The following is a 57,671-nucleotide window of genomic DNA, read 5'->3' as shown; positions in this document are numbered from 1 at the left end:
AGGCCAATTACGTCTCGCTCACGCCGATCGATTTCATTGCGCGCGCCGCCGAAGTCTACGGCGACCGCCCGGCCATCGTCTACGGCGAGACGCGCCGCAACTGGCGCGAGACCTACGAACGCACGCGGCGCCTTGCCAGCGCGCTTGCCCGCGTGGGCGTGGGCCACGGCGATACGGTCGCCGTGCTCCTGCCGAATATTCCCGAGATGGTGGAGGTGCACTTCGGCGTGCCGATGGCGGGCGCCGTGCTCAATGCGCTGAACACGCGGCTCGACATCGCCTCCATGCTCTTCATGCTGCGTCATGGCGAAGCGAAGGTGCTGATCGTCGATACCGAATTCGGCGACTTCGCGCATCGCGTAGCGCTCGAACTGCCGCACGTGCGCATTGTGAGCGTAGCCGACGTGCAGCCCGCCGAGCCCGGCAAGTTCCCGAACGCGACGGACTACGAGGCCTTCCTCGCCCAGGGCGATCCCGACTTCGTCTGGACGCCGCCCGCCGACGAGTGGGAGGCCATCGCGCTCAACTACACGTCGGGCACCACCGGCGACCCGAAGGGCGTGGTGTACCACCATCGCGGCGCGTACATGAACGCGCTGTCCAACATCCTCGAATGGGATCTGCCCAAGCACTGCGTCTACCTCTGGACGCTGCCCATGTTCCATTGCAACGGCTGGTGCTTCCCGTGGACCGTGGCGGCGCGTGCGGGCGTCAACGTATGTCTGCGGCGCTTCGAAGCACGCTACGTGCTGGACCTGATTCGCCGCGAGGGCATCACGCATTACTGCGGCGCGCCCATCGTGCAGAGCGCCATCGCGAATGCGCCGGCCGAATGGCGCGAGGGCATCACGCAGAAAGTGCACGCCATGGTGGCGGGAGCCGCGCCCGCGCCGGCCGTGATCGCGAAGATGAAGGAAATCGGCTTCGACCTCACGCACGTCTACGGCCTGACCGAGGTGTACGGCCCGGCCGCCGTGTGCGCGAAGCAGGCGCATTGGGATGCGCTCGATGACGACGAACGCGCTCGCCTCAACGCGCGCCAGGGGGTGCGCTATCACCTGCAGGCCGGCGTGACCGTGCTCGATCCCGATACGCTCGAAGCCGTGCCCGCCGACGGCGAAACGCTCGGCGAGATCATGTTCCGCGGCAACATCTGCATGAAGGGCTACCTCAAGAACGAGCAGGCCACCGAGGAAGCCTTCCGTGGCGGCTGGTTCCACACGGGCGACCTCGGCGTGCTGATGCCGGACGGCTACGTGCGCATCAAAGACCGGCGCAAGGACATCATCATCTCGGGCGGCGAGAACATTTCGAGCATCGAGGTGGAAGACGCGCTGTACCGTCATCCCGCCGTGGCCGTGGCGGCCGTGGTCGCGATGCCCGACCCGAAGTGGGGCGAGGTGCCATGCGCCTTCGTCGAGTTGAGGGAGGGCGCGAGCGTGACCGTGGAGGAGATCATCGCGCACTGCCGTCTGTTCCTCGCGGGCTACAAGTTGCCCAAGGTGGTGCGCTTCGGCGAGTTGCCGAAGACCTCGACCGGCAAGATCCAGAAGTTCCAGCTGCGCACGGCCGTGGGCTCGGACCGTGCCATCGACCTCGCGGGCGATCCGCCGCCTAAAGGTTGATCGGCTGATCGCTCAGCGGCGCCCGCCTGCGGGAAGGGCGGGAAACGAGGAGGCTGCAGCACTCGAAAGAAGGACTCGAAACACTTCGTAAGCTCCTCGCAAAGACTGTCGCTGTTCGGGGGGCCTCGCCCGGCCCGCTGAACGGATCATTGATCGCAAGTCAACCGCACCGCCTCCGACTTGCGATGAAGATTCTCCGGTATGCCTGCCTTGGCGCGCTGCTGCTGTTCCACGTGAGCGCCCACGCAACGAGCTTCGACTGCAGCAAGGGCCGCTCGGTTACCGAGCGCATGATCTGCAGCAACGACGACCTCTCCCAACTCGACGACGAACTCGGCAAGCTCTATTGGGCGATACGCCGTCACACCGCGGACCGCCGCGCCTTTCTCGCGGACAGCGACAGCAAGTGGCTTTGGCGCGAGCACAACTGCACGGACCGCGACTGTCTCGTCAACTGGTACCACGGCCGCATCGAGGAACTGCAGCGCAAGGCGGAAAGCCTGAGGGCGGCTCAGGTGCCTCAGATGCCTCAGATGCCGCCGGTGCCTCAAACGGAGTCCGCGAGTGCGACTACGCGCGCTGCGCCTGGGTCCGTGCCCATGCCGGCGTCCGCGACGCGTCTTTCGGCGAGCAGGGCCGTGGAACCCGTCGAACCGCTTCAATGCACCGCGACCGACCCTGGCCTCATCGTTCATGCCGGCTGCAGCACGATTCTCGACCGCACCACCGGCTGGCGACGCGAGCGGCACGATGGCGGCACAGACTGGTTCTGCGGACTCGCGATGGCGGTGTCGTCGACGGTTTCGGATTGAGTGCGGGATTGCTGTGGCTGTTTTATTTCGGGCGAAACTCTCACATTACTGTTTCGCGAATGCCGTGCGCGCCGCTCTATTTAATGCGATTGGCATGGGACTTGGCATTTTGGTAATTCAATTGGCATAAATTGAAAGGGCTCGGCGTATTGGTAGCCGGTACGCTCAAATAAAAGTTTCTATAGATGGCCAGGAAAACGTTTTTGCCATTCCGGCAGGCTCACTATGTTATGCGCGGCCCGTATGAGGGCCGTGGCCAACATATAAAGGAGCTCAAGAATGGAAAACGTGATCACCCGGCGAGCGCTTCATCCGGCTTTCGGCGCGATCTTGCCGGCGTTCGTCGCCACGCGTGTCGAACGGTACTACAGGGAACGGGTCCAGCAAACCTGGGCGGGCGGACACATCATGCGCGGAAAGGTGCCGGGCCCGGACGCGCTGCATCTTTCGAGTAACGACTATCTTTCGGTTGCGCGACATCCGGAGATTCTTTCGGCCATGTACGAAAGCATCCGGGAGGAGGGCAACGGCCTCTTGATGTCGGCGGTTTTCGTGCACGGCGAGTCTCCGCTGCTGGAGTTCGAAAACCGGCTTGCGGCGTTCATGGGGGCGGAGTCCGGGGTGCTTTGCCAGTCGGGTTACGCTGCCAATACGGGATTGCTCCAATCCATTGCATCGCCGGAAACGACTGTGTATGCCGACATGATGGCGCACATGTCGCTGTGGGAAGGTATCCGCAGTGCCGGAGCGAATCCCGTCAGCTTCATGCATAACGATGCGGGCCATCTGGAACGGCAGATCCTGCGCTACGGGCCGGGCATCGTGGTGGTGGACTCGGTGTACAGCACGAACGGCAGCGTCAGTCCGTTGCGCGATATCGCCGACGTTTGCACCGCCCATGGATGCGTGCTCGTCGTGGACGAGTCGCATTCTCTCGGCACGCATGGACCGGGTGGTGCCGGGATGGTGGTGGAACTGGGGCTCACCGATCGCGTGCACTTCCGCACGGCGAGCCTCGCCAAGGCGTTTGCGGGTCGGGCCGGTTTCGTCACGTGCTCGCGCGAGTTTCAGGAGTATTTCAAGTGCGAGTCGAATCCGGCGATTTTCAGCTCGACGCTGCTGCCCCACGAAATCAGGGGGCTTCTGGCCACACTCGACGTGATCTCGCGCGAAGACTGGCGACGCAGGAAGCTCATGTCGAACGCCCGATATCTGCGCGAAGCGCTGACTGCGCTCGGCTATAACCTGAACGGCAGCGAGAGCCAGATCATTGCGCTCGAAGCCGGTCCGGAGCCGCGCACGATGGTATTGCGCGACGCGCTGGAGGCGCACGGCGTTTTTGGGTCGGTCTTCTGCGCGCCCGCTACGGCAAAGAACCGCTCGCTGGTGAGGTTATCCGTCAACGCCACGCTGACTCAGGAGCAGCTCGAGAAGATCGTGAGCGTGTGTGGAGCGATTCGCGAGCAGGTGCAACTGCACCTGTGGCCGTCAACGCGGCGTCGCGGCGACACAGGGCTTGCGGTACGTCGCCAGCGCGGTGAGCACGACGAGCACGATGAGCGCGCCGAAATGGCTGTCGCGGCATGAGCCGGGGTATTTCCCTGCAAGTGGCGCGGCGTGGTAGTTAGAGGCTCGAGCCCCATGCCGCCCGGATTTCCTCATCGAGCGATTCCAGGTAGTTGTCGTACGGAACGATCGAACTGAGGTTGAAGCCGGGTGGCTGCTTCACCACCGCATAGACGTAGGAGCGCTCGCCCTCGAATGCCGAGGCCGGATGCATGTAGCGCTGCCAGTTGCTGCATCGCGCCGGATAGTAGCCTTCCGTTTCCCAGAAGTAGGGAAGCGACCGCCGGCCATCGAGTTCCGCGAGGAAATCCGCTGGCGCCTGCTGCTCGATGGCGATCTCGCGCACGCCTCGCAGCGTCTCGTCGGTATGCACGATCAGGAGATACGCCGCGCCTGCGCTGTCGAGCATCAGCAGGCCGTTGGGCTGATAGGAAAGGTAGTGCTCGACGATGTTCAGCCGGTGGAAGATTTCATCCACCTTCGCTGCGAACAGCGTGTCTTTCAGAAACGCGTATTCCGTGACAGCCAGCGTGTCGAGCACCGTGCCGCATGCCTTTTCGAAGTACGCGTTCTGCATGTCCTCGACCGCCTGGTTCAGCGTCGCAATGGCTTCGCTGTCCTGCTTGCGGATGAAGCGGTCGATCAACCCTTCGTTGAAGCTCTTTACCGCAAGGTGCTCGTTAGCCTTGCCCGTCAGAATGATTTTCCTGACGGCCGGATTCGCGATGCGCCGGCAAAATTCGAGGCCGTTCATCTCGGGCATGTCGTAGTCCACCACGACAACGGACGTACGGGCGAACCGTCGGCCGTTATGCACTTGCTGTCGAATGGCTTCGAGGCTCATGGCGATGACATGATGCGTGTCGTCTTCGTCGGTTCTGTCCCTGTAGGGCTCAAAAAACGGTTCGACGAAGCGCCCGCCTGCCTCGCTTGGGCTGGGCTTGTCGTTGAGCGATCGCAGCGCCTGAACCGGCGAATTGAACAGCCGGAAGGCGAGCTGCGAACCGAGCTGAAGGCTGAGATTCGAGAGAAACGCCGCGCTGTCGTCGACGAACCCCACGGTGGTGGGGAAGAAGAATGGCTTGATCGTATCGGCGGTCATGGCAGCGGGAATATCAGCACGAATTCGGTGTACTGGCCCTTCACGGAAGAGCATTCGATCGCCCCGCCGAAGGAGCGCATGACATCCCGGCAGAAAGCGAGGCCGATGCCGGTGCTGGGTGAAACGTCGGCTGGCACGGTGTCCGGCGACGTAGCCTGTTCGCTTGGTCCCGACGAGGTGTAGAAGCGGGTGAACACGTGCGGCAATGCATCGGCGTCGATGCCGCGCCCGGTATCGCGGAAGATGAGCCGGTTGTCGCGGCTGGAGGGCAGCAGGCGAATGGTGATGTCGGCGTGGCTTACGCCGCTCATGTGGCGGAAGGCGTTCTTGAGCAGGTTGAAGAGCACGTGGACCATCAGCATTTCCGAGCCTTCGAACTCGAAGCCCGCCGTCAGATCGCAGTGCACGCGTTGCTGTTCGTCGTCACGGAACGGGTAGCGCGCGAGCGCGACGCGTACGCACTCTTCTATCGAGCAGCGCGAGAAAGGTTGCGTATAGCCGCCGGTAAATCGCGCGTTGGCGAGCAGCATGTCGATGATGCCGTTCGAATGCAGGGCTTCCTGCTCCACGCGTGCCAGCACGCCTTGCATCGAGAGAAGGTGGGCGATGCGGATCTTCGGCACGGGGAGCTGGCCACGCTGCGCGATGGCGTAACTGTCGAGCAGCGCGGGCAGGAAGCGTGTGAGGCCCGCTGCTCCGGCACGAATGGCGAGCAGTGGCGTGCGCAGTTCATGCGCGACGCTGCTCGCGGTCGCGAGCATGGCGCGCTCCTGCTCGATGCGCACACGTTCCAGATCGTAGTTGGCCAGCGCACCGATGCCGATGGCGAAAGAAAAGATGGCCAGATGCGCGAGATACCCGAGTTCCACCGGCTGGGTGGTCAGGCAATAGGCGACGACGGCAAGACTGATTCCGACCACGAAATGCAGGACCAGCATCAGCCAGTCCAGCAACAGCACCATGACGAAGACGGCAATCAGTGCGCTTTCGACCCACACTTCCGTGCCGCCGTTCTTCAGCAGCATGAACCCGAAGAAGAAAGGCAGCGCGTATAGGGCCGACGCATACCAGTACCACGGCAGGTACTTTTGCAGGGTCGCGGGCCAGCGGTCGTGGAAGATGATCGGCACGAAAAGCACTGAGCCGACCACACGCAACCACAGGTTCTCGTAGGGCTGCGGGAACAGATCGCGCCAGACGTAGTAGTAGAGCGGGAAGCCGATCACCGCGACAACGGCAAGCGGACGCATGCGGCGCTTCGCATACTGCATGTTGTTCAATGCAGGTGCGAATGCACGGTTCGTCCACTGCGATAGTTTCGATAAGTTCATGGGAACCGATGAATCTTGTCTCTGGCGTCGGAATGAACGATCCCTTCGGCGCGAACAGGCGAGCGGTTAGAAGGCGGGTATTCCTGGCCCCATTGTTTGTTTGCGTCGGCATAACGGGGGCGAAGCATCGTCTCCTGCATGGCTTCCTGTTCCCCGAGACCCGCCTACTTTGCTACGACGGGCTAATTTACCATTGCAAAACCGTTCCGTGGCTCATTTCGTGACGCGTGATGCGACTGCTGGCATTGAAATTCTGTTGTCATAGAGTTCGGCGAACTGAAATTGATTCGCCGAACATTTTTTAATGCGTTATGCATGTTGGCAAATATCGCGGATATTCGATGCAAACCGAATATATCTGTAATGACGCGATAGATACGAACCACCGGTATGCCGAAGTGATTGCTCATTCCGGTTCGCCCAGAACGAATAACCCTCTCCGACTCACCCAAAAATTAAAGACCCTCCGGCGCGACTTCGAACCTCTCCGAATGGATAGCTACCCCGCGCGTTTTGACCTGGCCTAATATGCGCGTCCCGTCTCCATGGCCCGGTTATGGACGCAACATCGTCTTCTTCCCGATCGCGCCGCAAGGATGTCCGGCGAAGCCCGCCTCGGCTTACCCGGGAGATGTTGCTGCCGCTGCCGGCAGCCACTGTGCGGGCGCTCTCGCTCGAATCCCATACGGCGCTTGCTGCCGTCATCGCCGGACACGCCACAGCGCCGGTGGTGAACCGCCTCTTCAAGACGCTCTATCTCACCTGGTTCCTTCAGCAAGGCATGGGGCAGTTGCCGGAGACGGAGGCGTTTCGCAGCGCGGAAGCCGCGCTCATGCTTTGTTCACGGTGCGTGCGCGAAGGCCGCGAATGGCGGCTCGCGGAGGCCGGTCGCGCTGCGCTGTGCAGCATTCTCGCCCTCAACGACCATTTGCTCGCCTGCGCTCCCGCGCATTGCCATGCCGAGGCCACGCGACGGCTGCGCAAGCTGGCCACATCGCGGGCGTTGGGGGCGTCGTCGGACTTGCCCTGATGTTGGCGTGGTACCCGCCCGCCACTGCTTGCTCCTGATCCCCAGCGCCATGAACCAGCCGTCCCCGGCGCTATCCCTTCAGCGCCCCACCTTTATGCAGACGTGACGCCTGGCGCCTGTCGCAGAGCGTCTCGCTCTCCCGGTTACCGGCGCATATTGGGGTACGGTATGCTTGCGTAACGTCGGATGGCACGGCGGTGCCGATCGCACGCCTCCTGTGCACGCGGTATCCGGCCTCGCCGGGGCACGCCATTCGACCGCATTGAAGACCGATTCGGTGGTGGAGTGTCATGGGAATGGCGGTTGGGATAGGGGAGCGGGCAAGCGCAGCGAGTCCGCAGAATGAGGCCGCGATTCTGGGCTCTGCATCGGGCCGTGCGTCGGGCCGTGCATCGGGCCTTTTATTGGGCCGGGGCTGGGACGTCCTCTTGAGCCGCACATCGGGCCGCGCCCGTATCCAGAGGGGCTTTCGAGCCGAAGCACCTGCGCCTCGGGCCCGGTGCACAGGGCATCCGATCATGTCGTGTGTAACGAGCGGCGTGCAGTCCTTCACGCCTCTGTGGTGAACCCATGCCCACGACCCTGGACCTGCGCGCACGATACGGCCGCTCGGCCGGACGCCGCTTCCTGTTCGAGTGGCTGGCCACGGGCATTTTCGGCGTGGCGGTGCTTGTCCTCGCGGCGCTGCTGCCCGTCACTGCGAGCCTCGATCACGTCGTCTACGACAGCTATCTCCGGCTGAACGCGCGAACGCCGTCGGCGGATATCGTGATGGTCGAGATCGACAACGCGAGCATCGCGCAACTCGGCCGCTGGCCGTGGCCGCGCAGCGTCCATACACGTCTTGCCGAGACACTCGCGAAGGCGCATCCCGCCGCGGTGATCTACGACGTCCTGTTCACCGAGCCTTCGCCGGACGACCAGGCGCTTGCACGCGCCTTCGCCGATGCGCCCACGTTCCTTCCCGTTCTGCTCTCGCCTGCCGACGAAACCGGCATGCGCGAGGCGCTGCGTCCTGTTGCTCCGCTGGCGGCCGCAGCCGCAGGGCTCGGGCATATCAACCTCGAGGTGGACAGCGACGGCATCGTGCGCAGCGTCGCGCTGTTCGAAGGCGATGCGCATTCGCGCTGGCCGCAGTTGATGGTGCCGGTCTGGCGCGCCATTCGCAGCGGGCGCCTGCCGCTGGCCGACGGCAGCGAGGCCGCGCAGCGTGCGCCCGACATCACGCGCGTGGGCGGCACCGGCAGCGAAGCGCGCTTTCTCGTGCCGTTCAGCCGCGCCGCGCAGCACTATCGCAAGGTGTCGTTCGCGCAGGTGCTGGCGGGCACCGTGCCGCCCGAGTGGTTTCGCGGGCGCATCGTGATCGTGGGCGCCACGGCGTCGGGCCTCTACGATCGTTTTGCCATACCGCTGTCGGGCGCGCTGGGTCCGCTGCCGGGTGCCTATATCCACGCCAACGTGCTCGATACGCTGCTGCGCGGCGACGCGATAGAACCCGTGTCGCGCCCCATCACCATCGCGGCCTCGCTTGTGCCGCTGGCGCTGTTGCTGGCCGGCTTTCTCGTGTTTTCGCCCGTACGTTCGCTGATCCTGACGGCCGTGCTCGCCGTGTGCGCGCTCGTATTCGGCGGGGCGTTGCTTTTCGGCGCGCATCGCTGGATGACGCCCGTGCCGGCCATCCTCGCGCTCGTCTCGCTGTATCCGGCCTGGAGCTGGCGGCGTCTCGAAATGACCATGGCGTACCTGCGCAAGGAACTGCAGCAGCTTGCCGACGAACCGAACCTGCTGCCCGAAGCGCCCCGGCGGCGGCGCGAGTTCAGCGGCGACGTGCTGGAGCGGTACATGGCGCTGATGGCGCAGGCGGCCCAGCGCGTGCAGGACATGAAGCGCTTCGTGTGGGACAGCCTCGACAGCGTGCCCGAACCGATCCTCGTGGCCGACCGCCTGGGCGCGGTGCTGATCGCGAATCAGGCGGCGCGCGCGCACTTCGCGCGGCTGGGCGAGGGGCCGCCGGAAGGCCGGCTCATGCGCGACGCGCTGGCGGATCTCGCGTTCGTGAAGACCATCGACGCGAGCCCGGAAGCCGATACCTTCGCGCGTGCCCATTGGCCTGCGCCGCTCGACCCCACGCGGGCCGAGTACGCGACGCTGATGGAAGAGGGCGTGGAGGTGCGCGACCACGAAGAGCGCGACCACCTGCTGCGCTACGCGAAGTGCACCAACGCCGAAGGCGAGCAGACCGGCTGGATTGCGGGCCTCGTCGACGTAACGGCCCTGCACGAGGCCGAACGTCAGCGCGAAGACGCCTTGCGTCTGCTCTCGCACGACATGCGCTCGCCGCAGGCATCCATTCTTGCGCTCGTGGAGATCGAACGCGCGCGCAACGAGTCGCCGCACGTGCAGGGCTTGATGCAGCGCATCGAGCGCTACGCGCGCCGCGCGCTCGAACTTGCCGACGACTTCGTGCAGCTCGCGCGCGCCGAATCGCAACCTTATGACCTGCGTGCCGCGAGCCTCGGCGAACTCGTGATCGATGCGAGCGACGAAGTGTGGCCGCAGGCACATGCGAAGCACATCCAGATCGACCACGCATTCGAGGACGACGGCGAGGCCTGGGTCTGCGCAGACCGTTCGCTCATCACGCGCGCGCTCGTGAATATCCTCAACAACGCGGTGAAGTACAGTCCCGGGAACACGCATATCACCTGCACCGTGGCGCTCGAACCGGCGACGAGTGCCGACCGTCGCGTGGTCTGCACGATCCGCGACCAGGGTTACGGCATTCCGCTTGCGGAGCAGGCGTATCTGTTCGAACGTTTCCGGCGCTTTCATGCCGATGACCGGCCCGAGGTGAACGGCACCGGTCTCGGCATGGCGTTCGTAAAGACCGTGGTGATGCGCCACGGGGGCGATGTCACGGTGCAAAGCGAGCCGGGCAAGGGCACCGCGTTTACCATTTCGCTTCCGCTCTTTCTCGAAGAAGCCGACGATGTCCTGCCGGACGACGCCGGGAACGAGCACGCACACGGCGAAAAGCCGGATGCTCATGCGGGTTAGCCGATCGGGTTAGCCGATACCCATCGAACAGGACGTGGAATGCCATTGCCCATGAAGACCTTCTTGCTGACCTGCGTCGTGCTGGCGGCCGCGAGCCTTGCCGGATGTGCGGGCGTGCGAACCGAAGTGCAGGCCACCGGTATGCATGAGGCGCCGCAGGGCGACCTGCGCTATCGGTTCATGCGCACGCCGGCGCAGCAAGCCGATGTCGGTCAATCGACGTGGGAAAGCCAGTTGCGCGACGCACTCGCGCAGCACGGTTTCAGCGATGCGAACGAAGCAAACGAAGCAAATGATGCAAATGATGCAAATGAAGCAAATGAAGCAAATGAAGCAAACGATGCAAACGAAGCAAATGAGACAAGCGGCGCGGCCGACGCAACGCGAGGGTCGCGTTACCTGATCTCCGTGGCGTATGAAACGCGGCCGGTGGGCATCGCGGTGCGCGGGCCCGAGTGCGTGGGCAACGCCGACAACTGCGGCGCAAATGACGCGCCCCGGGAAGCTTCGCCGTTTGCTGGACGCTACCTGCATCGTCTGACGCTGCGCTTCATCGACGCGCGTTCCGGCGAGGAAATCTACAAGGTGACGGGTACGCGCCGCGACCGTGATGCGCATGCGTCGCCGGCGTTCGGGTATCTCGTGAAAAGCGCGCTCGCCCGGTTCCCGTTCGACGGCGGCCGCTGGCAGATCGAGCTGCGCGAAGCGGACGACGGCAGGCTGGCCGACGTCGTCTCCGTGAAGCCGCTCTCGCCTTGATGCGGCGACGCGCGTACCACTGCAGCCGCTTCAGTCGCTTTACATCTCGCTCCCCTCAAGCTTCAGACATCGCAGGTCATGACCGTACCCGACACTCCGTTTTCCCGCATCGCGCAGCGTCTTGAGCAGGGCGAATTGATCGAGGCCTCCTACGAAATCGACGCGTGGCTGGCCAATGCGCCCGACGATCCGTACGCGCTTACCGCACGCGCCTGGCTGCTCCGCCTGCTCGGTCGACATGGCGAAGCCGTACCGCTCGTCGAACGCGCGCATGTGCAAGCGCCGGACTTCGCGCCGACGCTGCTGGAGCGGGCCCGTCTCGCGCGGCTGAGCGGCGACTCGCAGCAGGCTCATGCCTCGTATGAGGCCTGGTATAAGGCTTGGCACGAGGCCTGGTGCGAGGCCCGGCATCAGGCCCGGCATGAGGACGCGGCACATCGCACGGCAGAGGACGCCTCCGCAGCGTTCGACGAATGGGTCGCGCTGTTGCACGCCACGGGCCAATACGGTCTCGCTGCCCAGGTTGCCGCGCGATGGTGCGACGCGTGCCCGGAACTCGCGCGGCCCTGGTTCCAGCAAGGGTTCTCGCATCAGATGAACAACGCGCTCCAGCCCGCGCTCGCGGCCTATCAGCGGGCGCAGGCGCTGGACTCCGACTACCCGACGCTGCTCAACAACATCGGCGCACTTCATGAATCGCTCGGCGAACACGATGTGGCGCTCAGATTCTGCAACGAAGCGATTCGCGTGGATGCCGCCGATTTCCGTGCCTGGACCAACGCATCGAACGCGTGGCTCGCGCTGCGGGAGCCGTATCGAGCATCGATTGCGGCTGCACGCGCCCGCACGCTCGCGCCCGACTATGCACCCGCGCTGCTCGCGCACAGCAACGCGCTGAAGGAGTTTCAGCAATGGGACGCGGCGCTGGAGCCGCTCGTCCATCTTGCGAAAATCGGCGTGGCGGACGCGAAGATCCAGTGGTCCATCGCCATGCTGCAACTGCTGCGCGGCGACTACGAGAACGGTCTCATCAATCACGAGGCGAGATGGCGAGGTTCGAGCGAAATGCAGGCGCTGCAGCCGCTTCCGCTTGAACAGCACTGGAATGGCGAGGACCTTGCGGGCAAGACACTGCTGGTGTGGGGCGAGCAGGGTTTCGGCGACGTGTTTCAGTTCGTGCGCTTCGTGCCGCTCATTGCTGAACGCGTGCGCGCAGCGGGCGGCACGCTCATCTACTGCTGCGTGGCCCAACTTCTGCCGCTGCTGTCGCGCAGTCTCGCGCACCTGGGTTTGCAGATCGTGCCGCACGATGCCCCGCAACTTCCGTATTTCGATCGGCACCTGCCGCTCGCAAGCGCGCCGCTCGTGCTCGGCATCACGCTGGACAATCTGCCCGCGCCGCGTGCGTATCTGCAAGCCGATGCGGCTGGCGTTGCACGTTGGCGTGAGCGGCTGGCGCGCACCGGCGGCCTGAAGGTGGGGCTCGTGTGGAGCGGCAGCCGCGGGCACAAGCGCAATCCGTTGCGCGCCGTGCCGCCCGCCGACTATGCCCACGCCTTCCGGGGGCTGTCGGGCGTCGAATTCGTGAGTCTCCAGGTGGACGGCCGGGACGAGCTGGCCACGATGGCCGCCGAAGGCCTGCCCGTGACGGACTACACCGCCGACCTGCGCTCGTTCGACGACACGGCCGCGCTCATCTCGAGCCTCGATCTCGTCATTACCGTCTGCACGTCCGTGGCGCACCTCTCGGGCGCCCTCGGTGCGCCTACGTGGCTGCTGCTGGACGTGTGCCCGCATTGGGTCTGGATGCTGGAGCGCAGCGACAGCCTGTGGTATCCGTCTGTCACGATTTACCGGCAGCAGACGTATCGGGCGTGGGGACCGGTGGTGGAGCGCGTTGCGGCGGATCTGCGAAGGCGGATCGAGGGGTGAGCCGCCGCCTCTTTGCGGCGGCAAGCGTTTGAATGCACGTGTTTGAATGCACATGTTTGAATGCCCTACGCGCGCAGATCGCCGCGACGCTTTTCAGTTGTCCGGCGTACCGGATTTTCGATGCGTCCCTCAATCGCCATACGGGTAGAGCAGACGAATTGGCGTTTTCGGAAATCCGTAATTCTGTTGCAAAAAAATATCGGTGGAAGCCAGTCCGTTTCATACATCGAATTGGCGTGACGAGCGGCTTCATCGTGCCGGAAAATCAGTCAAGAAATTCCAATAGCTGAACGGACTCTCGCGATAGCGAGGCGCACGGCCCCGCCGGTGCCAAGCGATGAACCCTTCCTCGCAACCCCCGTCACGCGGTCATTTCCCTGTCATCTGGCCATCGCTGCCTGTTTCGCTCAGGCCGCAATCCCCGCCCTAATTGTTAAATAAGCAATACGCTTTCTTATTCTGGGGATTTGTGTGGACAAATAAATTCCCTTATGCGAAAGTTCGCCCGAGCACTTGACTTACTAACTGTTACAGCTCGAGCGACGCACATCGCCGCATTGGACAAAGCGTGGTGCTCGTGAAGTTTCCAAAAGAGAAACCGGTGATTGCCGCGGCGAGGGTTCTGCCGCGCGGACGCACCGATAGCGCAATCGACATCAGCGTGGTGAGGCACAGCAATCATGAGCGCCATGAGCGGAAGGGGCCGGCAAAGCGGCCCGAAAGAAGTAAAACGAGCACTTCAATCGCCGGTTTTACGCGCTCAATGCGTGGACGCCGCGCGACAAGACTGCGCCGGGCACCCGGGCCCAGGTCGCAAAGGCCCGCCGTAAGCGGCATCTGAGCGCAACACGTGCTGGCTGGGCCATCCGCTTCCAGCCGGCACGTTCCGATTCCTGCCCTTGAAACTTCCTCGCGTGCGAGGACGGGACTTCCTGCGCCTGCGATTTCCCCGCAGGTGCCGCGTCCCTCCTTGTGTTGTATTGGGCCTCGCCGCCCCGTGCTGATGAACGGATGACAGTCTATGCGTGTGCTGATAGTCGAAGATGATCCCGTGCATGCCAAGGCTGCAGCTCGGGTGGTGGCGCCTCTGGGGCACGAGATCGTCGAGGCGGGCGATGGCGAGGAAGCCGTTCGCCTGCTGAGATCGGCGCCCTTCGACCTCGTGATTCTGGATTGGCTGATGCCCAGAATGAGCGGTTTCGAGCTGCTTTACTGGATTCGTCGCACGCTCGGCGCATCGCCCGCGGTGCTCTTTCTGACGAGCAAGGTGCTCGACGACGACGTGGTGTTCGCCATGGAAGCCGGCGCCGACGACTATCTCGTGAAGCCGTTTCGCGTGGCCGAGCTGGCCTCGCGCGTGAACGCGCTTCTCAGACGCACGAGGCGCGACAGCGACCCCGGCGGCCTTGTTTGCGCGGGCGACTACACGCTCAATCCACTCGAGCGCACCGTTTCGCTGCGCGGCGAGCGCATCGAGCTGACACCCAAGGAGTTCGACCTCACGGCGCTCTTCTTCAACAACCTCGGCAAGCTGCTGTCGCGCAAGGTGGTCAGCATCAGCACCTGGGGGCGCGAACTCGATCCCGCTTCGCGCACGTTGGACACGCACATCTACCGCGTGCGGCAGAAGCTCGCGCTCGCACCCGGGAATGGCCTGCGGCTGAGTTCGGTGTACACGCACGGCTATCGTCTCGACGTGGTGCCGTCAGGCCGGAGTCACGCGGCGCCCGGCTCGCATCGTCCGGTTGCGCAGCCGGTGTCGCCGGCTCCGCTCGTGCCTGCCGGATTCGCGTATGAGTGAAAGTGAAGGCGCGGCGCCTGGCGCGCCGCGCAGCGGCCAGCCGGCCCACCGTTTCGCGAGCGCACGCTGATGTACGCCGATGACGCTCCCCTGCCGGCCGGCATGGCGCGCGAATGGCTGGCGCTCGTCGTCTTCCTCGTGCTGCTCTCGTTGACGTTGACTGCCTCGGGCGTATTGCGCCGCGCCGATCTGCTGTTCTTCGACTTCGCGCAACCGCTGCTCCAGGAGCCGTCGCCCACCCGAATCGTGCTTGCGGCCATCGACGACGCGAGCGTGAAAGCGTTAGGCGGATGGCCGGTGAAACGCAAGGACTACGCAGCGCTCATCGACCGTCTGACGGCGGCGGGCGTTGCCGCCGTGGGACTCGACGTGGCGATGCCGAATCGCGGCAGGCTCCAGCCGTCCGGCGACGAACCGCTCGCGCAAGCCATGACGCGCAATGGCCGCGTGGTGTTGCCTCTGGTGGTTGCCGACGGGAGCGACGCCGCCGGGTTCGGCGGGTCCACTGCCGCGTCCGTTGCAACGCCTGTCGCCACGCCCGCCATCAGGCCCGTGATCAAACCCGCTGCGCCCATGGCCGGCGCGGCGTTCGCCATCGCACAAGCCAACGCCGCGCCGGACGCCGACGGCGTGGCCCGCAGCTTCTATCTGCAGGAGGGCGCGCCGCCCGAGGTGTACGAGCACATGAGCGTGTCGCTGCTGCGCGCGAGCGGCGTGCCGCTCACGCCATGCGGCAAGCGGCTGGGCCGCGAGGCGCAACGCTGGTCGGGCGCCTGCCGTCGCTACGTTCCGCTCGGGCCGGAGCCTTCTTACGCATCGTTTTCCTTCGTCGATCTGCTGGCTGGCCGCGTTGCGCCTGCTGTGCTGAAGGGCGCGGTTGTGCTCATCGGCCCCACCACGAGTACCGCCGATACCCATCTCGTCACGCCGGGCCGCACGCGGCGTCCGCTCTCGGGCGTCGAATTTCTCGCGGAGGCGACGCACGCGCTCGCGAGCGGCTCGCTCGTGCGCGATGCGCCCTGGGCCGGCCAGCTCCTTTTCAGTCTGTGCGTGTTGCCGTTGCTGTGCGCCGCGCAGTTCGCGCTGGGGCCGCGCGCCGGTCTGCTCGCGGCGTTAGCGCTCGCGCTTGCCGCCTGTCTCGCATCGCTCGTGCTGCTCAAGACCACGCACGTGTTCTTTTTCTCCAGCGCAGCGGTGGCCGCGTGTCTGGTCGCCTGGCCAGCCAGCGCATGGCGCCGCCAGGAGGCGTTGTTGCGCTATCTGGGCGAGGCCGCTGCGAGTGCGATGGCCGAGCCTGGCCTGCCTGGCGAGCCCATCACCCGCACGCGCGCAATCGACCCGCTGCATCGGCGCGTACTCGCGATGAGCGCCGTGATCGCGCGGCTGCGGCGCTCCGCGCGCTTCATCTCGGAGTGGATGAACAGCCTGCCCGAGGCGACGCTGGTGGTGGCGTCTTCGGGCGTGGTCATGCTCGCGAATCGCAAGGCCCTGGGGCTGTACTCGTCCGATGCCGATCTGGCCCATTCGCCGCCACGTCCCGCGGGCCGCCTGGCTACCGACGTACTGCGCGACATGACGGCGTCCGAGCACGCGGTGGAGTACGTCCGCGAGGCGCTGCGGCGGCTGGCCGAGAGCGGCGGCGTGGGCGTAGCGGGGGAAGGGCAGGCAAAAGCGGACGCAAAAACGAACGCAAGAACGAACGCAAAAGCGGACGCAAAAACGCAGAACGCCCCACCCGCACCGATGAACAGCGTGGAGATCGTCGACGGAAAACGGCGGTCGCTGCTCATCAAGTGCGCCGTCGTGCCCGCGCCGCACGCGAGCAACGCGGCGCTGATCTTCCACGTCGCCGACGTCACGTCCATGCGCACTGCCGAGCGCCAGCGCGATTCGGCCCTGCGCTTCCTCTCGCACGACATCCGTTCGCCGCAGACAGCGGTGCTCGCGTTGATCGAGCACCGCCGCCGCGCGCCGGCCGATCTGCCCGAGGCGCGGTTCATGGAGCTCGTGGCGCACTATGCGCAGTCGGCGCTGACGCTCGCCGACCAGTTCCTCTTTCTCGCCCGCGCCGAAGGCCGGCCGCCGGCGGCGAGCACCGTCGATCTGGCCTTGCTGCTGGGCGACGCCGTGGACGACCTCTGGCCTCAGGCGAGCGCGAAACACACGGCCGTGCGCCTCACCGCCGAGCCCGGCATGCTGGTAGTGGCCGATGCGCCGCTGCTGCGCCGCGCGTTCGCCAACCTGATCGACAACGCCATCAAATTCGGCCCGCCGGGCGCGACAGTCAGGGTGGCGGCCGGCGAGCGCGAAGGGCGCTGGGTCGTGACCATCGCGGACACCGGCCGAGGCATTCCCGCCGACCAGATACCGAACCTCTTCACGGAATTCTTCCGGCTTCCTTCCGATCACCCCGCGCCTGGACACGGGCTCGGGCTCGCCTTCGTCAAGCACGTCATCGACACGCTGGGCGGGCAGATTCACGTCGAGAGCGACGTGGGGCACGGCTCCGTGTTCACGCTTCTGCTGCCCAAAAAATCCGGCTTGCCTGAATAAAAGGCATCCGTCCGCAGCGGCAAATGCCCGCGCCGATATTTCCTGAAGAATCCCGAGTGGATTAAAGAAGCTTTGCGACAGGGCGGGATCGTGTCGCGATACAACTATTCGGCCGTGCATTTAACGAAATTTGTATTTCTAGTTGGCAAACGAATTGCTGAAAAAGCAATCGGGCGGCATTAATTCCGTCGCGCAAAACTATGCCAAATGCGTCATTGGCAAGTCTGCTCAATGTCCGGAATAAACCGGCCAGAAGCACCTGTGGTCGTGCTAGTTCAACTTCGTCACATTCTGGTGACAATTGTTCAACATTGTCCGCTCTCTTTTCCGTCGGCCTATCCCTTACTCTATGTTTCACCGGGTTCTTGCCTGATTCCGGCAATCCAATTTCCACAAGGCGTGCTTAAACAAACGGCAATTCATTTGATTGCCGGTAATTCCGTTCGTCCCTGCCTGGCGTTATTGGTTGGCTGGAAATTATTCGAAGCAAGGCCTCGTTCATCGATAAAGAAAGTTATTCATTCGGCTCGACAGACGTTCATCGCACATACGCATTTTCCGGCTGGCCCGCTCGTGCCGATCGGTACCGACCGGTGCCGATCGTGCCGGCGAGAAACTCGCTCGCATTCAGCCCGGCGTGATGCGTGTGTGAACGGAACATGAAGGGAACGCGCCGCTTACAGGCAGAAAATCTATGAATCGAACTTACCGCACTGTGTGGAACGCGGCGCTCGGCGCCTTCGTAGCCGCGTCCGAACTCGATCGAGCCCATGGCAAGGGCAAGTCGGGCGGCGCCGTGAATGTCTGCAACGAAAGCGCAAGCGGCAGCGCCGACGCGGCGCGTCACCACGGGCGAGTCGTGCCGCCGTTTGCCGCCGCGGCATTGGTGCTGCTGGGCAGCGGGCTCACTGCGCAGAGTGCGCACGCGCAATTCGCGCTCGACGGCGGCACCGCGAGCGGGTCCACCAGTGCCATCGCTATCGGTGTGGGGTCTTCGGCCACGCAGCAGAACGCCACGGCGTTGGGCAATCTGGCAGTGGCGACCGGCATTTCGGGCAGCGCGCTGGGACCTGGCGCGACGGCGTCCGGAAACAATTCGACGGCCGTCGGCATCAACTCCACGGCAAGCTCTACTGGGACCGTTGCGATAGGTTTGAGCGCCGTTTCGTCGCAGGCCAGCGCCGTGGCGATCGGCAGCAACAGTGTTGCCGGCGGACTGAACAGTACCGCAGTAGGCTACCTGTCCAACGCGGCGGCTCAAGGTTCCGCGGCTTACGGTACGTCCGCTTCCGCTACGGGCGTTAGCTCCGCGGCGCTGGGGCCCGGCGCCAAGGCGTCGAATACCAGCAGCGCTGCGCTAGGCTCGTTCGCCAACGCTTCCGGCGCGGGCGCAGTCGCGGCCGGCGCGGCCGTCGCTTCCGGCGGCTCAACCTTTGCGGGCGGCGCCGGGGCAACAGCGTCGGGCGATCACGCCGCGGCCCTCGGCCCGTTAGCCACCGCGGCCGGCGGCACGTCGGTCGCCATCGGCAACCAGTCCATTACGACCGCAGCCGGTGCGGCCGGCGTGGCCGTAGGTTCGGGCACGATGGTGAGCGGCGCGTCGGGCGTCGCGGTCGGCGTGAACAGCGGCGCGTCGGGCACGGGGGCCATTGCCATCGGCGTGGGCGGTACGGCAGGCGTACCCGGCTCCGGCACGCAGGCCACCGGCAACTTCGCGATCTCGATGGGCCACAACACGATTGCGGGCGGCGCTTCCGCGCAGGCCTACGGCGACGGCGCGACGGCAAGCGGCGACAGTTCCGTGGCCGTGGGCGTCGGCGCGGTGACGTCCGGACTCTCGAGCAGCGCCTTCGGCAATCTCGCCAAGGCGACCGGCACGTCCGCCGTCGCGCTGGGCGCGGGCGCCAATGCGACGGTGGACAACACCTCGGCGCTCGGCCTCAACGCCAGCGCCACGGCAACGTCGGCGACGGCGCTGGGCGCAGGCGCGCATGCCACGGCATTGAACGCAACGGGCCTCGGCATCAACGCGCTCGCCACGGCCACGCAGGCCACGGCGCTGGGCGGCTCCACCACGGCCAGCGCCAACAATGCCACCGCCGTGGGCTATACCGCGGTGGCTTCCGCGGCGGGCGCCACGGCCATGGGCATCGGCTCCCAGGCGCTCGCCACGATGACGGTCGCGTTCGGCGCCAACAACACGGTAGCCGCGGCGGCCGGCACCGGCGCGATTGCGGGCGGCCACAGCTCGCAGGTGACGAGCGGCACGGGCGCCGTCGCACTCGGCGAAGGGCAGACGGCGAGCGGCAACGGCGCGGTCGCCATCGGCGATCCGAATTCGGCCATTGGCAACGGCGCCATCGCGATGGGCGCGAACAACACGGCCAACGGCCAGGGCGCCATTGCGCTCGGCAACAGCAACGTGGCGACGGGGCAAGGTTCGGTCGCGCTCGGCAACGCATCGCAGGCCAACACGGCCGGTTCGGTCGCATTGGGCGATACAGCCGTGGTGCAGGCCGCTGCAACGCGCGGACTCGCGCTCGGTTCGGGCGCCACGACGAGCGTGGCCAACAGCGTCGCGCTGGGCGCCAGTTCCTCCACCACTACGGCCACGCCTACCTCGGGCGCGACCATCGGCGGCGTGAGCTACACGTTCGCCGGTGCATCGCCCGCGGGCGTGGTGAGCGTGGGTTCCCTGGGCGCCGAGCGGCAGATCCAGAACGTGGCCGCAGGCCAGTTGAGTCAGTCCAGCACAGACGCCGTGAACGGCTCGCAGCTCTACGCGACAAACCAGCAGGTCACGGCCAACACCACCGCCATCGACAACATCAACAACGGCGGCGGCATCAAGTACTTCCACGCCAATTCGACGCTGGCCGATTCCTCCGCCACGGGCACAGATGCGATTGCCGTGGGCGGCAACACGCAATCCACAGCGGCCAACGCCGTGGCCGTCGGCTCGAACGCCATTGCCAGCGTGGCGAACAGCGTGGCGCTGGGGGCGGGCTCCACCACCACGGCGGCTACGCCCACGCCCAACACGACCATCGGCGGCGTGAGCTATTCGTTCGCCGGCGGTGCGCCCGCGGGCGTGGTGAGCGTGGGCACGGCAGGCTCCACGCGGCAGATCCAGAACGTGTCGGCCGGCCAGTTGAGTCAAACCAGCACAGACGCCGTGAACGGCTCGCAGCTCTACGCCACGAACCAGCAGGTCACGGCCAACACCACCGCCATCGACAACATCAACAACGGCGCGGGCATCAAGTACTTCCACGCGACCTCGACGCTCGCGGACAGCCAGGCCACCGGCACCGACAGTGTCGCCATCGGCCCGGCCGCGGTCTCGGCCGGCACGTCGAGCCTCGCCGCGGGCAACGGGGCGTCGGCGCAGGGCGCGAACTCGCTCGCGCTCGGCACGCAGTCGAGCGTCACGATCGGCGACGGCGTGGCGATCGGTTCGGGCTCCGTATCGGATCGCGCGGTGGTCTCGGGCATCGGCTCCATTGCCAACGGCACGCATTCCATTCCCTACAACACCTCGGACCGCACGCTGCTCGGCGCCGTGTCGTTCGGCAATGCGTCGACGAACACGTACCGGCAGCTCACCAACGTCGCGGACGGCACGCAGTCGCAGGACGCCGTCACGGTGCGCCAGCTCGCGGGCGCGCTCTCGTCGTTTGCCGTGACGGGGCAGATGTACTTCCACGCGAACTCGACAGCCGCGGACTCGCTCGCCGTGGGCGCGGAATCCATCGCCGTAGGCCCGACCACCGTGGTGAACGGCGACAACGGCGTGGGCATGGGCAACGGCGCCATCGTGGATGCGACGGCGCCTGGCGGCGTGGCGATCGGCCAGGCGTCGAGCGCGGCGCAGGCCGATGCCATCGCGCTCGGCAGCGGCAGCCTCGCGGGTGGCGCGCAGTCCATCGCGCAGGGCGCCAATGCGAGTGCGGCGAATGTGGGCAGCATCGCGATCGGCTCGGGTGCGCGCAGCAGCGCCGTGGACGCCATCGCGTTCGGCTCCGGCGCGAGCGCCACCATGGCGAGCAGCATCGCGCTGGGTGCCGGTTCGCTCACCACGGTCGGCGCGCTCAGCAACTACGTGGCGTATGGCTTGAGCAGCCCGCAGTCGTCGGCGGGTGAAATCAACGTGGGCAACCGGCAGATCACAGGTCTGGCGCCTGGGCGTCTGGGCACCGACGCCGTCAACGTCTCGCAACTCGATGCCGTGGCCTCGCAACTCACGACGCTCATCAACCAGAGCACCTCGAACAGCGGCGGCAGCTACACGTCCACGCCGGGCACCGGCAACACCACGGGGCCTGCGTCGACGGGCTCGAACTCGTCCGCGGGCGGCTCCGGCGCGGTGGCGTCGGGCTCGAACAGCACCGCGGTGGGCAACGGGTCGCAGGCCACGGGCAACGGTTCGACGGTGGTGGGCACGGGCGCGACTTCGTCGGGCAGCGGGTCGGCGGCTATCGGTGCGGGCAGCGACGACGGCGGCCGCTCGAACGTGGTGGCCGTCGGCTCGACGAACTCGACGCGCCAGGTCATCAACGTCGCCGCGGGCACGGCCTCGACGGACGCCGTGAACGTCGGCCAGTTGAACGCGAGCGTGAGCAACGCGCTCTCGCAGGCGAACAGCTACACGGACAGCCAGGTGGCCGGTCTGCGCAACAGCCTCGACTCGTATCGCCGCGACGCCGACGGCGGCACGGCGACCGCGATGGCCGTGGCGGGCCTGCCGCAGCCGTCCGGCCCCGGCAAGAGCATGGTCTCGATTGCGGGCAGCGTGTACCGCGGCCAGTCGGGCCAGGCGCTTGGCGTCTCGACCATCTCGGAGAACAACCACTGGATCTACAAGGCGGCCGTCTCCACCAATACGCGCGGCACCTATGGCGCCGTAGTGGGCGCGGGCTACCAGTGGTAGGCGGGGAGGCGAGCCGATGCGAAACCTGGAACGGAATGACAGACGAACCAACAAGCGGACCAACAAGCGAACCATGAAATCTCAACAGGCTGTGCTGCTTTCGGTGTGCCTTTCGGCCGCCGTCGCCATAGAGGGCTGCGCGGTGCCTCACACGCCGCCGCAGTTTCCGGATGCCGCGTCCGCGTCGCCTGCGGGCGGCACGTTCGTGAACGTGGCGAACCTGCGCAACGTGAGTACGGGGCTCAACAAGGACCAGCTCTACGAACTGATCGGGCCGCCGCAGTTTCACGAGTGGTTCGTGGGCAACCACGTGTGGAACTACCTGTTCGACTTTCGGCGCGGCGATCAGGTGGTGTCCTGCCAGTACCAGGTGCAATTCGACAAGAACATGCGCGTGAGCGGCACGTACTGGCGCGACCCGCAGTGCGCCGACTTCGTGCGCGAGGCGGCGGCGCCGACCCCGCCCGCGGCCGACGCAACGAAGCCCGCACCGCTCGATCAGTTCACGATCCAGGGCGAGGCGCTGTTTCCGTTCGGCAAGTCGAGTCTCGATTCGATGCTGCCGGGCGGGCGCGCCGAACTGGACGCGGCGCTGGCGAAGATCCACGCCGAGGACGGCGTGACGCACATCGACGTGGTGGGTCACACCGACCGCATCGGTTCCGAGGAGAGCAACCGTGCGCTCTCGCAGGCGAGAGCCGAAACCGTGAAGCGCTATTTCGTGGCGCACGGGCTCGATGCGCAACGCGTTCGGGCGGAGGGCGTCGGCTCGTCGCAGCCGGTTTCGCATTGCCCGCCTGGAGCGTCGCCTGCCGTGATTGCCTGCCTGCAGGCGGACCGGCGCGTGACGATTTCGGTGTACGGCCAGCGCTAGGCGGCGTTTGCACCGCGTTGCACCGCGGTACCCGGCCCGGGGTTGCTCGCGTGATTGCGCGCGTGATTGTGTGACCCCGGGCCATTTGTCGTCTGCCATCTGCCATCGCACGGCATGCCTTGGCTTCATCACCGCACACTGAGCCCGGACGAAGCGAGCGCACGGGCGGCTCTCGTGCGCTGCGCCAGCGGCTCGCATGCGCGCTCTGGGCGGAGCGCACGAATTCGAACGTCCGTGACTCATGGCAGGAACGAGCACTGCTGAAAAAAACGCATGCGGCGAGGGCGCTGTGCGGGCACGAGGAGCCGGAAGAATTTCCCGCTTCGGCGCCGGGTTGGGTGGCGTGCCCGCACGCGGCACGCCGCTTGCGTCGCTTCCCTTCATGTATCCGCCGATCGATCCATGAAGGAGGGACGAGGCCCATGACAGCACGCTCACCCGCAGACGAAGCCGACCCGGCCCGCCGTTCCCCCCGCGAAGGCGACGACGTATCCGTGCACCGCGACGGCCAGGTGAAAGAGAAACCCCACGGCAACATGGACGAAACCATGATTCCGCAGAAGCCCGAGCCCGGCAAAGGTCCCTACGCGCCGGCACGCGGACACCTCGACGATCCGAAGGCCGTCGAGCCGCCCGGCAAGGGCGACCTGTCGGCATGAGTCACGTCTGCACGTTTCAACGCACGGAGCACAGCGCATGAGTGAGCAGAAAAAGCCGCCCGTGAAGGCACGCCGACGCCTGGGCGGCTGGCTGCCTTCGAGCGAAGACGCCGCGAAGGCGTTCAGGCTGGACCTTGGCAGGAAGGCACAGCAGCGCGCGAGTCGCCTGCAAGGCATGCCGCGCGCGAGCGTGGTGAAAGACCTCTCGGAGCTCGTCTCCGGCGACGCCGTGCTGCGCATGAACCTCACGCGCGCCATCGGCGAGGAGCGCGAGGCGGGTTACGAACTCGGCTATACGTCCATCGAGGAACTCATGAGCATCGTCGATTTCCTCATGACGTACGCGCCGCCGTTCGACCCCTCGCTGCCGGTGGCCACGCCACTGAACGCGGTGCTCGAATGGCCGATGTGCATGCCCTCGGGCTACGCGGTGTTTCGCGACCCCGCATTCAACGAGCAGATGCGCCGGGTGCTCGACTACTGGTGCGGTTTCCTGAGCGGCCCGCATTCGCGCGCGCACCTGAACACGCATGCGCCGCACGGATGGTTCTGCGAAGCGGCGCGGCGCAAGATCGGCATGGACCAGTTCCTCTGCGACCCGGCGCGTCCGTATTGGGGCTTTGCCTCGTGGAACGCGTTCTTCACGCGCGAGTTTCGCGAGGGCGTGCGTCCCGTGGCGGGACACGGCGACCATCGGATCATCGTGAGCGCCTGCGAGGCATCGCCCTTCGACGTGCGCGAAAACGTGCAACTGCACGATTGCTTCTGGCTCAAGAACCAACCGTATTCGCTGCGCGAAATTCTGACGGAAAGCCAGCAGGATCTCGCGCACCGGTTCGTGGGCGGTGCGGTGTATCAGGGCTATCTCAGTGCGTTCAACTATCACCGCTGGCACGCGCCGGTGGCGGGGCGCATCGTGGCCGCGTACAACGTGGACGGCACCTACTACTCGAACCTGGAAGCCGAAGGCGTGGACCCGGGCGGACTCAACCACTCGCAGGGCTACACCACGGCGGTAGCGGCGCGCGCGGTGATCGTGATCGACTGCGACGAGCCGGCCATTGGCGAAGTGGCGTGCGTGTTCGTGGGGATGGCCGAAGTATCGTCGTGCCGGATCGTCGCGCTGCCGGGCCAGCATGTGGAGAAGGGCGAACAGATCGGCTACTTCCAGTACGGCGGCAGCACGTACTGCCTGATCTTCCGGCCCGGCGTGATCGAGCGCTTCGAACCGAAGCCGCCGTATCACGACGACGTGCCACCCATCAAGGTCAACGCGCATCTGGCTACGGCACGGCGGTGAGCAAGGCCAGCGAGATCCCGGCCGGGTGCTTCGGCACCGCGTTCGCAGCGGGCGTCGTTTCGCGTGTTTCAGCGTTCTCCGGTTTCGTTTTGCCGCAGTGATCGCTCCGATGACCACTACGGCGCGAGCGGGCAAGCGGGCGGAGAGGGCGGATAGGGCGGATAGGGCGGAGAAGGACGCGCGCAGCGTTTGCGTCGTTATCGTTCAGGACGCGTAGAGTTCGCGGGCTGCCCGGCTTGAACGATTCGAGCCGGCCGCGTTGCCAGGCCGGCTTGCATCATCCGGGCTGCTGCTGAGCCTTGAACCGCCCGACCTCGGCGTACGCTTGCGCGCCGTCGAGCGCGTGGCTTCTCTCGCGGCCGCGCGCATCGCGCGGGCATGACGCCGCAGCAATTGAGCGAACAGTGCCTCGTCGGCCTTGAGGCCGCGCCGCGTGCGAACCGCGGCGAGTCTATGAAGCTCGCCTTGCTCGAAGGCGTCCACCACGGCCGGGTGGATGTAGCAGCGCCGGCACACGGCAGGCGTGTTGCGCAGCGTGTGCGCGACGTCCTTGATGGTCTGCACGAGATGCCGGTGCATGGCGCCTTTGCGCTGCCTGCTGCCGCTGTGTGCCGAATGTTCCGCAGTGCTTTTTGTCCTGCTTTTTGCCCTGCTGTTTGCCGCATTTTTCGCGGCTTTTTTCGGCGCGACCTGTTTCAGCGTAACGTCTTCCGCCTCTCGCTCGAGTTGTGCCTCGATGCGACGCAACGCGCCGAGCGCGAGCACGCTGCCGGCCCAGGTGCGGTAGTCCTTGGCCGTGAAATCGGCGCCGCTTGCCTCCCGCAGGTAGGTATTGATATCGGTGGAACTTACGGGCCGCAGCGTGCCGTTTTCATCGACGAACTGGAACAGCTCGTGGCCCGGCAGTCCGAGGCATCGGCGCACGACGCTCGCCACGCGCGGGTCGTCCACCTCGACGTCGTGTGCGACGCCGCTCTTGCCGCGAAAGCGAAAACGCAGCTTGCCCGCCGCGACGGCCGCGTGCTTCTTGCGCAGCGTGGTGAGGCCGTAGGAGCGGTTCTCCTTCGCGTATTCGGGGTTGCCCACGCGCACGAGCGTGATGTCGAGCAGCCGCACGACCGTGGCCACTACCTTGTCCCATGGCATGCCGCGCAGCCTCAGGTCGCGTGCCACACGACGGCGCACGCGCGGCAACGCCTCGCCGAACGCGGCCATGCGCTCGTACTTCGTGGCGTCGCGCACTTCGCGCCAGGCGGGGTGATAGCGGTATTGCTTGCGCCCGCGCGCGTCGCGGCCCGTGGCCTGCAGATAGCCGCGCGGGTCGGCGCAGATCCAGACGTCGGTGTAGGCCGGTGGAATGGCGAGTGCGTCGATGCGCGCGATCTCGCTTGCATCGCGGATGCGGCTGCCGGCGGCGTCGAAGTACGCGAAGCGCTCGCCCACGCGCTTGCGCGTGACGCCGGGGCAGCGGTCGCTCACGTATTGCAGGTCGTGTGCATCGTGGTTGGACGCGACGGCGGCCATGTCTCTCGCCACGCCGTTGCCGCGTTCGATGGCGCCGCCGGCGCGTTTGCGCAGCGCACGTGTGTTCCCAGCGTCTCGTTGTGAGGGTGATGGCATGTTGCCGTCCGCCTGTCGTTTTCACCTGCCGTGTCCACATCGTGCGGACTGTAGCCATCACAGCAACGGACATGCCAGTGGGTTGCTGGGGGGCTTCGGGGTTGCTCCGGGTTGCTCGTGATTGGCTTCGGGTTCGCCTGGTGTGCTCGCGCCGTGCGTTCAGGAGTCCGTTGCGGCGCATTCGCAGCAAGGGGTGTGGCTCTGCGCGTCGCGCGCTGCATCGACGCCATGGGTCTCGGCACAGGTAAGCGTTACAACGCAGTCATGCCGCGCGGTCTGCCTCGCGCATGCCGACCTCTCGCCTTGCCCGCACACCCTTCGACACGCTGCGTGGCACACCCGTTGCGGAGCGTCGCAGGCAGGGGACGCGTGTGCAGGTGCAGTCCGTCGGCCCTGCGCGCGCCGTCCACGTCGCAAACGAAGTCGCGATCGAAGTTGCAATCGAAGTGCAGTCGAAGTTGAAATCGACCATTCACTCACAGGAGCTACAGATGACCCGCAAGACACTTCAGGATCTTTTCGTCCATTCGCTTTCCGACATCTACAGCGCGGAGAAACAGCTCACGCGCGCGCTCGGCAAGCTATCGCGGACCGCGAGCAACGAGGAACTCTCGAAGGCGTTTCAGACCCATCTGGAAGAAACGCAAGGGCAGATCGAGCGCATCGACAAGGTAGTGGAGTCGTGCGGCATTCGTCTCAAGCGCATCAAGTGCGTGGCGATGGAAGGGCTCGTGGAAGAAGGCGAGGAACTGATCGATGAAATCGGGAAGGGACCGGTGCTGGATGCGGGCCTCGTGGGCGCCGCGCAGAAAGTGGAGCACTACGAGATTGCGGCCTACGGCACGCTGTGCGCGCTTGGCAAGCAGCTTGGCTTCAACGACGCTGTGAAGCTGCTCCAGGAAACGCTGGAAGAAGAAAAGGCTACCGACCTCAAGCTCACGAAGTTCGCGGAAAAGGCCGGCAACGTGCAGGCGAAGGCAGCGTGACGGCTTGTGCGAGGTAGCGGGGCGCGGCGGGGGCGTGGGCGATAAGCGTCTGCAGCGTATGCGTGGCGCGCTTGCCGGTCATGCGCGCCATGCTCGACGGCCCAGCGTCCGGCTCCATCACGCTCGCATCGTCTGACCGCGTCGGACAGTGAGCGCGGCTGGGCCGCGCTCACCTCGTGGGCTGGTTTGCCGACCGCGGTGGCAACCGTGTCGGCATCTGAATGGGCAACCCGGTCCGCAACCAGACCACGAACCAGGCAACCAGGCTGCCAGGGGGGCTGCCAACCCGGCTGCCAACCAAGCTGGCAACCCGGCCGCGCACGACTTTACTGTGCCGGCTTGTCGTCGCCCTTCACGGCGCGCTTGGTGGCCTCATAGCCCTTGCGGCTCGTATCGGCGATGCCGTGGCCCACGGCCTTGGCGCCGCTCGCCACGCCGTGACCGACAACCTTCGCACCGCTCGCCACGCCGTGGCCCACCACCTTCGCGCCGCTCGCGATGTCGTGTCCCGCTTCCTTTGCGCCGTGCGCGATGGCGTGGCCGGTGTCCTTACCGGCGGTCTTCACGTCTTCCTTGAGCGCGTGAGCGTCTTCCGAGAGGTCCGCGTGAGCGAACGGGCTGATAGCGGCAAGGGCAACGGTAAGGGCAACGGTAAGGGCGAGGAGCTTCGTTTTCTTCATGGCGTGGGTTCTCCCGTGACGGTTGGGTTGGAGTGGTTGAGGTGATTGGGGCGGATCTTCAAGGCCGGTGCGCGGGTTCGCCCGCGTCGGCGTCGAGTATCACGGCGGCGCGGCCGGTCATCAGCAGTTCGCCGCCGCAGTGCAGCGTGAAGCGGTAGAGCACGTTGTTGCTGTCGCCGCCCAGGCGCTCGGCTTCGATGTCGAGCGGGCCGCCGAGCGTATCGAGCCGCGCGACGTTGACTTCGAGGTCGCGCAGGCTCGCGAGAAAGCCGGCGCGCGGCGGCGGGTTCGCGTGCGGATCTGCCGAAGCGAGCGCCGCGCCGTGAACGGCCATGGCCTGGGCTGCGTATTCGACGCCGCAGATGGCCGCGAGCCGTCCGTCCGCGCGCAGCGGGTTGTGCGCATCGAGGTGGCTCGTTGCCGTGCAGCGGATCGAGACGTCGTCCCAGGCGGCCACGGCGTCCAGCAGGCACATCGAGCCGGCATGGGGAATGTGGGCCGCGATCCAGTCCTTCGCGAGCGGCGCGGTGAGCGTTGCGGCTGCCACCGTCGAGGGCGCAGTACGCGAAGGTTCGGACACGAGCGGAAGCGCCGGAGCAGGTGAAGCGTTGAGCGTCATGAGCGGAATTGGCCGGTTGAATCCGGCCATGTGATGTCGACCCGGCAATTGAGGCCAGGCAGGTAGTCGAGCACGACGCTCGCGTTCTCGCCTGCGGCCAGTGCCGTGCAAAGCGGCAACGCGCGCGCGGCGGGATGGCTTGCGCGCAGCGCTTCGAGCGCGGCGTCGGCAAGCGGGGTGGCGGCGGCGTCAGTGAGTTCGGCTTCGATGCGCGCGAGCGTGCGCTCGCCCGGCTGGGCCGCGAACACGAGCGCTACGCCGAACGCGTCCGGTATGGGGCGCACATCGCGCATGGGCAGCGGGTAGTCGGTGTCGAAGGCGATCAGCAGGTTCGGCGTGCCGTCCACCGCGGCCTGGGTCAGGCTTTCGAGCAGGCCCGCGCAGAAGCTGCCGTCGTAGGCGCACAGCACGTTCGACGGCGCCATGGCGCGCGTCGCGATGCTCCAGTAGCCGGCCGGCGCGTTGTGCACGGAGTTGTGAAAGCGCGTGGGCGAGAGTTGCCGGTCGTCGCCCGCCAGCGTTTCGCAGATCGCGTGGCAGTTCTGTCCGTCCCCGCCCGACGACGCGAACACGGTGGCGAGCGTGGACGCGTCGCGCCCGCTCGCGGCCACCGCCTCCAGACCCGCGGCGAGCGCGATTCTCACGATCGTGCCGGTGCGGCGCCGCTCGGCGGGGGCAGGCCTGGCGCGGGCGGCGCGGTGCGCGCGCCGTCCACGGCGCGCGGCCCGCGAGCACCTCGCGCGCCTGTGCCCAGCCGCCCAGTGCCGGGCCAAGTAGCCCGATGCCTTCGATGTACGCGGTGAGCCGGGTCATGATGACTGCCCTCCGCTATCGAGCCGGCCCGCATCGCGCAGCCGGCCCGCGTGGCCGAACAGCAAACTGCAGTTCGTGCCGCCGAAGCCGAACGAGTTGCTGAGCGCCGCGCGCAGCGAAGCTGCTCGGCCTTCCAGCAGATAGCCCGGCGAGAGCGCGGGGTCGGGCCGGGTCGTGTTGACGCCTGCGGGCAGCCATTGCGCGCGCAGCGACCACGCGGCGATCACCGCTTCCAGCGCGCCCGCCGCGCCCAGCGTGTGGCCCGTTGCGCCCTTCGTCGAGCTGCACGGCGTGCCGTCGAAGATCGCATTCACGGCGAGACTTTCGGCGGCGTCGTTGCTCGGCGTCGCGGTGCCGTGCAGGTTGATGTAGTCCACGCTGGCTGCCTCAATGCCGGCCTTGCCCGCCGTACGCAGGGCGTCCTCGATGGCCATGCGCGCACCAAGCCCTTCGGGATGCGGCGACGACATGTGATGCGCGTCGCTCGATTCGCCGATGCCGAGCAGCAGAATTGCGTCGTCGTTGAGTGCACCGGCCTGCTGCGGCGCGCGCTCGATCAGCGCGAACGCACCGGCCTCGCCGATCGAAATGCCGCTGCGCGCCACGTCGAACGGTCTGCACGGTTCGCGCGAGAGCAGTTCGAGCGAGTTGAAGCCGTAGAGCGTGGTGAGGCACAGCGAATCCACCCCGCCCACCACGGCGGCATCGATGAGCCCGGCCTCGATCATGCGGCGCGCCGACCCGAACACTTTCGCGCCCGACGAGCACGCCGACGAAATCGTGGTGGCCGGCCCTTGCAGGTCAAAGTACGTGCGCACGAACGCCGCCGCGGACCACGGATTGTGGGTCTGCGCGTAGCGAAAGCCCGCGGGCAGGGCGCCCGTCTCGCCATCGCGCTGCCGGTAGGCCAGTTCGGTTTCGAGGATGCCGGCCGTGCTGGTGCCGACGAACACGCCGATGCGCGCGGCGCCGTAGCGTGCGGCCGCCTCGCGTACGGCGGCGTCGAAACCGTCAGCGGTGAAGGCCATCTGCGCGAGCCGGTTGTTGCGGCAGTCGAAGTCGGCAAGGTCCGCGCGCACGGGCACGGCATCGACGCCTGCCACCTCGCCCACCCAGGTGTCGAGCGTCGCCCGTTCGAAGCGGCACGGCACGAGACCGCCGCGCCCTTGACGCAGGGCGTCGCCGAGGGCGTCGAGTCCGCGGCCGAGGCAGCTGGTGGCTGTGAAGTGCGAGACGAGAAGAGGAGTCACGGCTCGGGGGTTCCGTTGCTGGTCATGGGTGTCATGCAGGCGATGCAGGCGCGGGCCCGCGGGCTTGCCGGGTCGCGGGCGGCACAATGGTAGCAAAGGGGCTCTATGGCGCGCCTCGACGTTGCGCTGTTCATGGCCGCCCCGCCTGGGTAGCCTGGGTAGCCCATGCCGCCCGCAACGTCATGCAGCGCAACTGCGCTGCCGCTGCGGCCTCCAGCACCTTCGGCAGCACGTCGAGCACGACCGGCCGGTTGTGCGCATCGCACGCCGCGTGGCCGTCGTGCACGAGCAGGATGTCGCCGGGCGCGAGGCCGTTCAGCAAGCGGTGCGCGACACGCGCGGCGTCGTTCGTGCGGGTGTCGAAGCCCCGCCGCGTCCAGCTGGCGAGGTGAAGGCCCAGCGCGCACAGCGCGGGTTCGAGGAACGGATTGCGCAGCCCCGCGGGCGCGCGGAAAAAGCGCGGCGGCGTGCCCGTGATGCCGGCGAGCGTGGTTTGAGCGGCCTCGATCTCGCGTCGCATCGCGGCCGGCCCCAGCAGCGAGAAGCGGTGCAGATGCCGCTGGCTGTGATTCTCCACGGCGTGGCCGCGCGCGACGATCGCTTCTACGCACCTCGGGTAGCGGCGCGCCTCGTCGCCGATGCAGAAGAACGTGGCGCGGGCGCCGTGGCGGTCCAGCACGTCGAGCACGCGCGGCGTGACCTCGGGGTGCGGGCCGTCGTCGATGGTGAGCGCGATGCTGTTGCCGGCGCTGGCGGGCAGGCGCCTCCAGTTCGGCCCGAGCAGCGCGCTGCGCGGCCACAGGCCCGCAGCGGTCAGCGCAAGGTGCGACGCCATCACGCTGCCGAGCGCCCACGGCCACGTGGCAGGCGCCGCGCCCACGGCGGTGGCCGCCACGGCATGCAGCCCGGCCGTGCCTGCAATGAAGGGCGACGGCCGCCAGCGTCGCGAGTGCGCCGCCAAGGCTGCCGGCATGGCGGGCGGCACGTTGGTCTTGAGCGTCATCGCGCTTCTCCCGCATGAACGACGTGGGCCGCGTGGGTGGCGTGGGCCGTGCCGGCCGGCGCGAGCATCGCCGAAAACACCAGCGCGAGCACCGCGCCCGGCCCCACCGTGAGGCCGAATGCCTGCAGCAGCGGCACATGGGCGAAGGCGAGCAGCCCGAAGCCGGCCACCGTCGAAAGATTCGCCACGAGCAGCGACACGAGCGTGATGGGCGCCATGCGCGTGTCTTGCGCGGCGCTTGCATCGGCACTTACGTCGGCGCTGCGCGCTGGCATGTTGAAGAACAGCGCGTAGTTGGAGCCCACCGCGACGATCAGCAGCATGCCGATCAGATGCAGGATGGTGAGCGCCACGCCCGCCAGCGCAAGCGCCGCGCTCACCACGAGCACGGCGGCCGCGAGCGGCGCGAGCGTGCGCACCACACGCAGCGGCGAACGCAGTGCGACGAGCAGCAAGACCACGATCGCGGCGAGGCCCGCGAGCGAGAGGTGCAGGTCCTCGCCCACGTAGTTGACGTAGAGACGGTCGGCCTCGGACTTCAGGTCCACGAACAGCGCGCCCGGCACGTTGGCGCGCGCGACTGCCGCGCTGACGCGGCCGGCATCGAGGCTCGGTTCGTCGGCACGCGCGGTTGGCGCGGCGCTTGCAGGTTGGGTCGTGGTTGGGGCCGCTGGCGCGCGCAGGGCGAGCATCGCGCGCCAGGCGTTGCCGCCTTTGTTGGCGTCGTTGCCTTGATGGCTCAGTAACGCATCCACGGCGAGCGCCATCGACGTGCCGCGCAAGTCGTCGCGGGTGAGCAGGCCGCCGTTGCGCGCGGTTTGCACGTCGGAGATGAACGGCGCGAACACCTGCGGCTTGACGTGCACCGGCTGGTCTTCAACGGCCGTGCGCATGCGTTCGGCGAGTACGTCCGCGGCCGGCAGGCTCGCCAGACGCGCGCGCTGCGTGGTCGCGCTCGGCAGATACCGCGCGGGGCTCTCGTAGCCCGCGATCACGCCTGCCGCTACGAGTGGCTGCAATTGCGCGCCTACCTTCTCCGCGCCTTCCAGCACGGCTTCCTCGCTCGCGCCCGAGATCACCACGAGGTAGCGGACGTCGGGGGCGCCCACGTCGGCGCGCAGGCTCGCATCGAGCGCCTGGCTTTGCGGCGACACAGGGCTCAACGCGGCCAGCTCGTGGCTCCAGAGATGCCCGCGGTGCGTGACCAGCACCGCGACGGCGGCCACCGTCAGCACCGCCACGAGCCAGCGCAGCCGCGAGGCGGTTTGCGCGAGCCGCGCGAGCACGGCGCCGGCACGCGACACGTCGCGTATGGCGTGATGCGGGCCGCGCAGATGCGGCAGCACGTAACGCGTGACGAGCGCAGCCGTGACGAGTCCCGCAATCGAATAGAGGCCCAACTGCACGAGCCCCGGAAAACCCGAGAACAGCATCGACGCAAACCCGCACACCGAGGTCAGCACGCCGAGCCGCACCACGGGCCAGTAACGCGTGGTCCATTGGCGCAAGGCGTCTTCACGACTCACGCGCGGGCCGGGCTCCGCACCCGGCCCCGCGCGCGACGACTGCACGAACAGATAGATCGAATAGTCCACGGCTTCGCCGATCAGCGTCGTGCCGAAGCCGAGCGTGAGCCCGTGCACCGTGTGGAACACGACGCTCACCGCCGCGATGCCCGCCGCCACGCCGCACAGCACGGGCAGCAGGCCAAGGGCGAGCGTGAGCGGCGAACGATAGAGCACGAGCAGCAGCGCCGCGATCAGCACGAGGCTCAGCACCGAAAGCCGCTCGACATCGTGGCGGATGTTGTCGCGCGTTTCGACGGAAAACACGCCGGTGCCGGTCATTACGAGGCGGCAGGGCGAGGCCTTACTGCCCTGCGTGGCCGCATCGAACGCATGCCGGACGGCGGCGATGGCACGTGCTTGGGCGTCGGTGTCCGAGCCGGCGGCGCGCGTTTCTACGAGCAGCAGCGCGCGCTGGCCGTCGCGCGAGGCCCACACGCCGTCCTGCACGGCAGGCTGCTGGCCGCTTTCGAGCCGCTCAGCGAAAGCCGTGGTTTCGCCGGTCGGGTCGCGCGGCAACAGCGCCTTCGTGAGCAAACCCGCGGACGAACTGAGCAGATCGAGACTTTCTCCGAGCGCGCGATGCAGGCCGTCCGCCGAAAAGCGCTCGGGCGTCACGGTTGGACTCAGCACGTAGCGATGCTCGAAGACGAAGCGCTGGTCGTTCGCCTCGTTCACGGGCTCGCCGTTGTTGACGGCCGCGAACTGCGGGTCGCTGCGCAGCGTCGTCGCCATGCGGCGCGAGAGCGCGGCGCGCGTGGCCGCGTCGCCACCTTCGATGCCGACAAGGATCAGCCGCGACACGAGCCCCTCGCGCAACTGCTCGACGAGCACCTGTTGCCGCGCGTCGGGCGAGCGCGGCAGGAACGCGGAAAGGTCGGCGGTGAACTGCGCACGGGCAATGGCGACGCCGCACGCGAGAAGAAACAGCAGCCACAGCAGCACGGCGAGCGGCGGGCGGCCGCGGCCAGGGCCAGGGCTAGGCGGCGGTTGCCGTGGCTCGCCTGGCGGCAGCGGTTGCGGCTTGCTTGCCTTGTGCGATGTGGCGGCGCTCATCAGGGCGCTCCGGCGTTTTGCAGCCGCATCAGCGAACGGTCGCCGTCGGCCTGCTGGATCGCCACGCTATGCAGCATGTCGCGCGTGCCGCGCAGCGTGATCTCGCTCACGTTCTTGCGCAGGCGCGAGTCGAGCGGCGTGAGCGTGAGCGTCCAGCCGTCGCCTTCGCCTGCGACCGCCACCTTGTAGACCTGCTCCAGCACGTAGCGGTTGCCCGCCAGCGTGGCGCGAATGCTTTCGATGAACGCGGCCAGCTCCGGGTATTGCGCGAGCGCGAGCGTATAGCGATGGTCGTTGCGCGCGACGGTGAGCTTGTCGCCGTCCACCACGAGGTCTTCGGGCTTCGGGCTCAGCGTGCGTTTTTCGAGGTGGTCAGGCGCGGTGAAACTGAGTTCGCCCGACGAGACCACCGGCTGGTCCGCGATGGCGAGGTACTTGGTTTCGGTGAAAGTGGCGTGCCCCGACTTCTTCTGCGCGAGCGTGGCCATCAGGCGGTCGAGGGTCCACGCGGACGATGACGACGACGTGGCTCGTGCGTCGGTGTGCATCGAGGCCTTCGCAGGGGGAACGGCCTGCGCGGTGACGGATGGCGCATCGGCACTTGCCGCTAACGCTTGCGCGGCGCTCGCGTCGATGCACGTGCAGAGCCCGATCACGCCCGCGCTCACGAGAGCGAGGCATGCCCGGGCGGGCACCACAGCGGCACGAGAGCGGTTACGAAAAACCATCATGCTTTAGCTGTCCCTCATGGAGTTGCCGAGATCCGGATGGCGCGCGAGCGGCCCATGCGCGCACGGCGTTTCGCGTCGGCGTTGCGCGCCCGTCTGCCAGAAATCGAAGAAGTTGAACCAGTTGTAGGGCGCCGCGCGGCAGTAGCGCTCGATCAGCTCGACATAGCGCGCGAGCGCCGCCTGAACCTCGGCCTCGCGCGCGCCGCGCGGCGTGTGCGTGAAGTCCGCGAGCAGGTCGAAGTGGATGTCGTAGCGGTTGCCGCCGCGGTACAGGCCCGTCATGAAGATGACCGGGCGCCTCAGCATGGCGGCCATGCGCAATGGCCCGAGCGGGAACGCAGCAGGCGCGCCGAGGAAGTCGAACTGCCGCACGGCGTCGCCGCCGTCGCGCAGCAGCGTGCGGTCGGCGAGCATGCCGATCATGCTGCCCGTGTCGAGATACTCGCGCACCTTCAGCATCGAATCGATCTGCCCGAGCGGGATCACGTCCTGCTTCGCCGCCGGGTTCACGGTGGCGAGAATCGCGTTGATGTGCCGCGCGTTTTCCTCGTACATCGTGATGGCGACGCGCAGGCTGGGCCGCGAGCGGCCAATCGTGCGGCAGACCTCGAAGCTGCCCAGGTGCGCGCCCATCAGGAAAGCGCCGCGGCCTTCGGCGAGCGCGGCGCCCACGAGCGTCTGGTCATGCAGATGCAGGTCGAACAGATCGAAGCGGCCGTTGAGCAGATAGATGCGGTCGTGGACCGTGGAAGCGAAGGTCCAGACGTGCCGCCACACGTCGCGCCAGCGTGCCGGGCGGCCCAGCACACGCGCGAGATAGGCGCGCGAGGCGCGGCGCACGTCGGCCGAGAACGCGAGGAAATACGCAGTGATGGGCACGAGCAGCGCGCGGCTTGCGCGCCGACCCAGGTTCAACGACACCCAGGTCATGGCGCGCAGCAGCTTGAGGTTGCTGCGTTCTTCGCGTTGGGCCCAGTCGCTGCGATTCATGAGCCCTCCTGGCGAAGCGGCGGCGTAGGTGCGCTAGCCGCCAGCGCGCCGCTTGCCACCACGCGGCCGCTCGCCGACACGGTGAAGCGCACCGCGCCGCTGGCCGTGATGTCGTAACGCACGTCGAGCGGTTCGTCGGGCGACGCGGAACTGGGGAATTTGGCCGAACTCAGACGGTAGGTATCGAGCGGACGATTCAGCGCCGCGCCGATGGCCGTGAGCGCGCGCTCGAGCAGCACGACGCCCGGCACGATGGGCCGGCCCGGAAAGTGGCCGGGGAACGCAGGGTGATCGGCGGGAATCGTGAAGGTGAGCGGGGCGGCCGGCTCGTGCTTCGTCTGCTGATCCGGCCGCGTTTGGACGTGTGCTCGCGCGTCCTGCTTCATCCGGGCGAGCGCGCGTGCGTGCTCGTCATGCAGCGCCTTCAACACCGCCTGCGTCAACTTGCCGTTCGCATCGCGCGGCAGCGCTTCGACGAACACGAGCGGGCGCGGCATGAAGGCGGTGTCGATACGTTCGCGCAGCGCGCGCTGCAAATCTGCCGCGGCGAGCCCCGGCGCCACGACGAACGCCATGAGCCGCGTGGCGAGATGCGGGTTCAGAGCGTTGGGCGTGCCGGCGGGCGCGAGCGCGGCGCGGCTTTCGTCGGGCATGACGAACACGCCGTCGGTCACGCCGGCAATCGCGTTGAGCTGATGATTCAGGTACGCGAGCGAGGTTCGCTTGCCCGCGATGTTGATGAGGTCGGCCTTGCGTCCGTGCAGCAGGAACCGCGTGTCGTCGAGCGGTTCGAGCGCGTCGCCCATCGCGACCGGTGGTTCGACGTGCGCGCCGTGCGCTTCGAACACCGTGCCGTCCTCGTTCGCTGCGGTCGTTGCGGTTGCCGCGGTCGCTGTATTTGCCGCGTTTGTTTCCCGCGCACGCAGTTGAATGCCGGGCAGCAGGTGCCATCTGGCCTCGTGCGCCGTGCGGCGTGTGGCGATCTGGCCGGTCTCCGTGCTGCCGTAGATCTCGACGAGCGGCATGCCGAACGCGGCTTGCGCCGCACGCGCGAGTTCGGGCGCGAGCGGCGCCGTGGCCGACAGCGCGAGCGCGACCGGCGGCAGCGCGTGGCCTGCGAGCGTGAGCGCACGCAGATGCACGGGCGACGTGACAAGCACGCGCGGCGCGGGCACGGCGGCAAGTTCGCGGGCGATGTCGGCGGGATAGAAGGGCCGCGCGTGGCTGAAGGCGAGGCCGTTCACGAGCGCGAGCAGCACCGTGGTCTCGAAGCCGTACATATGCTGCGCCGGCACCGTGCCGACGAGTGTGCAGGGCGGACCATCGAGCAGCCCCAGCCGCGCCGCCGACGCGCGCAGACACGCGACCAGCGCGCCCCAGCGTTTGCCGTGCGGCACCGGCGTGCCGGTGGAACCCGAGGTGAACAGATACGCGACGGTTTGCGACGCGTCGATCTGCGGCACGTTGAAGGTGGGGGTGACGTCGAACGAAGAAGGCGGTTCGGGAAAGCGGAACTGCGGCAGATCGACGGCGCAGTCGTCGCTGTCGTGCAGGCAAAACGTGTCCGGCGCGAAGGCGAGCAACTCGCGCACCGCGGCCGGCGTATGCGAGGGCGGCAGCACGCTGATCCTGCCCGCGACCATCGCCGCGCACAGGCCCACGGCGAAGCGGTAGCGGTCGGTGCACTGGTTGAAGACGTGTCTGCCCGCAGGCAACACGGCGGCAAGCCGCTGCACGTCCGCGAGGAACGTGCGCACGGAACACGGCGCGCCGTCGCGCCACGCGATCGTCTGATCGGGCGACGTGTGGGACACGAGAGGAAGGCTCGACATGACTCTGCGGCTGCTCGGTAAGCTCGATAAGGGTGGCGACTCGATACGACGACTACGACGATTACGACCGCTACGAAAGCGCCGGCGGCGAGCGGCGCCACGCCACGGGTTGCGACGGCGTGCGCCGATACCGCCTGCTCGCGCCCGCCGCACTCATTGCGCGCGCTCCGGCATAGCATGCGCTCTCGCTTCACTTGCCTCTCGATACGCGCGCAGGCTCGCGAGCAGGCCCGCTTGCGGCTCGTGCGGCAACACGATGCGCCGGCACGCGTATTCGACGACGAACATCGCGCCGGCGAGCGGCAACGTCAGATAGTTCGCGAACGTGGACCACGTGAGCGGCGACGCCATTGCGAACAGCAACGTGGACACGCTCGCCATCGCGATGAAGAAGAGCGTCCACGCCGCGGTGATGGTGCGCGTGTAGCGCGCGACCTCGGGCGAGAGCGGGCCTTGCATCATCGTTGCGAACTGCGTGCACAGCGGTATGCGCGTTTCAACGAGCGTGCGGCCGAACATGAATGCCATCGCCAGATTGAAGCTCGCATGCTCGAGCCAGGCACCCCATTCGAAGTGGCGCGCGAGCGGTTCGCGCGCGGCCCACAGCGTGGCGCAGACGGCCGCCCACAACGCCAGCCACACGGTGCGCCGCGGCGAACGCAGCGCGGCGCCGAACGTGGCGGCCAGCACGGGCGCGAGCACGAGTGCGAGCCCGAGGCCGCCCATGCCGGGCGTGGCCGCCGCGTAATGCGTGCCGATCTGGCAGGCCATCAACGCCGCGACGACGATGGCGCCGCTGCCGGCGCGAGCAAGACGGGCGAGGGCGCTCACGTTCCGTCTCCGTTGCGGGCGGCACAGCGCGCGCGGAGGCGTCGCGTCGCGGTGGAGTGATACGCGCTCGAACGTTGGAACGCGAGAAGGGCCGAAAGGCCCGCAAGCGGCGAAAGGTTCGTCAAGGTGTGCTGCATATCCGGCGTCGTGCGCGGGCGAGGCGGCGCGCTCCTGTCTCGTTTCGTCACATGAATGACCGTGCGCGGTCAGGTCGTTTCTATCGGCGTGTCTGGTTCGCCATGGCGTTCGCGCATCCCGCGCACCCGGCCGATCTGGCTTGCGTAGTTGGCTCGCGAATCTGGCTCGATATGGTGCCGGAAAGGCCCCCTGCCGGGCGTAACGGTTTGCAAGCGGTTTGCAGCCTTCCAGGCTCGTTTGTAACCGATTGTTGGGCGGCCTGCCGGGCCGCCGCGGCGCGCGCCATTCTAGCCTGGCGTCCACCCCGGCGGCCCACCCCGCGCGGGCCGTGGGTTTGCCCGCTCAGGCGGCGCCTTTCCGTCCCCTTTCCATTGCCTGCCGCGGTGCGGCGCCGTACGGTCTGTAACCCTTTCTTCTGTACGCCGCGCGAGCCGATCGTCTAGAATCGCCGGGCTAACAATCTCATATCAGGCGGGCAACAGACCGGTCCGGCAGGGGGATGGAGCGCACGCCGGAGCGCTGGGTTTAAGCCCCAGGCGCTGGGTACGGTGCTCCGTCGCGCTGCGTCCCAAGGCCGTGAACGCCCGCAGGCAACGACGATGAACCCACTCGAAGCAGAACTGGCCGCGCAGATCATCCGCGACCTGAATCTCGAAGACGTGCAGCCCGACAGCGTGACGGCGGACACGCCGCTCTATGGCGAAGGGCTCGGGCTCGACTCCATCGACATTCTCGAAATCGCGCTGATGATCTCGAAGAAATACGGCTTCGAGCTTCGCTCGGACAATCCCGACAATCAGAAGATCTTCGCCTCCATCGGCTCGCTCGCGGCCTACGTGGCGGCGAACCGGACGCGCTGAGCGGCGAGGCGTTGCAGGTCCCAGCGGGCTGTTTTCCATGTTCACGACTCAGGCATCGTCCACGCATCTCGTTCTGATTCCAAGCTACAACCCGGGCACGCGGGTGGACGACACCGTGCGCAGCGCACGTGAGAACTGGAACCCGGTGTGGGTCGTGGTGGACGGCAGCACCGACGGCAGCACCGCACGTCTTCAAGCCATGGCCGAGCGCGATCCGGGCCTGCGCGTGATTGTGCTGCCCGTCAATCGCGGCAAGGGGGCCGCCGTGCTCGCGGGGCTCGACGAAGCCGCCGCCCACGGCTTCACGCACGTGCTCACGATGGACTCCGACGGCCAGCATCCCGCGCATCTCATTCGTAGCTTCATGGCCGCGTCGCAGGCCGACCCCGGCGCGATGGTGCTCGGTCTGCCGCAATTCGGCCCGGACGCGCCGCGCGAGCGCGTGTACTGGCGGCGCCTCTCGAATCTCTGCGCCAATCTGGAAACGCTGTGGGCGGGCATCGGCGATTCGCTCTACGGCTTTCGCGTGTATCCCATCGCGCCGCTGCGCGCCATCATGCACGGCCACGGCTGGATGCGCCGCTTCGACTTCGATCCCGAAGTGGCGGTGCGCCTGTGCTGGGAGGGCGTGCGTCCGGTGCGCATCGCGTCGCCGGTGCGCTACTTCCAGCCGGGCGAGGGCGGTGTGTCGCACTTCAGCTATCTGCGCGACAACGTGCTCTTGACGTGGATGCACTTGCGCCTGCTGGCGCAGTGCGTGCCGCGGCTGCCGAAGCTGATCGCCATGCGCTGGCAGGAACGCTTTTCGACCGCGAAGCCGTGAGGCGCTGGGGCTTTGGCGCGCTCGCGCGTGATCGCAAGCCCACACGCGTCGTGTAAGGCCGTGTCGTGCAAGGCCAATAGCAAGGAGTCTGAACGATGATGATCGCGCTCTTCACCGACTTCGGTGCCGACGACATCTACGTGGGCCAGATGAAGGCTGCGCTGCTAAGCCGTGCGGGCCGCGACGTGCACCTCGTGGATGCGCTGCACAACGTGCCCGACTACGATGCACGCGCCGCCGCGCATTTGCTGGCCGCTTTGCACGGCGCGTATCCGGACGGAACGGTGTTTCTCGCAGTGGTGGACCCGGGTGTGGGTAGCGCGCGGGAGCCGGTCGCTGTCATGACGCAGGTGGACGGCAAGACGCAATGGTTCGTCGGCCCCGACAACGGTCTGCTTTCCGTGATCGCTGCGCGTGCTTCACATGCGAAGACCTTTCGCATCGCGTGGCGTCCCGCTGCACTTTCAGCCTCGTTCCATGGACGCGATCTCTTTGCGCCCGTGGCCGCGTGGCTCGCGAGCGGCGAGGCGCCTGCGGACAAGCTCGAAGAAACCGGCGCACTTCAGGTTCAGCTCGATGCGGGCGACCTGGCCGAGATCATTTACGTCGATCACTACGGCAACGCGTTGACCGGCATGCGCGCCGCGGCCGTTGCGGACGATGCGCGTCTGCGCGTGGCGCAGACGGAAGTGACGCGAGCCCGCGTGTTTTCCGATGTGCCGGAAGGCCAGGCCTTCTGGTACGTGAACTCGATCGGGCTCGTGGAAATTGCCGTGAATCGCGGCAGCGCCGCGGCGCAGCTCGGGCTGCGGCCGGGGCACGTGGTCGAGGTGCTGGCCTGAGCCTGAACAGCGCTCGGTTCGCCGCTCTGTTCGCTGCTCTGTTTGCCGCTCAGTTCGGCACCCAGTTCAGCATTCAGGCCGCAAAGCCGCGCGGATTGCGTTCCTGCCAGCGCCAATGGTCGGCGCACATGCGGTCGATGCCGAACTGCGCCTTCCAGCCCAGGATCTTTTCGGCCGCGGCCGGATTCGCGTAGCACTGCGCCACGTCGCCGGGGCGGCGCGCCACGATCTCATAGGGCACTGGCCGGCCCGACGCCTTCTCGAACGCCTTCACCACGTCCAGCACGCTGTAGCCCTGGCCCGTGCCCAGATTCACGACGAAGCTCGCATCGCGTGTGGTCAATGCATCGAGCGCCGCGAGGTGGCCGCGTGCGAGGTCCACCACGTGGATGTAGTCGCGCACGCCGGTGCCGTCGGGCGTGTCGTAGTCGCTGCCGAACACGCGCAGCCGTTCGAGCTTGCCCACGGCGACCTGCGCCACGTAAGGCATCAGGTTGTTCGGAATGCCCGCGGGGTCTTCGCCGATCAAGCCGCTCTCGTGCGCGCCCACGGGATTGAAGTAGCGCAGCGTCGCGATGCGCCACGACGGGTCCGACACTTCGACGTCGCGCAGAATCTGCTCCGCAATCAGCTTCGATTGCCCGTAGGGATTCGTGGCCGAGAGCGGGAACGACTCGTCGATAGGCGAGCTTTCCGGCACGCCGTACACCGTGGCCGACGAGCTGAACACGAACTGCTTCACGTTGCGCTGGCGCATGACGTCGAGCAGCACGAGCAGGCTGTCGATGTTGTTGCGGTAGTACTCGATGGGCTTGGCCACCGATTCGCCCACGGCCTTCAGCGCCGCGAAGTGGATGGCGCCCGTCACGGGATGCGCGTCGAACACGCGCTGCAATGCCGCTTCATCGCGCGCGTCGGCTTCGTAGAACGCGACGGCCTTGCCCGTGATCTGCCCGACGCGCGCGAGCGATTCGCGGCTGCTGTTCACGAGGTTGTCCACCACGACCACGTCGTAGCCGCCTTGCAGCAGTTCGACACAGGTATGCGAACCGATGTACCCCGCACCGCCCGTCACGAGGATGGTGCCCTTCGCCTTCGTTGTTGCCATGCTCAGCTCCAGTTAGAGTGAAACGCCCGTGAGTTGACGCACCAGGTCTTTGTATCGTTCGACGACCACGCGTTCGTCGAATTCCGCCGCGACTTTCTGCCGGCCGCGTTCGCCCATCGCGCGGCGCGCGTCGATGTCGAGTTCGATCATCTGCGCGAGCCGCGTGGCGAGGCTCGCCGCGCTGCGCGCCTCGCACAGGAATCCGTTGACGCCTTCGGCCACCACTTCGCGGCAGCCCGGCACGTCGGTTGCGACGATGGGCCGGCCCATCGCGCCCGCTTCCATCAGCGTGCGCGGCACGCCTTCGCGATACGACGGCAGCACCACGCAGTCCGCGGCAGCGATGAAGGGGCGCACGTCGTGCGCCTCGCCCAGGTATTCGATCACGCCTTCGCGCTGCCAGGCCGCCACTTCGTCGTGCGTGATGGCGCTGGGGTTGTCCACGCCCGCCGGCCCGAGCAGCTGGAAGCGCGCATGCGGATAGCGCGCCTTCAACTGCCGCGCCGCTTCCACGTACTCGCCCACGCCCTTGTCCCAGAGCAACCGCCCGATCAGCACGAACACGAAGTCGGTGCGCGCGGCGAGCGGCGTGAACGCGAACTGGTCGAGGTCCACGCCTTCGCCGTGCAACAGCCGCGCGCGCTCGGGATGCACGAGCAGGTTGCGTTCAACGAACGCGGCCTTGTCGTCGCGGTTCAGGAACCACACCTCGCGCGGAAAGCGGAACGCGAAGCGGTAGAGCCTGCGCGCAATCTGCGCGGCGCGGCTCTCCTGGATGAAGACGTAGCCAAGCCCCGTCGTGACGGCCACGGAGGGCACGCCCGCCAGCTTCGCCGCGATTGAACCATAGATATTTGGCTTGATCGTGTAATGGAACACGACGTTGGGCCGAATGGTCCGGTAATGGCGATACAGCGCCGCGAGCGTGCGCAGGTCGTGGAGCGGATTGGTGCCCTTCGAGGCCACCGGCAACTCGATGCAGCGGCAGCCCATGGCGGCGAGCGGCTCGAAGGTGCGGTCGCGCGGCGCGAGCACGACGACTTCGACGCCGGCCGCCACGAGCGTGCGGATCAGCCCTTGCCGGTACGTGTAGATGGCCCACGCCGTGTTGCAGACGAGCGCGATACGGAGCTTTGCCGCGGCTGCGTGCTCGTGGGTGCCCGCTGGGCGGCCCGACGTGCTGCCGGACGCATGCGTTGCCGTCGAAGAGTCAGAAGCAGGTTTCATGCAGAAGTGAATTCACGGACTGATGCACGAAAGAACGCACAAAATGCGCGGGAAAAAAAGCAGAAAAAAATCGTGGGGTGCAGATGGGCTGCAAAGGGGCCGCCAATGAACTGCCGGCAAGCCCCCAAGGCTGGCGAGGCGCCATGCCGGCTCAGCCGCCCGCGCGCGGAGCATACAGTACACGCTTCATCCGTTGCAGCAGCCCGTACGGTGTAACGAAGTGCAACAGGTTCTTTGCGAGGCCAAGCCAGTCGTACGGATTGGCAACGTTGAAGTAGCGCAGTTGCAGCTTGAGTGTGGAGACGATCTGCCGCCGCCGTTTCGTTGCGCTGATGCCGCCTTCGTTGATCTCGTAGAAGAGGCCCTGTTCGGGCAGGTTCGCACAGTCGTAGCGGTCCATGAGCCGCAGGAACAGATCGAGGTCTTCGGCCGCGCGATAGGCCGCGCGATAGTTGCCCACGGCCTGCACCGCGTCGATGCGCAGCATCATCGACGGGTGCACGAAAGGCGAGCGCACGAAGCGCAGGCGACGAATCGCGGCCGGGTCGGCAGGCGGACTCAGCATGAAGAGCGGGTCGCCGTTGCGCGTCACCACCTGGGCCCACATGCCGAGCGCCGCGACGCCGGCGTGCGCTTCCATGTAGGTGCGTTGCTTTGCGAGCCGGCCCGGCACCGTGAGGTCGCCCGCGTCGATGCGGGCGGCGTAGCGAAAGCCGCGCGCGGCGAGCGCGTCGATGCCCGCCTTCAGCGCGCGCTCGATGCCGCCGTTCTGCGGCATACGCAGAATCTCCACGTTCATGCCCGGCCGTTGCGGCGCGACGATGGGCGGCGTGCTGCCGTCGTCCACGATCAGCACGTGGATGGGCGCGTCTTCGGCGAAGGAGGCGAGCGTGCGTTCCACGTCGGCCTGGCCGTTGAACGCGGGCATGAGCACGGCGACGTCGTCGAGCGCGCCCGGCACGGTGGAGTTCGCGCGTGCGTTCGTCATGGGCGCAGCCTGAAGCGAAGGTAGTAGAAGTTGACCGAAGCCGCTGCGAGATAGCCCGCGGCAAGCCCGAGCAGCGCGCCGTAAGCACCGAACCGCGCGATGGCGGCGAGGTTCACGGCGAACGCCACGGCGAGGGCGAGGAGCCATTTGGCGAGCAGCACGAATTTCGCCTGGTACTTGAGCACGACGAGATTGCCGATGGCCTCGATGCCGGCCGGCACCGAAAGCCACACGGCCCAGCGGAAGATCGACGTGGCCTCTTCATAGCCCGGCCCGAACACGTGCGAGATGATGAAGCCCGCGAGCAGATCCAGCACGAGCGCGCCAGAAAGCATCAGCAGGGCCGTGAGGCCGAACAGGTGCCACATGTTCCGGCGCAGCTGGCCGACGTCCTGCACGCGATAGACGAACGCGGGCGCGATGGTCTGCGCGAGCATCAGCGCGAGCGCGATCCAGTTTTCGTTGAGCTGCTGCGCGGCGGAGTAACGGCCCAGATCCGCGAACGAAATGGCGCGTTCCAGCATGAGCCGGTCGAGCTTCAGGAACAGATACATGCAGATCAAGCCGAGCCAGAACACCGTGCCCGCCGTCGCGAAATGGCGAAAGAGCCCACGATCGAGGTGCCAGCCGAGCCGGCCGCCGTGGCGGTAGCGATAGTAGACGAGCAGCACCGCGCCGATCGCAGCGGATTCGAGCGCCCAGAGCCAGCCGAAGCGCGATGGTTCGGCGGCCATGCGCACCAGCAGCCAGACGAGGGCGGCTTTCGCGATGGCCGTCACCATGCTCGCGAGAAGCTGCGGACGGCTGAACGTCATGCTCTGCAGCCACGCATTGATGACGCCGATGAACGGCTCGCGAAACAGCATCGTCACGGCGAGGCCCGCGAGCATCGCGCCAACGAGCGGGTCTGTCGCGCCGGCCGCGATGCCGGCCCAGGTGAGCACGAGCGCAAGTGCGGAAACAGACAGACGCAGTGCGAACGCGCTGCCAATAACGGTACCGAGTTGCGCGGGCGGGCGAGCCACGATGGTGGGCACGAGAATTTCGGCGCCGCACACCCAGGTAAGGGGCGCCAGCACGAGCAGCAGCGTGTTGGCGTACTGCCACTTGCCGAACACGTCGGGCCCGAAATAGCGGGCCAGCACACCGCTGATGACGATCGCCACGGCGATCTGCGTGACGCGTTCAAGCCCGAGCCAGACGATGTTGGCGAATGCGCGCGCGACGTCGGGATTCGCGAAGCCTCTCACCTTCAGCATGGCTTCATGCGCATGACTTCATGCATAAGGCGCCGGCGGCCCGCTGGATCTGCGCAGCACGCATGGGACCGTGGGACCGGCCGGTCGTGCGGTGCAGCAACTTTATGGGACAAAGGCGTCTAAGCATTTAAAATGGCGGGAACCATGAGCCGGCTTATCGAAAAGCCGCCATTATAAGTTGGAACTGATCCGCCTCCGGGTAGGGCGCAACGGGAAGGCCAAGGGATTCACGCAGGGTTGAAGCCGTGTGCATTGCACGCGCAGTTCCGATTTTCCATCGCACAAGAGAGCTCATTCATGATTTCCCAATCCATCTTCAAGGCTTACGACATTCGCGGCGTAATCGGCAAGACGCTCGACGCCGATGCGGCCCGTTCCATCGGCCGCGCCTTCGGCAGCGAAGTGCGCGCTCAGGGCGGCGATGCGGTGGTGGTCGCGCGCGACGGCCGTCTGTCCGGTCCCGAACTCATTGCTGCGCTTTCCGACGGACTGCGCGCTGCGGGCGTGGATGTGGTGAACGTGGGCATGGTGCCCACGCCCGTGGGCTATTTCGCGGCGAGCGTGCCGCTGGCGCTCGCGGGCGGCGAACGGCGCGTGGACTCGTGCATCGTCGTGACGGGCAGCCACAATCCGCCCGACTACAACGGCTTCAAGATGGTCCTGCGCGGCGCGGCCATCTACGGCGAGCAGATCCAGGCGCTCTACCGGCGCATCGTGGACGGCCGCTTCGAGAGCGGCAGCGGCAGCTATGCGGACTACGACATCGCCGACGCCTACATCGATCGCATCGTGAGCGACGTGAAGCTCGCGCGCCCCATGAAGCTCGTGGTGGATACGGGCAACGGCGTGGCGGGCGGCCTTGCGCCGCGCCTCTTCAAGGCGCTGGGCTGCGAGCTGGTCGAACTCTTTACCGAGATCGACGGCAACTTCCCGAACCACCATCCGGATCCGGCGCACCCCGAAAACCTGCAAGACGTGATTCGCGCGCTGAAGGAAACGGACGCCGAGATCGGCTTCGCGTTCGACGGCGACGGCGACCGTCTCGGCGTGGTCACGAAAGATGGCCAGATCATCTATCCGGACCGCCAGCTGATGCTGTTCGCGGAAGAAGTGCTCTCGCGCAACAAGGGCGCGCAGATCATCTACGACGTGAAGTGCACGCGCAATCTCGCGAAGTGGGTGCGCGCAAAGGGCGGCGAGCCGCTCATGTGGAAGACGGGCCACTCGCTCGTGAAGGCGAAGCTGCGCGAGACGGGCGCACCGCTCGCGGGCGAAATGAGCGGCCACGTGTTCTTCAAGGACCGCTGGTACGGCTTCGACGACGGCCTGTACACGGGCGCGCGTCTGCTCGAAATTCTGGCGCGCGTGGCGGACCCGAGCGCGCTGCTCAACGCGCTGCCGAACTCGCACTCCACGCCGGAACTGCAACTGAAGCTGGAAGAAGGCGAGAACTTCGAACTCATCGCGAAGCTGCAAAAGAACGCGAAGTTCACGGGCGCCGACGACGTGATCACCATCGACGGCCTGCGCGTCGAGTATCCCGACGGCTTCGGTCTGGCGCGTTCGTCGAACACCACGCCCGTGGTGGTGATGCGCTTCGAGGCCGACAGCGACGCGGCGCTCGCGCGCATTCAGGACGACTTCCGGCGCGTGATTCTCGCCGAGAAGCCCGACGCGAAGCTGCCGTTCTGACGCGCTTTCGCTCTCGCGATCTATCGCTTTAGCCTTGCGCGCCTCGCTGTTGTGGGCGGGGCGCGCAACGGTTCGCCGAACTGATCTTTAAGGCCGCCGCTACAAGCCGCGCGGCGTGAAGAGGTCCGCGGCTCGCAAATGTCCTCTCGGCTCGAACGGAATCTTGAGCCACGCAAACACGTTCACGTCGTGCTAGCCCGGCGACGTGCGGTAACCCATCCCCGTGCCTGCAATGAGCCATGGCGAGACGAGACCCGCCATCGGCCTTTTGGCCATTCCTTGCCATTGCTTGCACGCTGCCTCCCGTTGACCTCGATCAGAAGAAACCGGAAGAAGCGCCGCCCGGCCAAGGCCGCTTCTTGCGGTTTTCCGGGGCGCCGGCGCCCTGGCGCGATAAAATTGCGGACCTTATCCGTTTGGCATGGGCGGCAAGAGCGCCGCCTTCAATTCCCTGGACCCCCTTGAGTGCGCAAAAGATATTGATCGTGCGCGTGTCGTCGCTGGGCGACGTCGTGCACAACATGCCGGCCGTAACCGACATCCTGCGTCGCCATCCCGGTGCGCAGGTCGACTGGCTCGTGGAAGAGAGCTTCGTCGATCTCGTTCAGCTCGTGAGCGGCGTGCGCCGTGCGATTCCGTTTTCGCTGCGCCGCTGGCGCAAGCGTCTGTTGTCCGCGGCGAACTGGCGCGAGATTGGCGCGTTTCGCCGCGCGCTGGCCGCTGAAAAGTACGACCTCGTGATCGACTGCCAGGGGCTCATCAAGACGGCCTGGGTGGCGAGCTGTGCGCGCGGTCCGCTGGTCGGTCTCGGCAATCGCACGGACGGCGCGGGCTACGAATGGCCGGTGCGCTTCTTCTACGACCAGCGCGTGCCCATCGAAGCGCGCACGCACGTCGTGGAGCGCACACGCCAGCTCGTGGCCGCGGCGCTGGGTGATCCGAAGCCCGAGCCCACCGACGAGATCGACTTCGGCCTCGACACGCGGCGCGCGGCGCTCGCCGTCGCCCAGCTTGGTCTGAACCTTCCCGTTCCTTACGTCGTGTTCGTGCATGCGACCTCGCGTGAGGACAAGCAATGGCCCGAGGCGTCGTGGATCGAGCTGGGCCAGGCGCTGGTGCGCCGCGGCGCGTCGCTCGTGCTGCCCTGGGGCAGCGAGGCCGAGCGGGCCACGAGCGAGCGGCTCGCGCAGACGTTCGGCGCCGCGGCCATCGTGCCGCCGAAGCTTTCGTTGCCCGCGGTGGTGGGCCTGATCGACGGCGCCGCCGCGACGGTGGGCGTGGACACCGGCCTCGTGCACATTGCCGCAGCGCTGAAGCGGCCAACGGTCGAGTTGTACAATTTCGCGACCGCCTGGCGCACGGGCGGCTACTGGTCGCCCAATGTCGTGAATCTCGGTACGGCAGGGCGACCGCCGACGCTGCAGGAAGTGAAGGCAGCGCTCGCCGGTTTCGGACTGCTGTAACTGCGCCGCACGCAACAACGTGCGGCCACACCACGGCAGCGCTACCCGGAGCCATCTCGAATGCCGGTAGCCGCCTTGCTTTGAAGGGCAACCATGAACGAATCCCAGATTATCGAAGTCGCGTCCGCGGACTGGAACGGACAGAACCTTTCGGTGCCGCGCGAAACGCTGCTCGAAGGCGTGGAGCAGGGCAAGGTGCTGTACTTCCCGAACCTGCGTTTCGCCATCGAAAACGGCGAGCGCGCGCTGCTCGACCCCTCGATCGCCGACCCCAAGCGCAAGAACATCAGCCTCGAGCCGAACGGCGGCGCGCTGCACGGCGTGCTGGGCGATACGGTCACGCAGTCGGCGGTGCGCGCGCTCGTGGCGCGCTATCAGTCGAATGCGCGCAAGCTCGTGGACGGCCTCTTTCCCGAATACGGCGGCAAGCTGCGCGTGGCGCCTACGAGCCTGCGCCTGCATCAGGTGGAAACGCGCCAGACCTCATGGCGCAAGGACGACAGCCGCCTGCACGTGGACGCGTTCCCGTCGCGGCCGAATTACGGCGAGCGCATTCTGCGCGTCTTCACGAACGTGAACCCGAACGGCGTGCCGCGCGTGTGGCGCGTGGGCGAGCCCTTCGAAGACATGGCGAAGCGCTTCCTGCCCGCCATCCGGCCGCAATGGCCGGGCTCGGCGTGGCTCCTGAACCTGCTGCACATCACGAAGTCGCCGCGCAGCGAGTACGACCACCTGATGCTGAACCTGCACGACAGCATGAAGGCCGACCTCGACTACCAGAAGACAAGCCCGCAGGAGACCATGCCGTTCCCGCCGGGCTGCGTGTGGATCTGCTTCTCGGACCAGGCCTCGCACGCGGTGATGTCCGGCCAGTTCATGCTCGAACAGACGTTCTTCCTGCCCGTGAAGGCGATGGTGCAGCCGGAATGGGCGCCGCTTGGCATTCTCGAACGCCTGAAGGGCAGGGCGCTGGTTTGAGCGCGACCTCTTTGGCGCAGCCGCGTCGGTGGCGTTTCGGCGCCGCACTCGCCGCCTGCGCGGCGAGCGCGGTGTGCGCCTTTACCGCAAGCGGCACGCGCGTGCGTGTGCTAGCCGTCCTCTTCGCCGGGCGCACGATGCAAGCCTCGATGCCCGCGGAGGCGCAGTGCTGAGGGTCATCTATCGCGCGGCCTGGTGGCTCATCGCGCCCGTCGCGGTGCTGCGTCTGCTGGTGCGCTCGCGTCGCGAGCGCGGCTATCGCGAACACATTGCCGAACGTTTCGGCTACGGCGCGGGCCGCGTGCCCGAGGACGACGCGCCGCTCATCTGGGTGCATGCCGTTTCTGTGGGCGAGACGCGCGCCGCGCAACCACTGGTGGAAGCGCTCATGCATGCGCGCCCCGACGCGCGCATTCTGCTCACGCACATGACGCCGAGCGGCCGCGCTACCGGCGAGCGCATCTTCGACGGCCGCGTGCTGCGCTGCTATCTGCCCTACGATATGCCGCACGCGGTGCGGCGTTTTCTGCGCGCATGGCGTCCTTCGCTCGGACTCGTCATGGAGACCGAAGTGTGGCCCACGCTGATCGACGAATGCCGCCGCGCCGACGTGCCGCTCGTGCTCACGAATGCGCGGATGTCGGAGCGTTCGTACCGGCGCGCCGCGAAGTTCGGCCGCGCGACGCGCGAGGTATTCGGCGGCTTTTCGCGCGTGCTCGCGCAAAGCCCGTCGGATGCCGAGCGGCTCTCCTCGCTCGGCGCGCGCAATATGGCCGTGCTCGGCAATCTGAAGTTCGACATGGCGACGCCGCCCGAGCTTGCGGCGCGTGGTCACGCATGGCGCAAGGCGATCGGGCCGCGGCCGGTGTGGGTGGCGGCGAGCACGCGCGAAGGCGAGGAAGAACTCGTGCTGCAGGCGTTCGCGGCGCTCGCGGCACTTGGTATCGACGACGCCGTGCTGATTCTCGTGCCGCGTCATCCGCAACGTTTCGACGAGGTCGCGGCGCTCGTGGAGCGCAAGGGCCTGCGTGCGGTGCGGCGCTCGGCCTGGGCGCCGGCCGCGGCAGCCGCGGCAGCGAGCACGGACGTGCCGCCGTTACCGGCGGACGTCAGCGTCGTGCTGGGCGATTCGATGGGCGAGATGGGCGCGTACTACGCGGCGGCGGATATCGCGTTCATCGGCGGGAGCTTGTTGCCGTTCGGCGGGCAGAACCTGATCGAGGCTTGCGCGATCGGCGTGCCGGTGCTGATCGGCCCGCACGTCTTCAACTTTTCGCAGGCCACGGCCGATGCCGTGGCGACCGGCGCGGCATTGCAGGTAGCGGACCCGGAAGACCTCGCGAGGGCGCTGCGCGAGCTGTTCAAGGACCGCCCGCGCCGCACCGCGATGGGCGCTGCGGCCTCGGCCTTCGCGGCACGTCATCGCGGCGCGACGGCGCGCACGGTGGAGGTGTTGACGACGTTGTTGCCGGAGGTATCGGGAGAGACTGCTCACCCCATGCCGTGAGGCGTTCGCCCAGGCGCGTGCGCGAGTGCCGCAGCCGCTATCGCACGTGCGCTTCGCCCTCACCCCACCAGCAACCCTTTCTTCTCGATGAACCGGATCACCTCGTCGAGCCCCGTCAGCGCTTTCAGGTTGCACATCACGAACGGCCGCTCGCCGCGCATCTTCTTCGCGTCCGACGCCATCACGTCGAGGTTCGCGCCCACCAGCGGCGCGAGGTCGGTCTTGTTGATGACGAGCAGGTCCGACTTCGTGATGCCGGGGCCGCCCTTGCGCGGAATCTTTTCGCCGCCCGCCACGTCGATCACGTAGATCGTGAGGTCGGACAGCTCGGGGCTGAAGGTGGCCGCGAGGTTGTCGCCGCCAGACTCGATGAACACGATGTCGGCATCGGGAAAGCGCGCGAGCATGCGGTCCACGGCTTCCAGATTGATCGACGCGTCTTCGCGGATCGCCGTATGCGGGCAGCCGCCCGTTTCCACGCCCATGATGCGTTCGGCCGGCAACGCGCCCGCCACCGTGAGCAGGCGTTGGTCTTCCTTCGTGTAGATGTCGTTGGTGATGGCGACGAGGTCGTAGCGTTCGCGCATCGCCTTGCAGAGCATTTCGAGCAGCGTGGTCTTGCCGGAGCCGACCGGGCCGCCCACGCCGACGCGCAGCGGCGGCAGCTTCTTCGTGCGGCGTGCGGCGCCGCTCGATGCGGGTTGCACGGGGTGCGGTGAGGAGTGGTGAGGTGCGTTCATGGTGGTGAGTGCGAGTCTGGCGTGAAAAGCGGACTTGAGAAGCAGACGTGAGAAGCAGGATAGCAACGCAGGCTTGTGATGCGGACGCTCACGAGCGGAACAGCCGCGAATACTGCGATTCGTGTCGCGCCGAGAGCACGCCGAGTTGCGGCGCGAAGGTGTTGATTTCGTCGGCGGCGGTGGCGAGCGCTCGCGCGACGGCGGCTTCGATCGGTTCGCGCAGCGCGACGATGATGCGCTGCCCGGCGAGTTGACCGAGCGGCACGGCCTTGAGTGCCGCGGCGGCCTGGTTCTCGACCCAACTGAACGCATAGGCCGCGAGCGCGGCGTTGGCGGATGCCTCGTGCGCCACGGCCGCAAACGCGAACGCGGTGGGCTGCGCGACGGGTGCGAGTGCCGCGAGCGTGGCACGTCGTTCTGCATCGCCCCATTCGAGCGACGCACACAGCTGCCGCAGCGACCAGCCCATCTGCTCGGTCTCGCGACGCAGTTCCGCGGACTCGCGGCTCGCAACGAACTCGCTGTTCGCATCGGCGAGCGCAGCGGCGTCGTGGTCGCGCCAGCGCTGCATCTGATGCGCGACGAACGGCAGTTCGCCAGGCGCCAGCACGTTCGCGAGGCCCGCGGCGATCCAGTTGCGGGCGCTGTCGCCGTCCGTGACGAGCCCGGCTTCGATGGCCGCTTCGAGTCCCTGCGAGTAGCTGAACGCGCCGATCGGCAACGCCGGCGACGCGAGATGCAGCAGAGCCGTGAGTTCAGCGATGCGCATGGTGGTGGTGCGGGTCGTGGCATGCATCGCCGCAATCCGCGTGGTCGTGGTCGGCGTGACTGTGACCGTGACTGTGGCCCTGTGCATGGCTGTGATCGTGACCGCACGCGTGGCCATGCTTGTGCGCATGACCATGATCGTGACCGCCGTCGTGGTCGTGGCTGTGCGAGTGGTCGTGCGAGTGGTCGTGCGAGTGACCGTGGCCAGAGCCGTGCGCATGGTCATGAGCGTGCCCATCATCATGGCCATGCGAATGCTCATGCCCATGATGCTCGCCAAACACCTGCTGTGCGAGCGCGTAGTCCTCGGCGAACGACGCATCGTGCCCATGCCGATGGCCGCCGCCATAGGCGCCCGCTTCGGGCTGGAACGGCAGCGTGGCGCGCTCCACGGCGGCGCCCAGGCGCCGCAGCATGTCTTCGAGCACGGGGTCCGCTTCGAGCTTCAGATAATCCGCGCCCACTTCTACGGGCGTATGCCGGTTGCCGAGGTGATACGCGGCGCGCGTGAGCGTCAGCGTGTCCGCCGCGCGCACGAGCAGCACGGCTTCCGCGGCGGCCACGATGCGCACGAGCCCGCCGTCGTCGGCCACCAGCACGTCGCCGTCGGCGAGCACGGTGCCACGCGGCAGCACGAGCGCCACCTCTTCGCCGTTGTCGAGCGTTGCGGCGAGGCGGCTTTTGCAGCGCGCGTCGTAGGGCAAGGTGAGCGTGGGCGCGCGCTTGACGAGTACGGGCGCGAGCTTCAGATGCGGGGCAAGGCGTTTGTCGAGGGTGCGCATGTCAGAACAGGAAATAGCGTTGCGCCATGGGCAGCACTTTGGCGGGCTCGCAGGTGAGCAGCTGGCCGTCGGCGATCACCTCGTAGGTTTCGGGGTCCACGCTGATCGACGGTTGCCACGCGTTGTGGATCATTTGTGCCTTCGTGACGTTGCGGCAGTTCTTCACGGGCACGATGCGCTTGTGTAGCCCGTAGCGCTCGCCGATGCCTGCGTCGGCCGCCAGCTGCGAGACGAACGTAAGCGACGTGCGCGCGAGCGCACCGCCGCGCGTGGCGAACATTTCGCGATAGTGGACCGGCTGCGGCGTGGGAATCGATGCGTTCGGGTCGCCCATCTGCGCGACCGCGATCATGCCGCCCTTGAGGATCAGCGCCGGCTTGATGCCGAAGAACGCGGGTTCCCAGAACACGAGGTCGGCCCACTTGCCGGGCTCGATGGAGCCCACCTCGTGCGCAATGCCGTGCGTGAGCGCCGGGTTGATCGTGTACTTCGCGACATAGCGCTTCGCGCGGAAGTTGTCGTTGCGGCCGCTGTCTTCGGGCAGCGCGCCGCGCTGCGCCTTCATCTTGTGCGCCGTCTGCCACGTGCGGATGATGACCTCGCCCACGCGGCCCATGGCCTGCGAGTCCGACGAGAGCATGGACAGTGCGCCCAGGTCGTGCAGGATGTCTTCGGCCGCGATGGTCTCGCGGCGAATGCGCGATTCGGCGAACGCGATGTCTTCGGCAATCGACGGGTCCAGGTGGTGGCACACCATCAGCATGTCGAGGTGTTCGTCGAGCGTGTTGATGGTGTAGGGGCGCGTCGGGTTCGTGGACGAGGGCAGCACGTTCGCTTCGCCGCACACCTTGATGATGTCGGGCGCGTGGCCGCCGCCCGCGCCTTCGGTGTGATACGTGTGGATCGTGCGACCCTTGAACGCCGCGATGGTGGCTTCCACGAAGCCCGCTTCGTTCAGCGTGTCGGTGTGGATGGCGACCTGCGTGTCGGTGTCGTCGGCCACGGAAAGGCAGTTGTCGATGGCCGCGGGCGTGGAGCCCCAGTCCTCGTGCAGCTTGAGGCCAATGGCGCCCGCCGCGATCTGCTCCGTCGCGGGCGCGGGCTGGCTCACGTTGCCCTTGCCGAGAAAGCCCAGGTTGATGGGCCAGCCGTCCGCGGCCTGCAGCATGCGCTCCATGTGCCAGGGGCCGGGCGTGCAGGTGGTCGCGTTGGTGCCCGTGGCGGGGCCCGTGCCGCCGCCGATCATCGTCGTCACGCCGCTCGCGAGCGCCTCGTCGATCTGCTGCGGGCTGATGAAGTGGATGTGCGTGTCGATGCCGCCCGCGGTCACGATCATGCCTTCGCCCGCAATCACCTCCGTCGCCGCGCCGATCGGAATGGTCACGCCGGGCTGGATGTCCGGATTGCCTGCCTTGCCGATAGCGAAGACGCGGCCGTTCTTGATGCCGATGTCGGCCTTCACGATGCCCCAGTGATCGAGAATCACGGCGTTCGTGACGACGGTGTCCACGACGTCGGCCGCGACGCGCTGCGACTGGCCCATGCCGTCGCGAATCACCTTGCCGCCGCCGAACTTCACCTCGTCGCCGTAGACGGTGTAGTCGCGCTCGATCTCGATCAGGAGGTCGGTGTCGGCGAGCCTCACGCGGTCGCCCGTGGTGGGGCCGAACATTTCCGCGTAGGCGCGGCGGTCAATGCGTAGTGTCATGGTGGGTCCGCAAGAATCGGTGATGCCGGATGACGTTGCCAATGAAGTGGCGGGTAATGAAGCTGACGGATACGGAGTGCGCGCGGGGTTGTAGCGAAGGCTGGCCGTGAAGTCTGGCCATCAAGCCTGCATGCAGCGCAGGCCGCCGCCTGTGCGCTTACAGCGGTCCCATCACCTTGCCGTTGAAGCCGTAAACGGTGCGATCGCCCGCCAGCGCGACGAGTTCGACGGTGCGCTCCTGGCCCGGCTCGAAGCGCACGGCCGTGCCCGCCGCGATGTTGAGGCGAAAGCCGCGCGCCGCTTCGCGATCGAACGAAAGCGCCGCGTTCACTTCGTAGAAGTGGTAGTGCGAACCGATCTGCACGGGCCGGTCGCCCGTGTTCGAAACCGTGACGGTGACCGTCTCGCGGCCCGCGTTCAGTTCGATCTGGCCGTCTTCGACAATGAGTTCGCCGGGAATCATGGTGCGTGCCTCAAGAGGAGAATTCGGGAAAGCCTGCGCCCGGCAGACATCAGGGGATGGGATGGTGCACGGTGACGAGCTTCGTGCCGTCGGGGAACGTGGCTTCCACCTGGATGTCGGGGATCATCTCGGGCACCCCTTCCATCACGTCGTCGCGCGTGAGCAGCGTGGTGCCGTAGTGCATGACTTCGGCCACGGTCTTGCCGTCGCGCGCGGCTTCCATCAGCGCCGCGCTGATGAACGCGACCGCTTCGGGATAGTTCAGTTTCAATCCGCGCGCGCGGCGCCGCTCGGCGAGCAGCGCGGCGGTGAAGATCAGCAGTTTGTCCTTTTCGCGGGGAGTGAGCTTCATCGGCTTGTGTGTGGTGGTTTCGCGGCGAGGGGAGCCTTACGGAGGGCTCACGGGCCGCCCGTGGCGGCCCGCGCCAGTATCTCACGCAGGTGCGGCGCTGAACATATCGGCGCGGGGAGGCGGGACCAACCCAGGACGAACCCGGGACGAACCCGCGCGGCATCAGAGGTCGGTCGGCAGGGGCGCGCCGAACCACTTCTTCGACATCGCGTTCAGCTGGCCGTCCTGCTTGGCCTGTTGCAGTGCGCCGTTGACCTTCGCGAGCAGACGCGGCTCGTTCTTGTTGAGGCCCACGAAGCACGGCGAGTTCTTGATGACGAACTTCGGCTCCGGGCGGCGCGGCGGGTTCTTCGCGAGAATCGACGCGGCCACGATGTTGCCCGCTGCGATCAGTTGCACCTGGCCCGAGAGGAACGCGGCGATGGTCGCGTTGTTGTCCTCGAAGCGCTTGATGGTGGCGTTCGGTGCCATTTGCGAAAGGGCGATCTCTTCGAGCGCGCCGCGCGTGGCGCCCACGGTCTTGCCGGTGAGGTCGGCGGGACCCGTCACCTTGATGTCGGCCGGGCCGAACACGCCCTGGTAGTACGGCGCGTAGGCCGTGGAAAAGTCGATCACCTTCTCGCGGTCCGGTGTCTTGCCAAGCGACGAGATGACGAGATCCACCTT

45 protein-coding genes and 1 pseudogene (2 of these 46 cut by a window edge) are annotated in these 57,671 nt (G+C 67.0%); 22 read left to right on the top strand and 24 right to left on the bottom strand.

Features of this window, described 5'->3' with window-relative positions; all coding sequences use genetic code 11:
- The 3 genes from PXJ20_RS18860 to cqsA all read left to right on the top strand — a co-directional run.
- On the top strand, nt 1-1,625 hold the 3' portion of the coding sequence (locus PXJ20_RS18860; protein WP_421030465.1) for an acyl-CoA synthetase. Its footprint begins 37 nt before the window's first position; the window shows 1,625 of its 1,662 coding nt (coding positions 38-1,662); its start codon lies off the left edge, out of view; the stop codon is at nt 1,623-1,625.
- Nucleotides 1,626-1,810: 185 nt separating this feature from the next.
- Nucleotides 1,811-2,437, top strand: coding sequence for a lysozyme inhibitor LprI family protein (locus PXJ20_RS18855; protein ID WP_421030466.1), 627 nt, complete (start codon nt 1,811-1,813; stop codon nt 2,435-2,437).
- Nucleotides 2,438-2,716: 279 nt separating this feature from the next.
- Nucleotides 2,717-4,024, top strand: coding sequence for an alpha-hydroxyketone-type quorum-sensing autoinducer synthase (gene cqsA / locus PXJ20_RS18850; protein ID WP_413213237.1), 1,308 nt, complete (start codon nt 2,717-2,719; stop codon nt 4,022-4,024).
- A gap of 37 nt (nt 4,025-4,061) precedes the next feature.
- Here cqsA and PXJ20_RS18845 read toward each other — a convergent pair whose 3' ends face one another.
- Nucleotides 4,062-5,105 carry a response regulator gene (locus PXJ20_RS18845; protein WP_413213238.1) on the bottom strand — a complete coding sequence of 348 codons (1,044 nt, stop codon included), beginning with the start codon at nt 5,103-5,105 and terminating at the stop codon, nt 4,062-4,064.
- The gene (locus tag PXJ20_RS18840) at nt 5,102-6,436 is read right to left on the bottom strand and encodes a sensor histidine kinase (RefSeq protein WP_421030467.1); all 1,335 of its coding nucleotides are present in this window, start codon (nt 6,434-6,436) and stop codon (nt 5,102-5,104) included. The genes PXJ20_RS18845 and PXJ20_RS18840 overlap by 4 nt, the downstream gene beginning before the upstream one ends.
- Before the next feature lie 631 nt (nt 6,437-7,067).
- Here PXJ20_RS18840 and PXJ20_RS18835 point away from each other — a divergent pair.
- From PXJ20_RS18835 to PXJ20_RS18790, 10 genes are all read left to right on the top strand, one after another.
- On the top strand, nt 7,068-7,466 hold the full coding sequence (locus PXJ20_RS18835) for a Fis family transcriptional regulator (RefSeq protein WP_421030468.1): 399 nt from the start codon (nt 7,068-7,070) through the stop codon (nt 7,464-7,466).
- Between the two features lie 570 nt (nt 7,467-8,036).
- Nucleotides 8,037-10,523, top strand: a complete 2,487-nt coding sequence (locus PXJ20_RS18830; RefSeq protein ID WP_421030469.1) for a CHASE2 domain-containing protein — start codon at nt 8,037-8,039, stop codon at nt 10,521-10,523.
- Between the two features lie 51 nt (nt 10,524-10,574).
- On the top strand, nt 10,575-11,282 hold the full coding sequence (locus tag PXJ20_RS18825) for a DUF4136 domain-containing protein (protein ID WP_421030470.1): 708 nt from the start codon (nt 10,575-10,577) through the stop codon (nt 11,280-11,282).
- A gap of 78 nt (nt 11,283-11,360) precedes the next feature.
- Entirely contained in the window at nt 11,361-13,214 is a 1,854-nt protein-coding gene (locus PXJ20_RS18820; RefSeq protein WP_421030471.1) for a hypothetical protein, read from the top strand.
- Between the two features lie 1,021 nt (nt 13,215-14,235).
- Complete coding sequence (locus tag PXJ20_RS18815; protein WP_421030472.1) at nt 14,236-15,015, top strand: response regulator transcription factor; 780 nt, start codon at nt 14,236-14,238, stop codon at nt 15,013-15,015.
- A gap of 69 nt (nt 15,016-15,084) precedes the next feature.
- The gene (locus tag PXJ20_RS18810) at nt 15,085-17,568 is read left to right on the top strand and encodes a CHASE2 domain-containing protein (RefSeq protein ID WP_421030473.1); all 2,484 of its coding nucleotides are present in this window, start codon (nt 15,085-15,087) and stop codon (nt 17,566-17,568) included.
- 694 nt (nt 17,569-18,262) lie between these two features.
- Complete coding sequence (locus PXJ20_RS18805) at nt 18,263-22,498, top strand: YadA-like family protein (RefSeq protein WP_421030474.1); 4,236 nt, start codon at nt 18,263-18,265, stop codon at nt 22,496-22,498.
- 73 nt (nt 22,499-22,571) lie between these two features.
- Nucleotides 22,572-23,372, top strand: coding sequence for an OmpA family protein (locus tag PXJ20_RS18800; RefSeq protein WP_421030475.1), 801 nt, complete (start codon nt 22,572-22,574; stop codon nt 23,370-23,372).
- Between the two features lie 422 nt (nt 23,373-23,794).
- On the top strand, nt 23,795-24,031 hold the full coding sequence (locus PXJ20_RS18795) for a hypothetical protein (RefSeq protein WP_017773087.1): 237 nt from the start codon (nt 23,795-23,797) through the stop codon (nt 24,029-24,031).
- A gap of 37 nt (nt 24,032-24,068) precedes the next feature.
- Complete coding sequence (locus PXJ20_RS18790) at nt 24,069-25,331, top strand: phosphatidylserine decarboxylase family protein (protein ID WP_421030476.1); 1,263 nt, start codon at nt 24,069-24,071, stop codon at nt 25,329-25,331.
- A gap of 204 nt (nt 25,332-25,535) precedes the next feature.
- On the opposite strand, the gene PXJ20_RS18785 is transcribed toward PXJ20_RS18790, so the two are convergent.
- Nucleotides 25,536-26,855, bottom strand: coding sequence for a DNA topoisomerase IB (locus PXJ20_RS18785; RefSeq protein ID WP_421030990.1), 1,320 nt, complete (start codon nt 26,853-26,855; stop codon nt 25,536-25,538).
- 587 nt (nt 26,856-27,442) lie between these two features.
- Between PXJ20_RS18785 and PXJ20_RS18780 the strand changes: the two genes are divergently transcribed.
- Nucleotides 27,443-27,937 carry a ferritin-like domain-containing protein gene (locus PXJ20_RS18780; protein WP_421030477.1) on the top strand — a complete coding sequence of 165 codons (495 nt, stop codon included), beginning with the start codon at nt 27,443-27,445 and terminating at the stop codon, nt 27,935-27,937.
- A 326-nt stretch (nt 27,938-28,263) separates the two neighbouring features.
- Here the strand turns inward: PXJ20_RS18780 and PXJ20_RS18775 are convergent, their stop codons facing one another.
- The 9 genes and pseudogenes from PXJ20_RS18775 to PXJ20_RS18735 all read right to left on the bottom strand — a co-directional run bounded on the left by PXJ20_RS18775 (nt 28,264) and on the right by PXJ20_RS18735 (nt 38,476).
- Nucleotides 28,264-28,617 carry a hypothetical protein gene (locus tag PXJ20_RS18775; protein WP_421030478.1) on the bottom strand — a complete coding sequence of 118 codons (354 nt, stop codon included), beginning with the start codon at nt 28,615-28,617 and terminating at the stop codon, nt 28,264-28,266.
- Between the two features lie 58 nt (nt 28,618-28,675).
- On the bottom strand, nt 28,676-29,092 hold the full coding sequence (locus PXJ20_RS18770) for a hydroxymyristoyl-ACP dehydratase (protein WP_421030991.1): 417 nt from the start codon (nt 29,090-29,092) through the stop codon (nt 28,676-28,678).
- Nucleotides 29,093-29,232: 140 nt separating this feature from the next.
- Nucleotides 29,233-30,049, bottom strand: a pseudogene (locus tag PXJ20_RS18765) (beta-ketoacyl synthase chain length factor).
- Nucleotides 30,046-31,299 carry a beta-ketoacyl-[acyl-carrier-protein] synthase family protein gene (locus tag PXJ20_RS18760; RefSeq protein ID WP_421030480.1) on the bottom strand — a complete coding sequence of 418 codons (1,254 nt, stop codon included), beginning with the start codon at nt 31,297-31,299 and terminating at the stop codon, nt 30,046-30,048. The pseudogene PXJ20_RS18765 and the gene PXJ20_RS18760 overlap by 4 nt, the downstream one beginning before the upstream one ends.
- 130 nt (nt 31,300-31,429) lie before the next feature.
- A complete protein-coding gene (locus PXJ20_RS18755; protein WP_421030481.1) occupies nt 31,430-32,302 on the bottom strand; it encodes a polysaccharide deacetylase family protein in 873 nt (290 codons plus the stop codon).
- Nucleotides 32,299-34,923, bottom strand: coding sequence for an MMPL family transporter (locus PXJ20_RS18750; protein WP_421030482.1), 2,625 nt, complete (start codon nt 34,921-34,923; stop codon nt 32,299-32,301). The genes PXJ20_RS18755 and PXJ20_RS18750 overlap by 4 nt, the downstream gene beginning before the upstream one ends.
- Nucleotides 34,923-35,471: an outer membrane lipoprotein carrier protein LolA gene (locus PXJ20_RS18745; protein ID WP_421030992.1), complete on the bottom strand. Its 549-nt coding sequence runs from the start codon at nt 35,469-35,471 to the stop codon at nt 34,923-34,925. The genes PXJ20_RS18750 and PXJ20_RS18745 overlap by 1 nt, the downstream gene beginning before the upstream one ends.
- A 186-nt stretch (nt 35,472-35,657) precedes the next feature.
- The gene (locus PXJ20_RS18740; RefSeq protein WP_421030483.1) at nt 35,658-36,644 is read right to left on the bottom strand and encodes an acyl-CoA synthetase; all 987 of its coding nucleotides are present in this window, start codon (nt 36,642-36,644) and stop codon (nt 35,658-35,660) included.
- A complete protein-coding gene (locus tag PXJ20_RS18735; RefSeq protein ID WP_421030484.1) occupies nt 36,641-38,476 on the bottom strand; it encodes an AMP-binding protein in 1,836 nt (611 codons plus the stop codon). Before PXJ20_RS18735 ends, PXJ20_RS18740 begins: the two co-directional genes overlap by 4 nt.
- Before the next feature lie 32 nt (nt 38,477-38,508).
- On the opposite strand from PXJ20_RS18735, the gene PXJ20_RS18730 reads away from it, so the two are divergent.
- On the top strand, nt 38,509-38,652 hold the full coding sequence (locus PXJ20_RS18730) for a hypothetical protein (protein WP_421030485.1): 144 nt from the start codon (nt 38,509-38,511) through the stop codon (nt 38,650-38,652).
- Here the strand turns inward: PXJ20_RS18730 and PXJ20_RS18725 are convergent.
- Complete coding sequence (locus PXJ20_RS18725) at nt 38,630-39,307, bottom strand: hypothetical protein (protein WP_421030486.1); 678 nt, start codon at nt 39,305-39,307, stop codon at nt 38,630-38,632. The two genes, PXJ20_RS18730 and PXJ20_RS18725, sit on opposite strands and share 23 nt — an antisense overlap.
- A 737-nt stretch (nt 39,308-40,044) precedes the next feature.
- Between PXJ20_RS18725 and PXJ20_RS18720 the strand changes: the two genes are divergently transcribed.
- The 3 genes from PXJ20_RS18720 to PXJ20_RS18710 all read left to right on the top strand — a co-directional run bounded on the left by PXJ20_RS18720 (nt 40,045) and on the right by PXJ20_RS18710 (nt 41,970).
- The gene (locus PXJ20_RS18720; RefSeq protein ID WP_017773105.1) at nt 40,045-40,305 is read left to right on the top strand and encodes a phosphopantetheine-binding protein; all 261 of its coding nucleotides are present in this window, start codon (nt 40,045-40,047) and stop codon (nt 40,303-40,305) included.
- 37 nt (nt 40,306-40,342) lie between these two features.
- Nucleotides 40,343-41,128, top strand: a complete 786-nt coding sequence (locus tag PXJ20_RS18715; protein WP_126877780.1) for a glycosyltransferase family 2 protein — start codon at nt 40,343-40,345, stop codon at nt 41,126-41,128.
- A gap of 95 nt (nt 41,129-41,223) precedes the next feature.
- On the top strand, nt 41,224-41,970 hold the full coding sequence (locus PXJ20_RS18710) for an SAM hydrolase/SAM-dependent halogenase family protein (RefSeq protein WP_421030487.1): 747 nt from the start codon (nt 41,224-41,226) through the stop codon (nt 41,968-41,970).
- A gap of 73 nt (nt 41,971-42,043) precedes the next feature.
- Here the strand turns inward: PXJ20_RS18710 and galE are convergent, their stop codons facing one another.
- From galE to PXJ20_RS18690, 4 genes are all read right to left on the bottom strand, one after another.
- Nucleotides 42,044-43,078, bottom strand: coding sequence for a UDP-glucose 4-epimerase GalE (gene galE, locus PXJ20_RS18705; RefSeq protein ID WP_421030488.1), 1,035 nt, complete (start codon nt 43,076-43,078; stop codon nt 42,044-42,046).
- Nucleotides 43,079-43,090: 12 nt separating this feature from the next.
- Entirely contained in the window at nt 43,091-44,305 is a 1,215-nt protein-coding gene (locus tag PXJ20_RS18700; RefSeq protein ID WP_421030489.1) for a glycosyltransferase family 4 protein, read from the bottom strand.
- A gap of 151 nt (nt 44,306-44,456) precedes the next feature.
- Nucleotides 44,457-45,293 carry a glycosyltransferase gene (locus PXJ20_RS18695; RefSeq protein ID WP_421030490.1) on the bottom strand — a complete coding sequence of 279 codons (837 nt, stop codon included), beginning with the start codon at nt 45,291-45,293 and terminating at the stop codon, nt 44,457-44,459.
- Nucleotides 45,290-46,552: an oligosaccharide flippase family protein gene (locus tag PXJ20_RS18690; RefSeq protein ID WP_421030491.1), complete on the bottom strand. Its 1,263-nt coding sequence runs from the start codon at nt 46,550-46,552 to the stop codon at nt 45,290-45,292. Before PXJ20_RS18690 ends, PXJ20_RS18695 begins: the two co-directional genes overlap by 4 nt.
- Before the next feature lie 297 nt (nt 46,553-46,849).
- Here PXJ20_RS18690 and PXJ20_RS18685 point away from each other — a divergent pair, with 297 nt between their 5' ends.
- The 4 genes from PXJ20_RS18685 (at nt 46,850) to waaA (ending at nt 52,192) form a co-directional block, all read left to right on the top strand.
- Nucleotides 46,850-48,244 carry a phosphomannomutase/phosphoglucomutase gene (locus PXJ20_RS18685; protein ID WP_017773112.1) on the top strand — a complete coding sequence of 465 codons (1,395 nt, stop codon included), beginning with the start codon at nt 46,850-46,852 and terminating at the stop codon, nt 48,242-48,244.
- Nucleotides 48,245-48,705: 461 nt separating this feature from the next.
- A complete protein-coding gene (gene waaC, locus PXJ20_RS18680) occupies nt 48,706-49,707 on the top strand; it encodes a lipopolysaccharide heptosyltransferase I (protein ID WP_421030492.1) in 1,002 nt (333 codons plus the stop codon).
- Nucleotides 49,708-49,800: 93 nt separating this feature from the next.
- Nucleotides 49,801-50,685, top strand: a complete 885-nt coding sequence (locus PXJ20_RS18675) for a Kdo hydroxylase family protein (RefSeq protein ID WP_126877784.1) — start codon at nt 49,801-49,803, stop codon at nt 50,683-50,685.
- Nucleotides 50,686-50,851: 166 nt separating this feature from the next.
- Entirely contained in the window at nt 50,852-52,192 is a 1,341-nt protein-coding gene (waaA, locus tag PXJ20_RS18670; RefSeq protein ID WP_421030493.1) for a lipid IV(A) 3-deoxy-D-manno-octulosonic acid transferase, read from the top strand.
- Nucleotides 52,193-52,251: 59 nt separating this feature from the next.
- On the opposite strand, the gene ureG is transcribed toward waaA, so the two are convergent.
- The 7 genes from ureG to PXJ20_RS18635 all read right to left on the bottom strand — a co-directional run.
- Nucleotides 52,252-52,932 (bottom strand): urease accessory protein UreG, encoded by a 681-nt coding sequence (ureG, locus tag PXJ20_RS18665; protein WP_026121111.1) that lies wholly within the window; start codon nt 52,930-52,932, stop codon nt 52,252-52,254.
- Nucleotides 52,933-53,020: 88 nt separating this feature from the next.
- Nucleotides 53,021-53,701 (bottom strand): urease accessory protein UreF, encoded by a 681-nt coding sequence (locus tag PXJ20_RS18660; RefSeq protein WP_421030993.1) that lies wholly within the window; start codon nt 53,699-53,701, stop codon nt 53,021-53,023.
- Complete coding sequence (gene ureE, locus PXJ20_RS18655; protein ID WP_421030494.1) at nt 53,688-54,482, bottom strand: urease accessory protein UreE; 795 nt, start codon at nt 54,480-54,482, stop codon at nt 53,688-53,690. Before ureE ends, PXJ20_RS18660 begins: the two co-directional genes overlap by 14 nt.
- Nucleotide 54,483: 1 nt before the next feature.
- A complete protein-coding gene (ureC, locus tag PXJ20_RS18650; RefSeq protein ID WP_277597504.1) occupies nt 54,484-56,190 on the bottom strand; it encodes an urease subunit alpha in 1,707 nt (568 codons plus the stop codon).
- A 157-nt stretch (nt 56,191-56,347) separates the two neighbouring features.
- A complete protein-coding gene (locus PXJ20_RS18645; RefSeq protein WP_126877788.1) occupies nt 56,348-56,653 on the bottom strand; it encodes an urease subunit beta in 306 nt (101 codons plus the stop codon).
- 49 nt (nt 56,654-56,702) lie between these two features.
- Complete coding sequence (gene ureA / locus PXJ20_RS18640; RefSeq protein WP_017773123.1) at nt 56,703-57,005, bottom strand: urease subunit gamma; 303 nt, start codon at nt 57,003-57,005, stop codon at nt 56,703-56,705.
- Between the two features lie 162 nt (nt 57,006-57,167).
- On the bottom strand, nt 57,168-57,671 hold the 3' portion of the coding sequence (locus PXJ20_RS18635) for a transporter substrate-binding domain-containing protein (protein ID WP_421030495.1). It continues 402 nt past the right edge of the window; the window shows 504 of its 906 coding nt (coding positions 403-906); its start codon lies beyond the right edge, outside the window — the gene reads right to left on this strand; the stop codon is at nt 57,168-57,170.

It is taken from the genome of Paraburkholderia sp. A1RI_3L (assembly GCF_048957895.1).
Lineage (GTDB): Bacteria > Pseudomonadota > Gammaproteobacteria > Burkholderiales > Burkholderiaceae > Paraburkholderia > Paraburkholderia kururiensis.
The sequence above is the reverse complement of the archived record's forward strand: the minus strand, read 5'-3'. Positions and strand labels throughout refer to the sequence as shown.

What these genes read in the sequence shown, in the direction of transcription:
- PXJ20_RS18805 (WP_421030474.1), top strand. Translation starts at nt 18,263, where the DNA reads ATGAATCGAACTTACCGCACTGTGTGGAACGCGGCGCTCGGCGCCTTC.
- PXJ20_RS18755 (WP_421030481.1), bottom strand. Translation starts at nt 32,302, where the DNA reads ATGACGCTCAAGACCAACGTGCCGCCCGCCATGCCGGCAGCCTTGGCG.
- PXJ20_RS18690 (WP_421030491.1), bottom strand. Translation starts at nt 46,552, where the DNA reads ATGCTGAAGGTGAGAGGCTTCGCGAATCCCGACGTCGCGCGCGCATTC.
- PXJ20_RS18695 (WP_421030490.1), bottom strand. Translation starts at nt 45,293, where the DNA reads ATGACGAACGCACGCGCGAACTCCACCGTGCCGGGCGCGCTCGACGAC.
- PXJ20_RS18715 (WP_126877780.1), top strand. Translation starts at nt 40,343, where the DNA reads ATGTTCACGACTCAGGCATCGTCCACGCATCTCGTTCTGATTCCAAGC.
- galE (WP_421030488.1), bottom strand. Translation starts at nt 43,078, where the DNA reads ATGGCAACAACGAAGGCGAAGGGCACCATCCTCGTGACGGGCGGTGCG.
- PXJ20_RS18645 (WP_126877788.1), bottom strand. Translation starts at nt 56,653, where the DNA reads ATGATTCCCGGCGAACTCATTGTCGAAGACGGCCAGATCGAACTGAAC.
- PXJ20_RS18855 (WP_421030466.1), top strand. Translation starts at nt 1,811, where the DNA reads ATGAAGATTCTCCGGTATGCCTGCCTTGGCGCGCTGCTGCTGTTCCAC.
- PXJ20_RS18800 (WP_421030475.1), top strand. Translation starts at nt 22,572, where the DNA reads ATGAAATCTCAACAGGCTGTGCTGCTTTCGGTGTGCCTTTCGGCCGCC.
- PXJ20_RS18685 (WP_017773112.1), top strand. Translation starts at nt 46,850, where the DNA reads ATGATTTCCCAATCCATCTTCAAGGCTTACGACATTCGCGGCGTAATC.
- PXJ20_RS18775 (WP_421030478.1), bottom strand. Translation starts at nt 28,617, where the DNA reads ATGAAGAAAACGAAGCTCCTCGCCCTTACCGTTGCCCTTACCGTTGCC.
- PXJ20_RS18720 (WP_017773105.1), top strand. Translation starts at nt 40,045, where the DNA reads ATGAACCCACTCGAAGCAGAACTGGCCGCGCAGATCATCCGCGACCTG.
- PXJ20_RS18845 (WP_413213238.1), bottom strand. Translation starts at nt 5,105, where the DNA reads ATGACCGCCGATACGATCAAGCCATTCTTCTTCCCCACCACCGTGGGG.
- PXJ20_RS18710 (WP_421030487.1), top strand. Translation starts at nt 41,224, where the DNA reads ATGATGATCGCGCTCTTCACCGACTTCGGTGCCGACGACATCTACGTG.
- PXJ20_RS18740 (WP_421030483.1), bottom strand. Translation starts at nt 36,644, where the DNA reads ATGAATCGCAGCGACTGGGCCCAACGCGAAGAACGCAGCAACCTCAAG.
- PXJ20_RS18790 (WP_421030476.1), top strand. Translation starts at nt 24,069, where the DNA reads ATGAGTGAGCAGAAAAAGCCGCCCGTGAAGGCACGCCGACGCCTGGGC.
- PXJ20_RS18815 (WP_421030472.1), top strand. Translation starts at nt 14,236, where the DNA reads ATGCGTGTGCTGATAGTCGAAGATGATCCCGTGCATGCCAAGGCTGCA.
- PXJ20_RS18750 (WP_421030482.1), bottom strand. Translation starts at nt 34,923, where the DNA reads ATGAGCGCCGCCACATCGCACAAGGCAAGCAAGCCGCAACCGCTGCCG.
- PXJ20_RS18835 (WP_421030468.1), top strand. Translation starts at nt 7,068, where the DNA reads ATGTTGCTGCCGCTGCCGGCAGCCACTGTGCGGGCGCTCTCGCTCGAA.
- PXJ20_RS18780 (WP_421030477.1), top strand. Translation starts at nt 27,443, where the DNA reads ATGACCCGCAAGACACTTCAGGATCTTTTCGTCCATTCGCTTTCCGAC.
- PXJ20_RS18785 (WP_421030990.1), bottom strand. Translation starts at nt 26,855, where the DNA reads ATGGCCGCCGTCGCGTCCAACCACGATGCACACGACCTGCAATACGTG.
- PXJ20_RS18825 (WP_421030470.1), top strand. Translation starts at nt 10,575, where the DNA reads ATGAAGACCTTCTTGCTGACCTGCGTCGTGCTGGCGGCCGCGAGCCTT.
- PXJ20_RS18770 (WP_421030991.1), bottom strand. Translation starts at nt 29,092, where the DNA reads ATGTGCCTGCTGGACGCCGTGGCCGCCTGGGACGACGTCTCGATCCGC.
- PXJ20_RS18810 (WP_421030473.1), top strand. Translation starts at nt 15,085, where the DNA reads ATGTACGCCGATGACGCTCCCCTGCCGGCCGGCATGGCGCGCGAATGG.
- PXJ20_RS18735 (WP_421030484.1), bottom strand. Translation starts at nt 38,476, where the DNA reads ATGTCGAGCCTTCCTCTCGTGTCCCACACGTCGCCCGATCAGACGATC.
- PXJ20_RS18795 (WP_017773087.1), top strand. Translation starts at nt 23,795, where the DNA reads ATGACAGCACGCTCACCCGCAGACGAAGCCGACCCGGCCCGCCGTTCC.
- ureC (WP_277597504.1), bottom strand. Translation starts at nt 56,190, where the DNA reads ATGACACTACGCATTGACCGCCGCGCCTACGCGGAAATGTTCGGCCCC.
- PXJ20_RS18660 (WP_421030993.1), bottom strand. Translation starts at nt 53,701, where the DNA reads ATGCGCATCGCTGAACTCACGGCTCTGCTGCATCTCGCGTCGCCGGCG.
- cqsA (WP_413213237.1), top strand. Translation starts at nt 2,717, where the DNA reads ATGGAAAACGTGATCACCCGGCGAGCGCTTCATCCGGCTTTCGGCGCG.
- PXJ20_RS18820 (WP_421030471.1), top strand. Translation starts at nt 11,361, where the DNA reads ATGACCGTACCCGACACTCCGTTTTCCCGCATCGCGCAGCGTCTTGAG.
- PXJ20_RS18830 (WP_421030469.1), top strand. Translation starts at nt 8,037, where the DNA reads ATGCCCACGACCCTGGACCTGCGCGCACGATACGGCCGCTCGGCCGGA.
- PXJ20_RS18700 (WP_421030489.1), bottom strand. Translation starts at nt 44,305, where the DNA reads ATGAAACCTGCTTCTGACTCTTCGACGGCAACGCATGCGTCCGGCAGC.
- PXJ20_RS18840 (WP_421030467.1), bottom strand. Translation starts at nt 6,436, where the DNA reads ATGAACTTATCGAAACTATCGCAGTGGACGAACCGTGCATTCGCACCT.
- ureE (WP_421030494.1), bottom strand. Translation starts at nt 54,482, where the DNA reads ATGCGCACCCTCGACAAACGCCTTGCCCCGCATCTGAAGCTCGCGCCC.
- PXJ20_RS18675 (WP_126877784.1), top strand. Translation starts at nt 49,801, where the DNA reads ATGAACGAATCCCAGATTATCGAAGTCGCGTCCGCGGACTGGAACGGA.
- ureA (WP_017773123.1), bottom strand. Translation starts at nt 57,005, where the DNA reads ATGAAGCTCACTCCCCGCGAAAAGGACAAACTGCTGATCTTCACCGCC.
- ureG (WP_026121111.1), bottom strand. Translation starts at nt 52,932, where the DNA reads ATGAACGCACCTCACCACTCCTCACCGCACCCCGTGCAACCCGCATCG.
- PXJ20_RS18745 (WP_421030992.1), bottom strand. Translation starts at nt 35,471, where the DNA reads ATGCACACCGACGCACGAGCCACGTCGTCGTCATCGTCCGCGTGGACC.